Annotated in this window: 46 protein-coding genes and 14 pseudogenes (2 of these 60 running past the window's edge); 11 read left to right on the plus strand and 49 right to left on the minus strand. The window is 59.9% G+C overall.

Annotation, left to right across the window (positions count from 1 at the left end; translation table 11 throughout):
• The 7 genes and pseudogenes from WGT02_RS32290 to WGT02_RS32320 all read right to left on the minus strand — a co-directional run.
• Positions 1 to 847, minus strand: a pseudogene (locus WGT02_RS32290) (IS3 family transposase) (its annotated part extends 180 nt beyond the left edge of the window); the annotation flags it as partial.
• Between the two features lie 36 nt (positions 848 to 883).
• On the minus strand, positions 884 to 1,258 hold the full coding sequence (locus WGT02_RS32295; RefSeq protein WP_225040445.1) for a hypothetical protein: 375 nt from the start codon (positions 1,256 to 1,258) through the stop codon (positions 884 to 886).
• A gap of 119 nt (positions 1,259 to 1,377) precedes the next feature.
• Positions 1,378 to 1,587: pseudogene (locus WGT02_RS32300) on the minus strand (hypothetical protein); the annotation flags it as partial.
• A 75-nt stretch (positions 1,588 to 1,662) separates the two neighbouring features.
• Positions 1,663 to 3,009 (minus strand): DUF6880 family protein, encoded by a 1,347-nt coding sequence (locus WGT02_RS32305; RefSeq protein WP_208245761.1) that lies wholly within the window; start codon positions 3,007 to 3,009, stop codon positions 1,663 to 1,665.
• Between the two features lie 2 nt (positions 3,010 to 3,011).
• Complete coding sequence (locus tag WGT02_RS32310; RefSeq protein ID WP_208245759.1) at positions 3,012 to 3,623, minus strand: tyrosine-type recombinase/integrase; 612 nt, start codon at positions 3,621 to 3,623, stop codon at positions 3,012 to 3,014.
• A gap of 67 nt (positions 3,624 to 3,690) precedes the next feature.
• A complete protein-coding gene (locus tag WGT02_RS32315; protein WP_208246110.1) occupies positions 3,691 to 6,606 on the minus strand; it encodes a Tn3 family transposase in 2,916 nt (971 codons plus the stop codon).
• A 95-nt stretch (positions 6,607 to 6,701) separates the two neighbouring features.
• Positions 6,702 to 7,004: a transposase gene (locus WGT02_RS32320; RefSeq protein ID WP_208246112.1), complete on the minus strand. Its 303-nt coding sequence runs from the start codon at positions 7,002 to 7,004 to the stop codon at positions 6,702 to 6,704.
• Between the two features lie 172 nt (positions 7,005 to 7,176).
• On the opposite strand from WGT02_RS32320, the gene WGT02_RS32325 reads away from it, so the two are divergent.
• Complete coding sequence (locus tag WGT02_RS32325) at positions 7,177 to 7,398, plus strand: hypothetical protein (protein ID WP_375679673.1); 222 nt, start codon at positions 7,177 to 7,179, stop codon at positions 7,396 to 7,398.
• 19 nt (positions 7,399 to 7,417) lie between these two features.
• Here the strand turns inward: WGT02_RS32325 and WGT02_RS32330 are convergent, their stop codons facing one another.
• Genes WGT02_RS32330 through WGT02_RS32340 form a run of 3 tightly spaced genes read right to left on the minus strand, consistent with a single transcriptional unit; the run spans position 7,418 to position 9,894 of the window.
• A complete protein-coding gene (locus WGT02_RS32330; RefSeq protein WP_208246114.1) occupies positions 7,418 to 9,127 on the minus strand; it encodes an IS66 family transposase in 1,710 nt (569 codons plus the stop codon).
• Between the two features lie 48 nt (positions 9,128 to 9,175).
• On the minus strand, positions 9,176 to 9,511 hold the full coding sequence (gene tnpB, locus WGT02_RS32335; RefSeq protein WP_208246417.1) for an IS66 family insertion sequence element accessory protein TnpB: 336 nt from the start codon (positions 9,509 to 9,511) through the stop codon (positions 9,176 to 9,178).
• Positions 9,512 to 9,522: 11 nt separating this feature from the next.
• A complete protein-coding gene (locus WGT02_RS32340; protein WP_208246116.1) occupies positions 9,523 to 9,894 on the minus strand; it encodes a transposase in 372 nt (123 codons plus the stop codon).
• A gap of 80 nt (positions 9,895 to 9,974) precedes the next feature.
• Here WGT02_RS32340 and WGT02_RS32345 point away from each other — a divergent pair.
• Together WGT02_RS32345 and istB (WGT02_RS32350) are read left to right on the plus strand one after the other, a co-directional pair.
• Positions 9,975 to 10,847, plus strand: a pseudogene (locus tag WGT02_RS32345) (IS21 family transposase); the annotation flags it as partial.
• A 156-nt stretch (positions 10,848 to 11,003) separates the two neighbouring features.
• A pseudogene (istB, locus tag WGT02_RS32350) lies at positions 11,004 to 11,779 on the plus strand (IS21-like element helper ATPase IstB).
• Between the two features lie 66 nt (positions 11,780 to 11,845).
• On the opposite strand, the gene WGT02_RS32355 reads toward istB (WGT02_RS32350), so the two are convergent.
• The 11 genes and pseudogenes from WGT02_RS32355 to msuE form a co-directional block, all read right to left on the minus strand.
• Positions 11,846 to 12,133 (minus strand): 4'-phosphopantetheinyl transferase superfamily protein, encoded by a 288-nt coding sequence (locus tag WGT02_RS32355; protein WP_263623154.1) that lies wholly within the window; start codon positions 12,131 to 12,133, stop codon positions 11,846 to 11,848.
• A gap of 15 nt (positions 12,134 to 12,148) precedes the next feature.
• Positions 12,149 to 12,202, minus strand: a pseudogene (locus WGT02_RS32360) (hypothetical protein); the annotation flags it as partial.
• Positions 12,203 to 12,855: 653 nt separating this feature from the next.
• Positions 12,856 to 13,752, minus strand: a complete 897-nt coding sequence (gene istB, locus WGT02_RS32365) for an IS21-like element helper ATPase IstB (RefSeq protein ID WP_208245168.1) — start codon at positions 13,750 to 13,752, stop codon at positions 12,856 to 12,858.
• Positions 13,749 to 15,221, minus strand: a complete 1,473-nt coding sequence (gene istA, locus WGT02_RS32370) for an IS21 family transposase (protein WP_208245170.1) — start codon at positions 15,219 to 15,221, stop codon at positions 13,749 to 13,751. Before istA ends, istB (WGT02_RS32365) begins: the two co-directional genes overlap by 4 nt.
• A gap of 146 nt (positions 15,222 to 15,367) precedes the next feature.
• Positions 15,368 to 21,220 (minus strand): annotated as a pseudogene (locus tag WGT02_RS32375) (non-ribosomal peptide synthetase); the annotation flags it as partial.
• 882 nt (positions 21,221 to 22,102) lie between these two features.
• Positions 22,103 to 23,317, minus strand: a complete 1,215-nt coding sequence (locus WGT02_RS32380) for an IS701 family transposase (protein ID WP_208244986.1) — start codon at positions 23,315 to 23,317, stop codon at positions 22,103 to 22,105.
• A gap of 14 nt (positions 23,318 to 23,331) precedes the next feature.
• Positions 23,332 to 24,168 (minus strand): formyltransferase family protein, encoded by an 837-nt coding sequence (locus WGT02_RS32385; protein WP_225040392.1) that lies wholly within the window; start codon positions 24,166 to 24,168, stop codon positions 23,332 to 23,334.
• A gap of 193 nt (positions 24,169 to 24,361) precedes the next feature.
• A pseudogene (locus WGT02_RS32390) lies at positions 24,362 to 24,580 on the minus strand (ABC transporter substrate-binding protein); the annotation flags it as partial.
• Between the two features lie 133 nt (positions 24,581 to 24,713).
• Positions 24,714 to 25,560, minus strand: a pseudogene (locus tag WGT02_RS32395) (ABC transporter permease).
• Positions 25,561 to 25,583: 23 nt separating this feature from the next.
• Complete coding sequence (locus WGT02_RS32400; RefSeq protein ID WP_208246120.1) at positions 25,584 to 26,948, minus strand: LLM class flavin-dependent oxidoreductase; 1,365 nt, start codon at positions 26,946 to 26,948, stop codon at positions 25,584 to 25,586.
• A 33-nt stretch (positions 26,949 to 26,981) separates the two neighbouring features.
• Positions 26,982 to 27,539, minus strand: coding sequence for an FMN reductase (msuE, locus tag WGT02_RS32405; RefSeq protein ID WP_208246122.1), 558 nt, complete (start codon positions 27,537 to 27,539; stop codon positions 26,982 to 26,984).
• A gap of 223 nt (positions 27,540 to 27,762) precedes the next feature.
• Between msuE and WGT02_RS32410 the strand changes: the two are divergent.
• Positions 27,763 to 27,867: pseudogene (locus WGT02_RS32410) on the plus strand (integrase); the annotation flags it as partial.
• Positions 27,868 to 28,002: 135 nt separating this feature from the next.
• Here the strand turns inward: WGT02_RS32410 and WGT02_RS32415 are convergent.
• Positions 28,003 to 28,986 (minus strand): IS5 family transposase, encoded by a 984-nt coding sequence (locus WGT02_RS32415; RefSeq protein WP_208246421.1) that lies wholly within the window; start codon positions 28,984 to 28,986, stop codon positions 28,003 to 28,005.
• 1,048 nt (positions 28,987 to 30,034) lie between these two features.
• On the opposite strand from WGT02_RS32415, the gene WGT02_RS32420 reads away from it, so the two are divergent.
• A complete protein-coding gene (locus WGT02_RS32420; protein WP_164591416.1) occupies positions 30,035 to 30,235 on the plus strand; it encodes a hypothetical protein in 201 nt (66 codons plus the stop codon).
• 6 nt (positions 30,236 to 30,241) lie between these two features.
• On the opposite strand, the pseudogene WGT02_RS32425 reads toward WGT02_RS32420, so the two are convergent.
• Positions 30,242 to 30,877: pseudogene (locus tag WGT02_RS32425) on the minus strand (IS110 family transposase); the annotation flags it as partial.
• Between the two features lie 24 nt (positions 30,878 to 30,901).
• Positions 30,902 to 31,605 (minus strand): annotated as a pseudogene (locus tag WGT02_RS32430) (IS6 family transposase).
• A gap of 276 nt (positions 31,606 to 31,881) precedes the next feature.
• Here WGT02_RS32430 and WGT02_RS32435 point away from each other — a divergent pair.
• From WGT02_RS32435 to WGT02_RS32450, 4 genes and pseudogenes are all read left to right on the plus strand, one after another.
• The gene (locus WGT02_RS32435; RefSeq protein ID WP_208246423.1) at positions 31,882 to 32,931 is read left to right on the plus strand and encodes an aromatic ring-hydroxylating dioxygenase subunit alpha; all 1,050 of its coding nucleotides are present in this window, start codon (positions 31,882 to 31,884) and stop codon (positions 32,929 to 32,931) included.
• A gap of 3 nt (positions 32,932 to 32,934) precedes the next feature.
• On the plus strand, positions 32,935 to 33,678 hold the full coding sequence (locus tag WGT02_RS32440) for a GntR family transcriptional regulator (RefSeq protein WP_208246125.1): 744 nt from the start codon (positions 32,935 to 32,937) through the stop codon (positions 33,676 to 33,678).
• Between the two features lie 38 nt (positions 33,679 to 33,716).
• Positions 33,717 to 34,178, plus strand: a pseudogene (locus WGT02_RS32445) (FAD-binding oxidoreductase); the annotation flags it as partial.
• Positions 34,179 to 34,228: 50 nt separating this feature from the next.
• Positions 34,229 to 34,372, plus strand: a complete 144-nt coding sequence (locus tag WGT02_RS32450; RefSeq protein ID WP_375679849.1) for a 2Fe-2S iron-sulfur cluster-binding protein — start codon at positions 34,229 to 34,231, stop codon at positions 34,370 to 34,372.
• A 27-nt stretch (positions 34,373 to 34,399) separates the two neighbouring features.
• Here WGT02_RS32450 and WGT02_RS32455 read toward each other — a convergent pair.
• Positions 34,400 to 35,390: pseudogene (locus WGT02_RS32455) on the minus strand (IS5-like element ISRm33 family transposase).
• Between WGT02_RS32455 and WGT02_RS32460 the strand changes: the two are divergent.
• On the plus strand, positions 35,380 to 35,592 hold the full coding sequence (locus WGT02_RS32460; protein ID WP_208246131.1) for a hypothetical protein: 213 nt from the start codon (positions 35,380 to 35,382) through the stop codon (positions 35,590 to 35,592). The pseudogene WGT02_RS32455 and the gene WGT02_RS32460 sit on opposite strands and share 11 nt — an antisense overlap.
• Here WGT02_RS32460 and hypF read toward each other — a convergent pair whose 3' ends face one another.
• The 6 genes from hypF to WGT02_RS32490 are packed head-to-tail and all read right to left on the minus strand — an operon-like array spanning position 35,593 to position 41,927.
• Positions 35,593 to 37,875 (minus strand): carbamoyltransferase HypF, encoded by a 2,283-nt coding sequence (gene hypF / locus WGT02_RS32465; protein WP_318246591.1) that lies wholly within the window; start codon positions 37,873 to 37,875, stop codon positions 35,593 to 35,595.
• A gap of 38 nt (positions 37,876 to 37,913) precedes the next feature.
• A complete protein-coding gene (locus WGT02_RS32470) occupies positions 37,914 to 39,356 on the minus strand; it encodes a nickel-dependent hydrogenase large subunit (protein ID WP_208246135.1) in 1,443 nt (480 codons plus the stop codon).
• Positions 39,356 to 40,372, minus strand: coding sequence for a HupU protein (locus WGT02_RS32475; protein ID WP_208246137.1), 1,017 nt, complete (start codon positions 40,370 to 40,372; stop codon positions 39,356 to 39,358). The genes WGT02_RS32470 and WGT02_RS32475 overlap by 1 nt, the downstream gene beginning before the upstream one ends.
• Entirely contained in the window at positions 40,365 to 41,408 is a 1,044-nt protein-coding gene (locus tag WGT02_RS32480) for a sensor histidine kinase (RefSeq protein WP_208246139.1), read from the minus strand. Before WGT02_RS32480 ends, WGT02_RS32475 begins: the two co-directional genes overlap by 8 nt.
• The gene (locus tag WGT02_RS32485; RefSeq protein ID WP_208246141.1) at positions 41,401 to 41,610 is read right to left on the minus strand and encodes a hypothetical protein; all 210 of its coding nucleotides are present in this window, start codon (positions 41,608 to 41,610) and stop codon (positions 41,401 to 41,403) included. Before WGT02_RS32485 ends, WGT02_RS32480 begins: the two co-directional genes overlap by 8 nt.
• Positions 41,611 to 41,618: 8 nt before the next feature.
• Positions 41,619 to 41,927, minus strand: coding sequence for a helix-turn-helix domain-containing protein (locus WGT02_RS32490; protein ID WP_208246143.1), 309 nt, complete (start codon positions 41,925 to 41,927; stop codon positions 41,619 to 41,621).
• Between the two features lie 192 nt (positions 41,928 to 42,119).
• On the opposite strand from WGT02_RS32490, the gene WGT02_RS32495 reads away from it, so the two are divergent.
• A protein-coding gene (locus tag WGT02_RS32495; RefSeq protein WP_112334090.1) for an IS630 family transposase occupies positions 42,120 to 43,180 on the plus strand; the annotation gives its coding sequence in 2 pieces (ribosomal slippage) (positions 42,120 to 42,612 and positions 42,612 to 43,180; 1,062 coding nt in all).
• A gap of 21 nt (positions 43,181 to 43,201) precedes the next feature.
• Here WGT02_RS32495 and WGT02_RS32500 read toward each other — a convergent pair.
• The 18 genes and pseudogenes from WGT02_RS32500 to WGT02_RS32585 all read right to left on the minus strand — a co-directional run.
• Positions 43,202 to 44,264 (minus strand): annotated as a pseudogene (locus WGT02_RS32500) (sigma-54-dependent transcriptional regulator); the annotation flags it as partial.
• Complete coding sequence (locus tag WGT02_RS32505; RefSeq protein ID WP_208246145.1) at positions 44,261 to 45,970, minus strand: enoyl-CoA hydratase-related protein; 1,710 nt, start codon at positions 45,968 to 45,970, stop codon at positions 44,261 to 44,263. The gene WGT02_RS32505 and the pseudogene WGT02_RS32500, both read right to left, overlap by 4 nt.
• Before the next feature lie 3 nt (positions 45,971 to 45,973).
• Positions 45,974 to 47,008 carry a hydrogenase expression/formation protein HypE gene (hypE, locus tag WGT02_RS32510; RefSeq protein WP_208246147.1) on the minus strand — a complete coding sequence of 345 codons (1,035 nt, stop codon included), beginning with the start codon at positions 47,006 to 47,008 and terminating at the stop codon, positions 45,974 to 45,976.
• Positions 47,005 to 48,141 (minus strand): hydrogenase formation protein HypD, encoded by a 1,137-nt coding sequence (gene hypD, locus WGT02_RS32515; protein ID WP_208246149.1) that lies wholly within the window; start codon positions 48,139 to 48,141, stop codon positions 47,005 to 47,007. The genes hypE and hypD overlap by 4 nt, the downstream gene beginning before the upstream one ends.
• Complete coding sequence (locus WGT02_RS32520; RefSeq protein ID WP_208246151.1) at positions 48,141 to 48,383, minus strand: HypC/HybG/HupF family hydrogenase formation chaperone; 243 nt, start codon at positions 48,381 to 48,383, stop codon at positions 48,141 to 48,143. The genes hypD and WGT02_RS32520 overlap by 1 nt, the downstream gene beginning before the upstream one ends.
• A gap of 1 nt (position 48,384) precedes the next feature.
• A complete protein-coding gene (gene hypB, locus WGT02_RS32525; protein ID WP_208246153.1) occupies positions 48,385 to 49,275 on the minus strand; it encodes a hydrogenase nickel incorporation protein HypB in 891 nt (296 codons plus the stop codon).
• A complete protein-coding gene (gene hypA, locus WGT02_RS32530; RefSeq protein WP_208246155.1) occupies positions 49,275 to 49,616 on the minus strand; it encodes a hydrogenase maturation nickel metallochaperone HypA in 342 nt (113 codons plus the stop codon). Before hypA ends, hypB begins: the two co-directional genes overlap by 1 nt.
• On the minus strand, positions 49,616 to 50,521 hold the full coding sequence (locus tag WGT02_RS32535; protein ID WP_208246157.1) for a hypothetical protein: 906 nt from the start codon (positions 50,519 to 50,521) through the stop codon (positions 49,616 to 49,618). The genes hypA and WGT02_RS32535 overlap by 1 nt, the downstream gene beginning before the upstream one ends.
• Before the next feature lie 122 nt (positions 50,522 to 50,643).
• Positions 50,644 to 51,222: a [NiFe]-hydrogenase assembly chaperone HybE gene (gene hybE, locus WGT02_RS32540; protein WP_208246159.1), complete on the minus strand. Its 579-nt coding sequence runs from the start codon at positions 51,220 to 51,222 to the stop codon at positions 50,644 to 50,646.
• On the minus strand, positions 51,215 to 51,430 hold the full coding sequence (locus tag WGT02_RS32545) for a rubredoxin (protein WP_208246160.1): 216 nt from the start codon (positions 51,428 to 51,430) through the stop codon (positions 51,215 to 51,217). The genes hybE and WGT02_RS32545 overlap by 8 nt, the downstream gene beginning before the upstream one ends.
• Positions 51,427 to 52,269 (minus strand): hydrogenase expression/formation C-terminal domain-containing protein, encoded by an 843-nt coding sequence (locus WGT02_RS32550; RefSeq protein WP_208246426.1) that lies wholly within the window; start codon positions 52,267 to 52,269, stop codon positions 51,427 to 51,429. The genes WGT02_RS32545 and WGT02_RS32550 overlap by 4 nt, the downstream gene beginning before the upstream one ends.
• Positions 52,270 to 52,301: 32 nt before the next feature.
• Positions 52,302 to 52,760 carry a hydrogenase-1 expression HyaE gene (locus WGT02_RS32555; protein WP_208246163.1) on the minus strand — a complete coding sequence of 153 codons (459 nt, stop codon included), beginning with the start codon at positions 52,758 to 52,760 and terminating at the stop codon, positions 52,302 to 52,304.
• The gene (locus WGT02_RS32560) at positions 52,761 to 53,093 is read right to left on the minus strand and encodes a HypC/HybG/HupF family hydrogenase formation chaperone (RefSeq protein ID WP_208246165.1); all 333 of its coding nucleotides are present in this window, start codon (positions 53,091 to 53,093) and stop codon (positions 52,761 to 52,763) included.
• Entirely contained in the window at positions 53,093 to 53,785 is a 693-nt protein-coding gene (locus WGT02_RS32565) for a HyaD/HybD family hydrogenase maturation endopeptidase (protein ID WP_208246167.1), read from the minus strand. Before WGT02_RS32565 ends, WGT02_RS32560 begins: the two co-directional genes overlap by 1 nt.
• Positions 53,786 to 54,497: 712 nt before the next feature.
• The gene (cybH, locus tag WGT02_RS32570; RefSeq protein ID WP_208246168.1) at positions 54,498 to 55,193 is read right to left on the minus strand and encodes a Ni/Fe-hydrogenase, b-type cytochrome subunit; all 696 of its coding nucleotides are present in this window, start codon (positions 55,191 to 55,193) and stop codon (positions 54,498 to 54,500) included.
• Between the two features lie 9 nt (positions 55,194 to 55,202).
• Positions 55,203 to 55,775, minus strand: a complete 573-nt coding sequence (locus WGT02_RS32575; protein ID WP_208246170.1) for a HupE/UreJ family protein — start codon at positions 55,773 to 55,775, stop codon at positions 55,203 to 55,205.
• 13 nt (positions 55,776 to 55,788) lie between these two features.
• Complete coding sequence (locus tag WGT02_RS32580; RefSeq protein WP_208246172.1) at positions 55,789 to 57,585, minus strand: nickel-dependent hydrogenase large subunit; 1,797 nt, start codon at positions 57,583 to 57,585, stop codon at positions 55,789 to 55,791.
• Positions 57,585 to 57,671 carry the 3' end of a hydrogenase small subunit gene (locus WGT02_RS32585; protein ID WP_208246428.1) on the minus strand. Its footprint extends 990 nt past the window's final position, so only the last 87 of its 1,077 coding nucleotides appear in the window; the start codon falls outside the window, past its right edge; it ends in the stop codon at positions 57,585 to 57,587. The genes WGT02_RS32580 and WGT02_RS32585 overlap by 1 nt, the downstream gene beginning before the upstream one ends.

Raw genomic sequence — 57,671 nt, forward strand, 5'->3', positions numbered from 1 at the left:
GCCGGAGATTCCCGCATTGGCACCCGCCGTCCAGGCAATGATCTCGCGGTCGAAGGCGTCGATGATGAAGGCGAGACGAATAACTTCACCATTCCAGCAGGTGAACTCCAGACCGTCGGAGCACCAGCGCAGGTTCGAGCGCATGACCATCACCTTGCCGTCGTGGATGCGGCCCTTGCGAGCGGCCGTATGCTTCTTCAGCAACATTGCGTGGTTGCCCATGATGCGATGAACCCGCTTGGCGTTGACGACAGGCTTGTCGGCGGCTCGCCTTTCGCGATTGAGGAGCGCGGCGATCCGCCGATAGCCATAGGTTGGCCTCTGATCCAACAGCCTGCGGATGGCGGCAGAAGCTCTGCATCCTCGGCCTTGTGATAGGAGCCGCGCGGCTTCGATCTGCCTTTCAGCCGCTCGATTAGATTGGAACGGGAGACGCCCAGTGTGTCGGCCACGGTCTTCATCGGGAACCGTCCTTCGGCAACAAGATCGGCCGCGATATCCGTTTTTTTGAGTCTGCTTTGGAAAGGGCTTCGCGGAGGATTTCGACCTCCATTGTCTTGCGGCCGAGCATGCGCTCCAACTCGCGGACGCGCTCCTCCAGCTTCTTCACTTCCGAATTGCCGACAACCGGCTCGTCAGAATCCACGGCTGCAGCACCTCCCTCACTCAAGAGCCTACGCCACCGGTAAAGCAGATTGGGCGCAACGCCATGGCGGCGAGCGGTGGACGATACCGTCTCGCCAGGTTCGAAACTCTGCTCGATGATCGTCAGCTTCTGTTCGGTTGTCCACCGTCTACGACGGACATCACCAGTCAGCAATTCAACGTGTCGATACTCGTTAGACATAAGCCTGTCCTCAAGTCTGTGCTTGAGCCTTTCTGCTTATGCCGACTGTCCGGTCGAAATGGGGGGCAGTTCAGGGTCCTCGATACCGGCCGAAGACAACTGCGCGAGCATCTCGATAACAGCATCACCTTCGGCGGGGCACCATTTCGTCTCCGCGGCGCCGAGAACGTTGAGCCATCTCGACTTGCCCAGCACAGCGCCGATTGGCCCGGGGCGGGCAGGGGCAACCGCGTGTACCATCTGACCGACATAGGCGATCGCGTTCGAAACGTAGAACATCGGGTCCTGGCATCGACTGTGGACGAGCAGCGGAAGCCCCACCTCGCGATCCCCCTGTCGGTTGCAAACGTTGATCTGAATCGCGATACCCGATCCGCAAGGGTCTGGGTCGATGCCGCCGGTGCCGACCATTCAATCGGATCAATGTTAAAAAATTTGCAGATATCAAAGTTTAACTTTTCTGGCAGCGAGACGACTGGTGGAACCTGAAGGGGATCACCCACCACAATCGTCCGTCTGGCACGCATGATGGCACCGACAGCGGCTTGTGGTACTGCTTGACCCGCTTCATCGACCAATAGCCATCCGATACTCTCAGGCGATAGATCACCGAACATGGTCCGTACGGACGCAAAGGTCGTCGACATCGCCGGCACTACCATAAACAGACTAGACCAAAGGTCAGGAAGCAAAGCACGGTGAGCCGGCGATTTGAAGGCTCCGGCGGACATAGCCGTCATTAGCAAACCGAGATTGGCCCAATGACCTCATAGCTGTTCAAAAACGACAGCCAATCGAACAAAAGAAGAACGCAATTATCTCTTTGTCGAGAACTCCCGAACACGCCCCCAGAAGCCTTCCTTGCGTCGATGCTTGTCCTGTAGCGATGCCAGGAAGGCGGCATGATCCCCAAGATTGGCGTAGTCCGGAATTGCACTGTGCAGCGATTGGCACTCCGCGAGATGGCGGGCGGCATGACGGTATCGGGTCGACTTTGCGCGGTCCAACGTGTCACTGATCATAGCGCGTCGCAGCAGCACGGCGGCGAGCGGATAGGCTCCTTCGAGGGTTCGTGCGGCTGGATCCAACAGATAATAGGCATTGCCATCGATCTCAGTATGGCGTTGGAGGATGAGTTTGGCGGCTTGCTCATGCGCCGGCCATTCGATGAGAAAATCCAATGCCGACACCATATTGGGGAAGGTCAACGCATGGGTTAGAGCTTTTTCTTCGGCGATGACATCGTCGAAGTCAGCAAGCCGCTTCAGATAGTCTCGCAGACGGTCACGGAGAAGGTGCTTTTCAAAGCTGTCCCAACGAATCTGCTGTGCCTTTTCAGGCTCGCCTGTCGCGTCGAGCACATCGATATACACGTCCTCCCATTCGGAGTGACCAAAATAACTATGGTATCCATCAATCCAGAGATCATGAGTGGCGGCGACCCTCGGTGTCTGCCGCGCTTTCAGCGGGGTAAGAGCAATGAAAGCGTCAACGTCGTTCTCGCCATCGGCTATTTCCTGCAGGGTCCGCGCAATGGCGGGCGCCCGATGATCGTATTCGCCATTTCTTCGCGGGAGTCGATCAAGGGCGTCATGAAGCCTGGCTTTCAAATGATCGATGCCCTCTTTGCTCAGCGCCGGCATGATGGCGGGGATCAATCGGTCATATTCGCCGTAATGATTGTTGGTAACGGCGTCGAACGTCTGCTTGGCAAGCAGCAGCGGCTTTGGCTTGGCCTTGATGGCGACCCCTCCCAATTCATGACCGGCCTGCCGAAAGATCTCGCCAACGATGCCATTGCTGTCATCGACCCGATTGATGACCGGTCCCGCGAGGGCCATGAAGCGCCACATTAATTCAAGGGCCAAATCGGGTCTGGTTTTCGCAACGCGTTCGGTGATCATCTCGCGTTGCAGATCCAGGTCCTTCTCGAAAGCTTTCCGTTTCTGCCAATCGATAAAGGACGAGGCGTTTTTGATCGATGTCAGTCGCTTGCCGATCTCGGCAGCAAGTTCGTCTTCACCATCCTGTTCGGCAATCTCCAGCCGCAGACGCCGTTTAATATCACGATCTTCCTCCGCGAGCGCGAGAAGAATTTCCGCCAAGCGCTCGGCTCCGAGCGCAATGAGGTTCTTGGTGGTAACGGTTTTGCGCGTCGCCATGGTTATGCTCCCCACAGCCCGTCAAATCGCCTAGCGGCGACACGGGTGTAATGGGCGGTGTGCTTGGGGTCGCGATGGCAGAGATAATCCTGGATGAGACGCAGATCGTAGCCGCGATTGGCGAGCGAGAACCCGCAGGAATGCCGAAGCATATGGGGATGAACATTCGCCAGGTCGGCCCGCGTGGCGGCTGCGGCGATGATGTAGTTGACGGCCTGACGGGTGAACGGCTGGCTGCGCTCGGAGACGAAGAGCCACGGCAGATGATCGCGGCGCGCGACCAGCCAGCGTTTGATGCCACGCAGTTCATCGCCGGCGATCGGATGTTCGACGGACAATCCGTTCTTGAGGCGCGGGATCCAGATGCGTGCCTGTTTCAGGTTCACATCTTCGAGGCGCAGCGCGATTGCCTCGCTGACGCGCAGACCGTGGCGGTACATCATCTGGATGAGCAGGTGGTCGCGGCCGCCGTGACGGGATTTGCGGGCCGCTTCGAGCAGTGAAGCGATATCGGCCTCGCCGAGGAAATCCTTGCGACGTGCATGGCCGCCGGCGGCCAGCACCACATCACTCTTTACAATTCGCCGGTTGGCGATGTGCCTAGGGCGTAGCACGGCGCGATGTTTTCCTTGACCCGGATCCCGCCACTCTTCACAGAATGCGCTTTCTGTAAAGAGTTGGCTACGCGGCCGCCTTCATGCCGAAATCAATCCTCCGCTCCAGGTCGACCTCGAAGCGTCCATAGGGGTTGACGTGCGCATAGCTGAGCGGAGTCAAGCCGCGGTGGTCTTCCGCCGTCATGCGCGCCGCCCAGACCGGATTGCCCAGAACCGATTGCAGCGTCCGTGTGTTGACGTAAACAAGGCAGTTCTGGAGAAGGTGCAGCGCCAGCACCGAGATTTCCTGATCCTCCAGCCGGTTGGTCGCCACCTCGCCGCCCTTGCCGAAAAAGACAAAGCTGTTGGCGCTGTTCCAGTTCTCGACCACGTTCAGGTTTTCGTGGATTTCCTGCCGCAATGCCTCCATGCGCAAATAGCGGCACAGGAAGATCGTCTTGATCGCCCGTCCCAGTTCGGCGAGAGCCTTGTACGTGGGGTGCATGATCTCCGATCGCGCGAAGCGGCGCAGGATCGCTTCGGCATCGGCGATGCCGCGATGCATGGCGACGGCGTGCTTCACCATTTCGTCGTATTGCCGCTCGACACTGGCCCAGTCGATGACGTCTGAGAGGATCCCCATCAAATTCGGCAGCTCACCCTTCATGCCGGGACGCGGCAGGCACAGTTTCTGGCGCGCGATCGCCTTCAGACGCGGCGCCAGTTCAAAGCCGAGCAGCTTGCAGAAAGCGAACGCCACCTCGCTTTGACCGTGGCTGTCAACATACTGACGGCGAATCTCCAGGTCGGTGCAGTGGCGCAGCACGCCCTCGATCATGGCGGCGACCTCCGATGACGAGCAACGCTTGAGCTGCGAGTAGATGCAGGTCGAACGCTTCTCGACATGCCAGTAGATCATCACACCGCGACCGCCATAGCGGATATGCCATTCCGTCATCAGGTTGCGGTCCCAGGCGCCGAATTTCTTCGAGTCCGACGCGCACGCCGTGCCGACGTCACCCCAGATCATCGGATTACGGATCGCCAGGGTCGCGTTGGCCACGCGCCGCGCGGCGTCGCGCAGGGCTTCCACATGGATAAAACGCCGGTGGACATGAAGCAACTCTTTATAGCTTACGTCCTCTACGCCGGCGCTGACGCGCTTGAGCCCGGCATTGGTTCCAAGCCCGTACAGGCAAAGCAGAAGCCTGCGTTGCAGCGTAGCGGGATCAAGCGCCACGCGCTCGCCCGATGTCTTGAAGGCGTCGAGGAACCCGGTGTCGAGCGCGGCTTCCTTGAGAAGATCGAGCAAGGCCACCATTGGCCAGCGCCGTGCGACCTCCGCCTTCACCGCCGTCAGGCCGGGCGGTTCGGGTTGCGGCGGCGTTGGCGAAACGGAAACCCGGTTCGCCCCGCGCCAGAGAATGCGGACGCTTCGGTTGCCCGGCAACTCGGCGTTAAGGCGGCGCAATTCTTCCTCCATTTCCGTCTTGAGCGCGGCGGTGAAGGCGCGAGCATCCATCGACAGACCCAGATCGGCGTAATATTCGACCCGGCGACGGTCGAAATCCTTCGGCAAATCATCGTCCGGATTGCGGTGCCGATCGGCGCCAACCACCCAGATCTCCTTGGCCCGGATGCGCTCGCGCAACGCCTGCAGTACGCAAAGCTCGTAGTCGATCAGGTTGATCCGCCCGTCGCCCGCCATCACGAAATCGCGCCATTTGACCGGAATCACACCGTCAATCGGAACGCCGTTGCCGACGCTGAGCAACCGGCGGCCCTCGCGCCGCGCGCGGCGAATCCATGCCAACGCATTCAGAACGGGCCGGTGCGCAGCATTGTTCGAACGAAACTCCAAAACCTCCAGGAGCGGGGGAAGCATGCGCCGGTAGTGGCTGGCATAGGAGCCGCGCATCGTGTGATGAATCCGCTGGTCCCAGGCGCCCCGGGACTTGTATTCCGCCATAATCGCCTTGAGCTTCGTCTCCCCGGCCACGGGGAAGATCACATTGCGCACGGTACCGTCCGGATTTCCAGTTGCCGCCTCGGCAATGTCGGCCAGAAGCCGGTCCTTGCCAACAACGCGTTCAATATCGCGTGCGAGCGCCGCCGTTGTCCTGCGCTCGGCGGTCACCCCGATCTTGTGAACCGTCTCAAGCAGAAGATCGACCAGCCCATCGGTGATCTCCGCCTCGCGCGCCATCAGAAAAACCGCGTACATGCCCAACCGACGCGCTTGCGCATGCCGCCGTATCTCCCAGGCCGTCTCCTGCGCGACCCGGCGGCGAAAGCGCTCAATGACTGGTGCGCCGACCTCGGTGAGAATGCCGCGTGGCAGCCCCAGCCGGCGCACGAACGACAGGCGGGCCGCGGCCTTAAGGAGGCTATCCAGGGCAATCCGACCGGGATCGGCCTTGAGCGCAGAAAACCCGGCCAGCGCGTCTGGATCGCTCAGCGATGCCTCCATCCGCTCGATCGATTCCGGAGCAAGGGACGCCGTAATCTGTTTCAGAAGCCCTTCTTCGAAACGCCGTCTGGCCGAGCGGACCAGGCGTTGCGATGCAGATTTGCTTGGCGGCTGAATTTTGCGGGCCCAGCACCAGCGGTCGATCGGCTCAATCGTCGCCTCCAGCGCCGCACCGGATGGACAGACCTCCGTTTCGAGCCAGCGACGCAGCGCCTCAAGGTCGGGCGCTTCAAGCGTGCGGAAACCGAGAAAGTCCTGGATTTCCGCGCGGTGTCGCTGGCCATTGCGGCCTGACCAATCATAATCGATCAGTTCCGCCACAGGGCGCCCAAGCTGATCGCCAAGGTAGCATCCTGCCGCGTCGGGAATCTCTGCCGCCGATGCCGGAAACCGTCCCGCTAGCTGGTAGAATTTCAACTGCGCCGCGAAGCCGAGCCGCAATGCCTCCGATTTGGCCTCGATCCGCGCCAGCTCTTCAAACCCAAGGCTCCAGTGTTCCGCGAGTTCTTGTCTGCTCCAAGTCCGGCCCATCGGCGCGCCCTCGTTCGAGTATTCATCAGCGCCATCCTACCCAGACCTTTGGCCGGAGTTGCTGGGATGTTCCTTTCGTTGTCGTTTTTCAACAGCTATGAGGTCATTGGGCCAATGAAGGCGATCGGTGGGGTCTCGGACAGCGGGTTGGATCGGCCCAATCGCCCTTGCTGGGCTTGTTTCACCCAGATGAACAAGTGGTTCGCGTTCATGTCGTGACGCCGCGCCACAACCGACACCGGATCACCGGACTCCTGCACCTCACGCACGATCGCCAGCTTCTGCTCGACCGTCCAGGAGCGGCGCGTCCGCTGTCGGCCCGCACCCGGCGGCAGCGGCAGAGCCGCGGACGTGCTCGCTTCCACCGTCGACGGCCGCTCCATAGCCAGATACTTCATTCGCTAAGTGTCCACTTAATCTAAGCGGACACTAACGCCTCAAGGTACGCGTCAGTAGGCGGCCTTCGTCGTATGCGTACACAGAAGGAGCATCATCGGTCGTTCCAGTTCCTCCGCCAGCGCCGGACTTTCCCTGATCTGTTCCAAGACGGCGAACTCATTCACTCACTACGTGTCCCCGAAGTTGGCGAGATTTCGGACCTCCTCATGCTTGCCGCGAGCGATTGTCCGACCGCTGTGGGTAAATCCGGATTGTGGCCTCAAATCACGCAAATGGGAGGTGGTCCGACCTGCCCTCATGAACATGGTGGCTTGCAGCACGCGCGCTCCGGGAGAAAGTGTATCCATACGCGGAAGGCCGCGGAATTGGCTCGCGCGCAGGCGCACTTGCTGATGTATGGTGAGGCTGTCGCTCAGGCGATGTACTGATCCTGGGCCTTTTCGGCCTCACGGAGCCTTTTCCACGTCCACGGGAGCAGTTCGTGCAGGCGGGAGACGGGAAGATCGGCGATGCGTGCGAACACATCGGCGAGCCATGCCTTTGGGTCGACGTCGTTGAGACGGCAGGTCGTGATGAAGGTGAGCATGATGGCGGCACGATCGGCCCCACGCTGGGAACCGGCGAAGGTCCAGTTGCGGCGCCCGAGGGCAATACCTCTCAGCGCGCGCTCGGCGGCATTGTTCGTGAGACAAATCCGGCCATCTTCCAGGAAACCGGCAAAACCATCCCATCGCTTCAGCATGTAGTCGATCGGCTCGATGACCTCGGAGGATCTGCTGAGCGTGGCGCGCTCCCGTTTCAGCCACTCGTGCATGTCATCGAACAGCGGCTTGCTCTTTTCCTGCCGCGCGGCCAGTCGTTCTTCGGCGCTCAATCCATTGATCTGGCGCTCGATCTCGAACAGCGCATCGTACCGTTGGACGGCCTCCAATGCGATCGGCGAGATCGGCTTGCCTCTGCGTTTGCGATCACGGGCACTTTTCTGGATGTCGGCCAGTTCAAAGAATTTACGCCGCGCATGCGCATGGCAAAAGGCAAAGGTGATCGGCACCGCTTTCTTCTCGGCGACACTGAGCGGCTCGAAGCCATTGTAGCAATCGCTCTGCAGAATGCCGCCATACCCGGCCAGGTGTTTCTGCGGGTGCTCACCACGCCGGTTACTCGACGCATAGTATATTGCCGCCGGCGGCGCCGCACCGCCGAAGGGCAGGTCATCGCATACGTAAGTCCATATGCGCCCGGTCGTGCATTTGTCTTTGGCCTGAATGGGAATGGTGGTGTCGTCGCCGTGAAGGCGCTCGGCCGCGAAGACATGCGCCTCGATCAGATCAAAGACCGGCATGAGCGCGGCTGTCCCAAACCCGACCTGGTCAGCCAGCGTCGAGGTCGAAAGCTCGATGCCCTCGCTTTTGAACCGGGTGCTCTGGCGGTTGAGAGGGCTATGCATTCCGAACTTGTCGAACAGGATCGTGGCCAGCAGATGAGGGCCGATGAAGCCGCGCGGCGTGGCATGGAACGGCGCCGGCGGCTGGCTGATCGACTCGCAGTCACGGCAGGTAAATTTCTCCCGCACCGTCTCGATCACTTTGAACCGGCGCGGAATCTCCTCCAGCGTCTCAGTGACGTCCTCGCCCAGTTTCGACAAACGCGATCCACCGCAACAGACACAAGCGGTGGGAGGATCGATGATCACACGTTGTCGCTCGATATCCTCCGGCCAGGGCTTTCGTACCGGCCGTTTGCGTGTAAACGAACGCACGCTCGATGTCCTGGCAGCCGCAGCCTGCGCCGCAATTTCATCCTCCGTCGCCGCCATCACCAGCTCTTCGAGCTGCAATTCCATCTGGTCGATCAGTCGCGCCGTGCGCTCAGATCTCTGGCCGCGCAGTTCGCGCTTCAGCTTTTCGATCGCCAGTTCCAGACGGGCAATCAGTGCCTCGCTGTCCGATAACATGGCCTGCGCATTGGCGGCTTGCGCCACCGCAATGTCCCGCTCGGCGACGACGGTGTCGCGCTCGGCAACAACGACATCGCGTTCAGCCTGTAACATCTCACGCTCGGAAAGCAGCGCCAGATAGGCGCTCGCAAGGTCCGCGGGAAGATCGGCAGGCTTCGAATTCATGAAGCCATTCGATCAGATTCTCCCTGTATTTTCAATGTAATAATGCTATCAGACCCGTGTCGGACGCCATGTTTCCTGCGGATTGCGCCAGTCGATCCCGGACAACAAATAAGACAGTTGTGCTGGAGAGATCGCAACCGCACCGCCCTCCAAATTCGGCCAGATGAACCGGCCTCGCTCCAGCCGCCGGGTAAAAAGGCAGGCACCCAAACCGTCATGCCAGATGATCTTCAAAATATCCGATCTGCGGCCCCTGAAGACGAAGAGATGCCCTGACAACGGATCATGCTTCAGAACCTCCTGCACCCGAAGCGCCAGAGAGGGGAAGCCACAGCGCATGTCCGTATACCCCGTCGAAAGCCAGACCTTGACGCCTGTTCCCATCGGAAACGGATTCACCGCAGCGTCTCCAGTCCGCGCATGATCTGAAGCAGCGCCTCAACGTCGACATCGCGGTCCACGATCACACGGCGACCATTCGAGCTGACAACCTCCATCCGGCCGGCGTTCGGCAATGACCCTGCTGCCGGCTCTATCTCTGGAACAAGCAGTGCTGGGATAAAGCCGCCGGCAGGCGACCCAACATCCAGTTGCCACGCTCGTGCGAGCCGCCGCCATTCATATAACTGCGAACGGGAAATCCCATGTCGCCGCGCCGTCGTCGCACACAAGCCAGGTTCCGAATAGCTCTCGGCGACAATCTGCAGCTTCATCTCTTTGCTGAAGCGTCGCCGCCGGCCGCTATCGACAATCTCAAGCCGTTCCATTCCGCACTGTCCTTTTTGACGTCAATAAGGACAGTCAGTGCCAAATCCGACAATTCCTACAAGGCGGCCCTGCTCGGATGCGTACGTTCGAGCCGACGATAAACACGACATTCGCGGCTTTTGGCGAGCATTATGGTACGGCAATTTTGCCGACGCGGTCGAAAAAACCTCGTGACAAAGCGAAAATTGAGGGAGCGGTTTTAATCGCAGAACGTTGGATTTTGGCGCGGCTTCGCAACCAGACTTTCTTCTCGCTTGAAGATCTGAACATTGCCATTGCCGGGCTCCTGACCGATCTCAACAGCCGCACCATGCGCCATATCGGCAAGTCCCGGCGCGAACTCTTCGAAGATATCGAACGCGAAGCTCTCGGGCCGCTGCCAGCAACAGACTTCGAATATGCGGAGTGGAAATCGGCGAAGGTTCATCCCGACTATCATGTGGAAGTGGAGAAGACCGTCTATTCCGTGCCGCACAGCCTGATCGGCCAGATGGTCACCGTGCGGCTGACGCATCGCCTGGTCGAGATATTCTGCAATCACAAGCGGGTCGCTTCCCATCATCGCCGTTCCGGGCGCAACGGGCACGTCACGGTCAAGGAGCATATGCCCAAATCCCATCAGCGTCATGCCGGAATGAGCGCGGCAAGCCTTATCCGGCAGGCCGGCAAGATCAGCACCAACACGGGCATCCTCGTTGAAAGGGTCATCCGCGACAAGCCTCATCCCGAACAGGGATATCGTGCTGCGCTCGGCATTCTTTCCCTCGCCAGACGCTATGAACATGATCGCCTTGATGCTGCATGCGAACGCGCACTCACCATCAATGCGCTGACCTACTCGTCAGTTCGATCCATTCTTCAGGCGGGGCTCGACCGGGCGGGTTCGGCCGTGGAGCCCGGAAAGCCGCTGCCCATGCACACGAACATTCGCGGTCGCGGATATTACCACTGAGGAAAACGGCAATACCGCCGGCGCACGGCCTGAGCCCCTTGCCGCGCTACGCAATGTGGGAAGCTTCACGCATCAGGGGGCTCAGGCTCCATTGATCGGGCTGATTGCACCGAATGAGGTTCATCAGCGCCGAGATCGTAGAAAGAAGGAATGACAATGCTGACCAATCCAACACTTGAACACATGTATGCGCTCGGCCTGTCCGGGATGGCGGTCGCATGGCGGGAACTGGCGGACCTGCCCGAAGCCAGAGCGATGGAGAAAGACGAATGGCTGGGCCTCATGCTGGACCGTGAGATTGCCGTGCGCGCCGATAAGCGGCTGACAACGCGCCTGGCGGCCGCAAGGCTTCGCTTCCCTGAAGCCTGCGTCGAAGATATCGACTTCCACGCTGCCCGTAATCTCGATCGTCGGGCGACAATGGCGCTGGCGCAGGGGCAATGGCTCAAGAACCGTGAGAATTTGATCATCACGGGTAAAACCGGCACGGGGAAGTCGTGGCTGGCCTGCGCATTTGCACGTCAGGCCGCGCGCCACGATCATAGCGTTCTTTACGTTCGCGCCCCCCGGCTCTTCGAAGATCTCGCCATGGCCAAGCTGGACGGACGTTATCCGAAGATCATAAACAGGCTGATGAAGGTACAGTTGCTCGTCCTCGACGACTTCGCGACACACAGCCTCAACGATCAGCAGCGCTTCCATCTCTTCGAAATCATCGAGGAACGGTACCAACTAAATCGACACTCATCACGGCGCAGGTGCCCGTGAGCGCCTGGCACGATCTCATCGGAGATGCCACCGTCGCCGACGCCATCCTGGACCGCCTCGTTCATAATGCCCATCGCATCAATTTGGAAGGGGATAGCATGCGCAAGGCCAAATCCGGCATTGACTCCGCGCCGAACGTGAACGACGAAATTACGAAAGGCTGATCAACAACAGGCCTGAAAAACGCTGCGCCTAAACTGTCCGCACATTAGCGGAGGAGGTGTCCGCGATTAGTGGAATACGCATCCTAATCGCGCAGGGAGATCAATTTCCACGTCCTGGAATTCAAGATAATCATTGTACAGTGGAAAATACGCCTTATATACCGCCTCCTTCAAAACGAAGAGGTCCCGCCGCTTGAGCAGATGTAGATCGTACATGCGTTGCTCGTTAGGGGTGGCAATGAGTTCGATCAGGTTCTCCGGCAGAGGTTCATTAGGCTCAATGTCGATGCCGAGAGCCGCAATCCTTTTCGTCCCTGCAATGGCGGCGGCTGCTACGGTATCGTGGTGCGCCAAAGATCCGACGATGCCGGGTGGCCAGATCGGAACACCAGAGCGCGTCTTGAGGATCGGCAGTTGTGGAATCCCAGTTGCCCAAGGAGTGTTCTGGCGACTACTCTTGCAGCACCGCTTTGGCGGCGAACTTTGGTGACAGCGCGTCCCAACGAGGTAACTTCGGAAGCGTACAAGGTGGAGTCGTCAGCCGGTTCTATTGGACGGATGCCGACGAGGATGTTCTGTTGATCAATGGTGATAGTCTCCATTCTGTCTGGTCCCTTTGGGCTTTTCGAATGAGAAGCTCAGCCAATGCAGCTTGACTTGACGTTGGAATTGCTCGACTCGGATCGTCGATCAGCAGCGGCGGCAGACCACATTTGCTTCCCATCTTTGGATCACCGAGCCAGAACTCTCCGACATTTGGGGATTGTCGCGATCCGAGACTGAACCTCGTCTGGGTGCCAGAACCGTCGGTACAGTTCGCTAGGGATCTTTTTCAAGAACCCTTGTTAAAGGCGTAGAAATGGCTCGGGCCAGAGCCTTGCGGTTTTCCAGAACACTCATCATCGTCAGGTGGTCGCCTACAATCGGGACGGCAGTAATGGCCTCCGGACTCAAGACCCGGTCCCAGCCGCGCATAGGCGAACTTGCCTCTGGGCATAATGAGCTCTTAGCTTGTCGTGCCCGAGATATAGCGCGACGATCAGGATGCGACGCGAGCGACAATCTGGATGAGATTCTTATGTCGCGGTTGGAGCGAAGTTATCATGTTGATTGTCGCTGGCAAGAGTTTCATCGTGTTCTGATTGCCGCTCCGCGACAAGCTGGGAAGAGCTTTTGATTGTCGCGAATGAGGCGGGTCTGCCGCGCTGGCGTTTGGCTTCCATGGCCGAACGCCGCCGGTAGCTTTCGACATTCATCTCGAAGATTGTTGCGTGATGGACAAGTCGGTCCACCGCGGCAAGCGTCATGGCCGGGTCTGGAAAGACGCGGTTCCATTCTCCGAAGGGCTGATTGGCGGTGATCATGATGGAACGCCGCTCATATCTTGCGGAGATGAGTTCGAAGAGCACGCTCGTTTCGGCCTGGTCCTTGGTGACGTAGGCCAGGTCGTCGAGGATGAGAAGATCGAACTTGTCGAGCTTTGCGATGGCGGCTTCGAGCTGAAGCTCCCTCCGCGCGACCTGAAGCTTCTGGACGAGATCGGTCGTGCGGGTGAAGAGCACGCGCCAGCCGTTCTCGATTAGCGCGAGGCCGACGGCTGCGGCGAGATGGCTCTTTCCGCCGCCGGGCGGACCGAACATCAGGATATTGGCGCCTTTGGCGAGCCAGCTATCGCCGGCTGCAATCGCCATGACCTGGGCCTTGGAGACCATGGGAACAGCGTCGAAGGCGAAGCTGTCGAGCGTCTTTCCGGGTGGCAGGTGGGCCTCGGCGAGGTGTCTTTCGATCCTGCGATGGGCGCGTTCGGCCAATTCATGCTCGGCGATGGCCGAGAGGAAACGGGCAGCAGGCCATCCTTCCCGATCGGCCTGCTCGGCAAATTGGTGCCAGAACGTCTTGATCGTCGGCAGCCTCAGTTCGTTGAGCATGATGCCGAGGCGGGCTTCATCGACTGTGTGGATGTTGCTCTTCATGCGACCTCTCCCGCATAGGCCGTGCCGATCAGGGCTTCATAACCATTGAGCGACGCGAGTTGCACATGAACGATCGGCAACTGATCCGGGTCCGGGCTGAAGACCGCTCTCAAAGCCGCCAGATCAGGCAGTTTGTGGGCGTCGAGCGTTTTGGCAAGCTCCTCGGCCAGTTCACGCTCGCAACTGCGATCGTGAGCCAAGGCAAGCAGTTCCACGGTGATCTTGCAAGCCTGCCGCTCGGGCAGTTGCTCGATGAGCGCGTCGAAAGTCCTGCGATATTCCGGCCTGGGGAAGAGCTTGTCGCGATAGACGAGCCCCAAAAGCGCCATCGGCTTTTTGCGCAGGGAATGAATGACGTGATGATAGTTGACGACTTGATCGTGCTTGCCACTCGCATGGGCGCGGCCTCGGGGTAATGTCAGCAGATGCGTGCCGCCGATGAAGACGTCGAGGCGATCGTCGAACAGACGCACCCGCAGCCGGTGGCCAATCAGACGGGAAGGCACGGTGTAGAAGACCTTGCGCAAGGCGAAGCCGCCGGTGCTCGATACGGTGACGATGACCTCTTCGAAGTCGGTGGTGCGACGATCGGGAAGAGCTTGCAGATGCGTGCGCTCGGCATCGATGCGCTTGCCATGTGCGGCATTGCGGCGGCTGACGATCTCATCGATGAAGGCGCGATAGGATCCGAGGTCGCCAAAGTCCCTGGTTCCGCGCATCAGCAGAGCATCGCGGATCGCATTCTTGAGATGGCCGTGGGAACTTTCGATCGAGCCGTTCTCGTGCGCGACGCCCTTGTTGTTGCGCGTCGGCGTCATGCGATAATGGGCGCACAGTTCGTCGTAGCGATGCGTCAGATCGACCTTGGCGTCGGCATCGAGGTTGCGGAAGGCGGCCGATAAGCTGTCGCTGCGATGATAGAGCGGCGAACCGCCAACCGACCACAGGGCGTTCTGCAGCCCCTCGGCCAGAGCGACGAAGCTCTCTCCACCCAGGATGACATGGGCATGCTCGAAGCCCGACCAGACCAGCCGGAAGTGATAAAGCAGATGATCGAGCGATTGGCCGGCGATCGTCACGCCGAGGCTGCCCATGTCGGTAAAATCCGACAGTCCTAACCGACCGGGTTCGTGCATCTGACGGAAGATCACTTCCTGCTCCTGACCGTGAACAGCCCGCCATGATCGGATACGACGCTCAATCGTACGGCGAACACCTTCTGACAGCTCTGGATGACGCCGCAGCATCTCGTTGTAAACGGCGACCGCTCGGATGCCGGGCGCGGCCTTGAGGAGCGGAACAACCTCGGCGTCGAAGATGTGCTCAAGGGGATCGGGGCGACGCCGGTCGCGCGGCGGCTTGGTCTGCGATGGAAGACGCGCATCCTTCTCGATGCGGTAAGCCGTCGCCCGGCTGATCGACGCCTTGGCGGCAGCGACCTCAATGGGGTTGTTTTGTCGGTACTTCATAAAAAGCCTCGTCTGATGATCGGTTACATGGCGACCCGGCACAAAGGTGATTCTCCATTCTCAGAAAATCACCGACGCTACCGGGCCAACCGCGATCATGAGACGCCGAAAAATTGCGCCGCGGCGGGGGTGTAACTCCAGTCGGGCTACGCCCTCCCTTCGTCACACCCCCGCCGCCGAGTCTCATCCTGATTGACGCTGAGTCTCACCTTGTTTGTCGCCGCGCACCGAGAACTGAAGAGAGCCTCGGTGGCATAAAATTGATGTATCTCAATTGGCAGGGTTGGGACTTGGTACGCCTGCAGCGCCCTATGAAATTGGGCGATTCTTTCAGACATCTGAACGTCATTGTGGAGATCACGATCCGGAGGTATCGCCCCAATTTGCTGTGCCTTTTCAAGCAGCTGAGCAATTGAACATTGTCCAGCAAAGCGTTCCAACACTTCGAAGCTCTCATCATCCAAGGGTTCAAAAGAATCCAGTACTACGTTTCGTATCATTTGGGTGGGCGATATGCTTGATGGATTTGCAGGTAGCGTAACATCGATGAGAGCGATGAACGACACAGCGTCATCGAGACTCAGCAAGCGCTGGGCGATTGCGTAAGCCAAGATCCCGCCTGATGAGTATCCAGCGAAGCGATATGGACCCTGCGGTTGAATTTCTTTGATCGCGAGGATGACCTGATCAGCTATCGCTTCAAGGGTCAGTGGACGAACTTCATCGAAAGACGGCCATGACAAAGCATAGACGGGACAGTCTACGTCCATTTCCTTTACCAAACTGGGGACATAGGAACAATCGCCCAAACCTGTGGGAACAAAGAACAGCGGCGGCTGCGAGCCGGTTGCTTGAACGGATATCACTCCCGGATTGCTGGGCTGTGGTTCCAAGTGGATCTTCGATGCAAAGTCCGTCAGAACAGGGGCTTGGAAGAGGTCGGCGGTGCTGAACTTCAGCCCAAGATCTGATGCTCGGCTGAGCAACTGCACCGCCAAGAGCGAGTGGCCGCCGAGTTCGAAGAAGTTGTCGTGGCGTCCGACCCGCTCGAGCCCGAGAAGCTCGGCCCAGATCTGCGCCAGCGCCGTCTCGACCGCGCCCTGCGGCGCCTCATAGGCCGCCCGCGCATAGGCGCCGTCGTCGGGGGCCGGCAGCGCCTGGCGGTCGAGCTTGCCGTTCGGTGTCAGCGGCAGCGCCGCGAGCCGCACGAACGCAGCCGGCACCATGTAGTCCGGCAGCCGCCCGCTCACATGCGCGCGCATGGCGCCGGCAAGCCCGCCGCCATCGGCCTCGTCCGAGCCTGCCTCGGGTCCACACACGACATAGGCGACAAGGTGCTTCTCGCCGGCACGGTCCTGGCGCGCCACCACCACCGCCTCGCGCACCCAGGCGTGCTCGCAAAGCCGCGCGGCGATCTCGCCCGGCTCGATGCGGAAGCCGCGGATCTTCACCTGGTCGTCGTTGCGGCCCAAAAACTCCAGATTGCCGTCCGGCAGATAACGCCCCAGGTCGCCGCTCCGGTACAGCCGGTCGCCCTCCACAAAGGGACTGGCGATGAACCGCTCCGCTGTCAGCTCGGGACGGTTGAGGTAGCCACGCGCCACCCCCGCCCCGCCGATGTAAAGCTCACCCACCGCCCCGAACGGAACCGGCGCACCATGACCGTCCAGCAGATACACCCGCGTGTTCGCAATCGGGCGCCCGATCGGGACAACTGACCCATCAAAATCAGCCGGGCAATTCCAAACCGTCGCGCAGACCGTTGCTTCGGTCGGGCCATAAGCGTTGACGATAGATGCCGAGGCCAGACTTCGGACGAGTTCAGCCTTCGGCAGTTCGCCAGCAAGAATGAGAACGTGCGATGCCAAACATCCCGGATCCCGGCTTGCCTGAAGCAAGGCTGGAGGCAATGTCGCATGGGTTATGGCTTCGCTTCGCAGGTAATCCGATAGCTTGTTACTCGCTTGGCGGAGCTCGTCCGCAGGCAAGTGCAATGCGGCGCCTGAGCCAAAAGCCATGACAAGCTCCCAAGCACTTGCATCAAAACCGAAGGAGGCGAACTGCACGACACGGCTATTTGAACAGACGCCAAAAAGCCCGATCTGAGCCAACCCCAGATTGACCAGGTTGTGGTGCTCGACCATGACGCCCTTTGGGGTTCCGGTGGAGCCGGAGGTGTAGATGACATAGGCGAGATGGCGCGGGCTCAGGCCCAGCGCACGCGGGTCGGGATCCGAGGCGGGCAGTTCGGCCCAGGCCGGGGTCGCCGTCTCCAGATCGACCACGCTGACATCGGCCAGCGCCTCCGCGCCGAGGGCGGCGCGGCCGGCCGCATCGCAAAGCAGCAGCCGCGGCGCGGCATCCTCGAGAACCTGCCGCAGCCGCGCGCAGGGATAGGCCGGATCCAGCGGCAGATAGGCGCCGCCCGCCTTGAGGATCGCCAAAAGACCCACCACCATCGCCGGGCTGCGTTCCAGGCAGATCGCCACCGGCTGATCCGGCCTGACCCCAAGGGCGATCAGATGATGGGCCAGCCGGTTGGCCCGCGCGTTGAGCTCGCCATAGCTTAGGTGCTCCTCCTCATGGACCACCGCCACCGCCTCCGGCGCCTTTTGCACCTGTTGCTCGAACAGCTCGTGGATGCAAAGATCCGACGGATAGGCCGCCGCCGTCCGGTTCAGATCCTCCAGCAGATAGGTGCGCTCCTCGGACGACAGCAGCTCGATGCGGCCGACCGGCTGCCCGGCATCGGCAGCCATCGCCCGCAGCAATGCCAGCAGATAACCACGCTGCCGCTCGATCGTCGCTTCGTCGAACAGCGCCGTGGCATAGCCGATTGTTCCGGCGATCTCCTCGCCATGCTCGCCAAGGCTTAGCTCCAGATCGAACTTGACCTGATCGAGCCCCTCCCCGGCAGCCTCCACGCACAGCCCCGGCAGATCCAATGACCCGACGGTGTTGTTCTGCCAGGCCAGCATCACCTGGAACAACGGCGTGTGATCAAGATGCCGCGGCGGCTGCACGATCTCGACCACCTGCTCGAACGGCAGGTCCTGATGCTCCTGGGCGGCCAGTGCCGTGCGCCGCGTCCGTTCCAGAAGCTCCGACACGCTCGGCGCGCCCGACAGGTCCAGCCGCAGCGCCAGGGTGTTGACGAAGAAGCCGATCAACTCTTCGATCTCGCGCCGGCCTCGATTGGCGCTCGGCACGCCGATCACAAGGTCGTCCTGCCCCGACAGGCGCGACAGCACCGCCGCCCAGGCCGTCAGCACCGTCATGAACAACGTCGTGCCATGCTGCCGGCTCAGCCGCTTCAGACCCCGCGTCAGATCCGCATCGATGACGATCGGAACCGTCGCCCCGGCAAACGACTGCTGGGCCGGCCGCGGCCGGTCCGTCGGCAAGACAAGACGGGCCGGAGCGCCAGACAGGGCGTCGCGCCAATACTGCGCCTGGGTCTGCAGCCGTTCCCCCGACAGCCACTGCCGTTGCCAGGCGGCATAATCCGGATATTGGATCGCAAGCGGCGGCAAAGGATCGTCCTGTCCAGCCTCGAACGCCCGGTAAAGCTGACTGAGTTCACGCACCAGCACGCCCATCGACCAGCCGTCGGAGACGATGTGATGCTGCGTCAGCAGGAAGACGTGCTCCGCATCCGACATCCGGATCAGACGCCCGCGGATCAGCGGGCCACCCGCAAGATCGAACGGTATGCGCGCCTCTTCATGGCACAGATCCAAAAGCGCCGCTTCCGCGTCCCGCCTGTCCCGCAGATCGTGCTCCAGCACCGGCAGCCCTGCCTCCGGCGGCAGGACCTCAACCCGGGGCTTGCCATCCGACGCGACAAAGACACTGCGCAGCGCCTCGTGTCGGGCAAACAGACGGTCGAGGCTGCGCTGCCACGCGGTGCGGTCGAGCACACCACGCAGCCGCAGGGCCAGCGGAATGTGATAGTTGGTGCTGCCCTCGTCCAGCTGCGCCAGGAACCACAGCCGCTGCTGCGCGAACGACAGTGCAAGCGGCTCGTCGCGCGACACGGCAACAATCGCCGGCAGGTCTTGCGGACCGCAGCGGCTCAACACATCGACGATGCTTGCCGCCAGATCGGCCAGCACCGGGTTGGCGAACAGCGTCGACAGCGGCAGCTCGACACCCAGGGCCTGCGACAACCGGCTCAACAGCTGCACGGCCAAGAGCGAGTGGCCGCCGAGTTCGAAGAAGTTGTCGTGGCGTCCGACCCGCTCGAGCCCGAGAAGCTCGGCCCAGATCTGCGCCAGCGCCGTCTCGACCGCGCCCTGCGGCGCCTCATAGGCCGCCCGCGCATAGGCATCGTCGTCGGGGGCCGGCAGTGCCTTGCGGTCGAGCTTGCCGTTCGGCGTCAGCGGCAGCGCCGCGAGCCGCACGAACGCAGCCGGCACCATGTAGTCCGGCAGCCGCGCGCCCAGATGCGCGCGCAAGGCGCCGGCAAGCGCGCCGCCATCGTCCTCGTCCGATCCTGCCTCGGGTCCACACACGACATAGGCGACAAGGTGCTTGTCGCCGGCGCGGTCCTGGCGCGCCACCACCACCGCCTCGCGCACCCAGGCGTGCTCGCAAAGCCGCGCCGCGACCTCCCCCGGCTCGATGCGGAAGCCGCGGATCTTCACCTGGTCGTCGTTGCGGCCCAGAAACTCCAGATTGCCGTCCGGCAGATAACGCGCCAGATCGCCGGTCTTATACAGCCGATCGCCTTCCACAAAGGGACTGGCGATGAACCGCTCCGCCGTCAGATCGGCACGGTTCAGGTAGCCACGCGCAACCCCCGCCCCGCCAATGTAAAGCTCACCCACCGCCCCGAACGGCACGGGAGCACCATGACCGTCCAGCAGATAGGCCACCGAATTCCGAATTGGTCGACCCAGCGGCACCCGTTGCCGGCTATCGAACTCAGCAGGCACCGGATAGCAGAGACTGAAGGTGGTATTCTCTGTCGGGCCATAGCCATTTGAGACCCGCAGCGTCGGATGTCGCTTCTGGCATGCCCTTATGGAAGCCGCGGAGACCTCTTCGCCCCCGACCAGCAGTTGCTGTAGCCGATCAGTACTCCGCTCCTCCTCCACATAGACGTCGAACAATCGGGCAGTCATCCAGGCGATGGTGACGCCTTGGTCTCGGATGACCTGGGCCAGCGTTGCGGTCGAAAGGTGACGTTCAGGATAGAGCACAATGCTGGCGCCGTTCGCCAAGGCTCCCCAGAGCTCGAACGTGGTCGCGTCGAATGTGGGCGAGGATGCGTTGAGAAAGACGTCCCGCGGGGAGATCTCTACGAAATCGTTCCCCGCCACAAGGCGCACCACTCCGCGATGCTTGACCATGACGCCCTTTGGGGTTCCGGTTGAGCCGGAGGTGTAGATGACATAGGCGAGATGGCGCGAGGTGAGGCCAAGGGCGCGCGGGTCGGGATCGCAAGCGGGCAGTTCGGCCCAGGCCGGGGTGCCCTCCAGATCGACCACCCTCACATCGGCCAGCGCCTCCGCGCCGAGCGCGGCGCGGCCGGCCGCATCGGCCAGCAGCAGCCGCGGGGCGGCATCGCCGAGAATCTGCCGCAGCCGTGCGCAGGGATAGGCCGGGTCCAGCGGCAGATAGGCGCCGCCCGCCTTGAGGATCGCCAAAAGTCCGACCACCATCGCCGGGCTGCGCTCCAGGCAGATCGCCACCGGCTGGTCCGGCTTCACACCCAGTGCGATCAGATGATGCGCCAGCCGGTTGGCCCGCGCGTTGAGCTCGCCATAGCTCAGGCGCTCGTCCTCATGGACCACCGCCACCGCCTCCGGCGCCTTTTGCACCTGCGCCTCGAACAGCTCGTGGATGCACCGCTCCGACGGATAGACCGCCGCCGTCCGGTTCAACTGCTCCAGCAGATAGGTGCGTTCGGCGGCCGGCAGGATATCGATGCGGCCGACCGGCTGCCGCGCATCGGCCATCACGCCACATAACAGTGTTTGCAAATGCTGCGTCATACGGTCGATCTGCTCCGGTGCCAATCGACTTGCATCAAAGTGCCATCGAAAGCTCCCATCCTGAGTGCAAACCTCAAACGTCAGCAAATCGCCGGACAGGGTTGTCTCGGAACTCGCGTTCGAAGCTAGATCGCCAGCGGCAGAACAGCTATCTGTTGTAATCGTGATGCCAATCGACCAGGGCCGGCGCGAACGTAGCACCTCCACATCCCGCAATGTCGGGCAGCGTGCGATAAGATCCCGCGCGAAGCTGCCGTGCTCCGTCAGCCGAGCGAATTCGGCGGCCACCGCCCTGCGCACTTTTTCAAAATGATGTGCAAGATCAATGGTAACTTCCATCGGCACGACAGAGGCGATAAGCATCTCCACCGCTTCGGAGCCGGCTTGCAATCTATCCGATGCAGGCTTCCATCCCAGTTGAAGCTCTGTTTCTCCCGTGATGCGGGCGAGATAGATCAGCCAAGCCGTTACCAAGTATCCCGTGCGATCGAGTGGCGACAGTTTAGCCAAAGCACTTGGAATGGCCCCCGAACTCGACTGCCATCTTGGCGGCGCTTCAGCCACGGGCGACGACAGGAAAGGAAACTGCAATGTTTTAAACCGATCAAGCCGCCGTCGCCAAAAATCCTCTGAAGGCGCCAGCAATTCATGGGCGGCAGTTATGCTCCGCGCCTGTTCGTCGCTCAAAATTAGAAGGCGACCACCTTCATCCAGATTGGAGTGCCTAGCATTACAGTTGTATTTTAGTTTTGAGGTGAGCTCGTCGAGCGGCCGCCTGATGGGCGCGCCTCCAGCATGACCATGCGATGATGTAGGCGGGGCTTATGCGACGCTGAGCGAGTCTTATGGCGATGCGCCGGACTTCCTGGATAGACCAGCGGATCAAGTCCTGATGGTCGGCATCCGCGGTCTTTTTTGGGGCGTCGCGTCATTGGCGCGGTACCGGATCACCGCCATCATGGCGAAGGCAAGCATGACGAGGGAGACGTGGCGATGCCAGCCATGCCATGACCGGGTTTCATTGTGATCGAGTCCGAGCTCGTTCTTGGCGGTCTCGAAGCTGTCTTCGATCGCCCAGCGATGGCCTTCAACGGAAACGAGCGTCTGGATGTCCGTCCCGGCCAGGCACCATGTGGTGAAGAATGCGAGATCACCGTCGCTGATATTGCGCCGGATCAGGAGGCCACGGGTCCAAAGCCCAGATGTCGTCTCGTTGTATTCGTCGGCATCGAGGTCGGCGAGTTCGCAATAGGCCCAGTCATGAAGCCGCGCGCCTTTGGTGCCCTCACCGGCGGAAAGACGTTGCCATGCACTTGGATCGAGATCACGGGCGATCTCCTGCGCTGTGCCGGCGACCGGAGGCTTACCCGACCAGGAGCCGAAATGGTGGTCCGATTTAACCCCAAGAACGTAGCCTTTGCAGGCTCGACGCAGGGTCCCTTCAACGTCCCCGACGCCATAGACCGCATCTGCGGCCACCCATGAAAACGGCACATCGGCTGCCAGCGCACGCCGTATCATCTCGACAGCCAGGCCTGGCTTGGTAGCGAAGGCTGTAGCCTGAGGAACATGAGCTGCTGCCAGCCTTGCCGGATCGCCGGTCCAGCTTTTGGGCAAGTACAGGGCCCGATCGATAAAGGCATGACCGCGAACGGACACATAGGCGGCGAACACACCGATCTGGCAGTTCGTTATCTTGCCAGCCGAACCTGTATATTGACGTGCAACACCGCACGATGTCTTGCCCTGCTTGAGGAAGCCCGTCTCGTCGATGACCAGGACCGCATCATCCGTGGCGAGGTTTTCTACGACATACTCTCGCACGATGTCGCGAAGTGCGTCCGCGTCCCAGCGCCCGCGCCCCAGAATGGCTTGTTGCCGCCACGGGCCTGGATCACCGGCCGCCTCAGCACGCATCCAACCTGTCTTACGCCGCTCGTCACCCAGCAAGCCGTCCAGGAAAAGGTTCGCAGAGGCTGCAACTCGCTCCTGCGTAAACAGTCTGCGCATGCGAGCCTTCACGTCGCGCAACGATGATGCCCAAAGCTCAAGCGTAGTCTCGATTGATGCACCTGTCATCCATGACCTCCGAATCATGGAGACCCATAGATTCAGACCACAGATAGATATGCAACTGTAATGCTAGCGAGGGCTCGCGCGTCCAGCAGCTGACCATCGGAGCTGCCAAAGCAAACCTCGACATCCTGCGTACCCGTCGCCACACGCCAGTGGCTGGAGTGGATTTCAAGCAGGGAACCCGCGGGAAAGCCCGAGCGTCGAGACAACACCTCCAGGCGTCTGACAGTGACAACCTCGTCGCCTACGAGCGCCTTGGGCAGACACAATGGATTGGGATGATACGGGCCAAAGCCTAGGGCGCGCGTCATCGCTGACAACTCTTGCGCGGATCGATCCCATCGCAGACAGCCTGCCGCATCTGGGCGTCGATGTCTCGGAAAATAGCTTCTGTCGACTAGCGCCTGCGGACGAGCAGTAAGCTTTCCCTTCGCCAAGCCAGTCAAAAGCTCGCGGAAGCCCTCGACCGCGGCTTCATGACATCTGAGGTTCAAGCTCAACGCCGTGTCGGTGGGCGCAATTAACACTTGGCGCCTAACCACCAGCTCACCCGCATTAACACCATCATCGATACGATGCCACGTGATGGCATACTCGCTCTCCTGGGCCAGCAGCGCCCAGGACGTCGCGTGCGTTCCCGCATATCGTGGCAATGGACCGTCGTGGTAATTGAATGCACCTCGACGCACTCGCCCAAACACGTCCGGTGGCAATAGGAACGGATTGGCAACGGAGAAAATCCAATCCACCGGCTCGGTATTCAGGAACGTCGAGATCTCTTCAACAGTCGCAACGCACAAGATGTTGGCGCGAGCCGCCCAATCCGCGAATATGGCATCGCCACACAGGGCCGCACCAATGAAGTGGCCCATCTCTATTGCCAGCTGAGCGCAGCGGATAGCGAGCGTACCACTGCCAACAAAGACGCTGGAGGAGATTGATCGCGCTGCAGGTTGCCTATCCTGATCGCCTGGTTCGCAAGCGCTTGCGCGCGCCGGTGAAGACTGACGTGCCATCTTCATCCCTCAGCCAGCCCATCCACTAAGCTGGGCAGTTCCCGCCTTAAAGCGCAAACAACGATTCCGGTCCGCCGGAGGCATAGCCGACATTCTCCAGCTCGACGCTGAGGTCCTTGTAGTAGCCGAGCTCGGCGGCCAGCTCATGCGGGGAGATGCCGCCACGGCTGGCGAGGTAGCGGAATTTGACGGGTGCTGCTTGCGCAAGCGCGAAGCGGGGCAGGCCGGCAACGAGAAGGCCGGCTGCAAGCGGTGCGCCGGCAAGCAGGGAACGGCGAGTGATGTCATGATCCGGTCTTTCCTGGTTTGATGGTTTGAGATGATGTATAGCGCGACAATCTGGGAGAGAAGCCGCTCTCACGTTGATTGCCGCGCCGCAATGATGCTTAAAGGGCCGCTGGTCAGTCGGCGGGATTGCTCCAGCGGCACAGCCGCCGCTGCACGCTGACCAGCGCCTGGTTGGCGATTAGGCCGAGGCCGGCGAGGACAACGATGGCCGCGAACATCAGCGGGATCTGGAAATTGTATTGCGCATTCATCACCTGGAAGCCGATGCCCTTGTTGGCGCCGATCATCTCGGAGGCGATCAGCAACAACAGCGCCGTGGTGGCGCTGAGCCTCAAGCCCACGAAGATCGAGGGGACGGCGCCTGGCAGCACCACGCGGCGGAACACGGTGAGCCGCGTCGCGCCATAGACGCGCGCCATCTCGAGCATTCGGATCGACTTCCTTGACGCCGCCGGTGGTGTTGAGCAGCAGCGGAAACAAAGTCGCCCAGAAGATGACGAAGATCTTGGAGGTTTCGCCCAGCCCCAGCAGCAGAATGAACACCGGGTAGAGCGCCAGCGCCGAGGTCTGCCGGAACAGCTGCAGGATCGGGTCGAGCGCGGTTTCGACTGCGCGCACCTGGCCCATGAACAGGCCGAGCGGAATGGCGACCGCAACCGCGGCGGCGAAGGCAATGCCGGCTCGCTGCAGGCTGATGGCGATGTCGCCGAGCAAGGCGCCGCCGGCCAGCCCTTTCCACAGAGCGGCGGCGATCATGTCGATCGGCGGCAGCACGGCGGCATTGACCCACCCGACGCTGCTCGCCACCTGCCAGAGCGCCAGGAACCCGAGGAGGACGCCGTAGCGTGACAGGAAGCGGGCGGCGGTCAGACTGCCGAGGCGCAGGAAATCGGCGCCGAGGCTGCTTCCGCCGGGATGCGTGCCTATGATGGGCGGCTGTTCGATGTGCTGCAAAGTCATCGTCTTGCCCTTTGTTCGGAGGATTATTCGGCGGCCAGCACGGTCGAGCGTGCCGCGGTCCATGGGTTTTCCGGGCGCCTGAGGCCGAGGTTCTCGCGCAGCGTCCGGCCTTCGTAAGCCGTGCGGAACAGGCCACGGCGCTGCAGCTTGGGGATGACCAGGTCGACGAAATCATCGAGTGCGCCGGGCAGCCAGGGCGGCAGGATGTTGAAGCCGTCGGCCGCCTCGCTGGTGAACCATTCCTCCAGCAGGTCGGCCACCTCAGTGGCGCTGCCGACGATGGTGTAGTGGCCGCGCGCCGTCGCCACCCACTGGTAGAGCTGGCGGATCGTGAAGTTGTTCTCGTCGGCGATCTGGCGGATCAGCGCCTGGCGGCTCTTCATGCCCTCGGTTTCCTTGCTCGGCGGCAGCGGGCCGTCGAGCGGATAGCCCCTGATGTCGAGCGTCTGGCCGGCCAAGCCGTTGAGCAAAGCGACGCCATCCTCGGGCAGGATCAAGTCGTTGAGCTGTTGGTATTTCTCACGCGCTTCTTCCGTGGTGCGGCCGACGAAGGGTGCGACGCCGGGCATGATCAGCACCTGGTCGGGATCGCGGCCGACAGCCGCCACGCGTGCCTTGATGTCGCGGTAGAATTCCTGCGCCGTCTCTAACTTCTGGTGGGCGGTGAAGATCACCTCGGCCGAGTGCGCGGCAAGCCCGCGTCCATCCTCGGACTGTCCGGCCTGCACCACCACCGGGTGGCCCTGCACGGGGCGCGGCACGTTGAGCGGACCCTTGACGCTGAAATGCTCGCCCTTGTGGTCGACGTCGTGCGATTTGTCCTTGTCGTAGAAGCGGCCAGACTGCTTGTCGCGGATGAAGGCGTCGTCCTCCCAGCTGTCCCACAGCGCCTTGACCGTGTCGACATGCTCATGCGCCCGAGCATAGCGCTCGGCATGGTTGGGCTGGACATCGCGGTTGAAGTTCTGGGCAGTCTCGTCGCCGGCTGAAGTCACGACATTCCAGCCGGCCCGGCCGTTGGACAACAGATCGAGAGAAGCGAATTTGCGCGCCAGCGTATAGGGCTCTTCATAGGTGGTGGACGCCGTGGCGATGAAGCCGAGATGCGTGGTCAGCGGCGCCAACGCTGCAAACAGCGTCACCGGCTCGAAGCGGGCGATCTTGGCGTTGCCGCCTTCGCGGGCGCCGAGGCCGACCGTCAGATTGTCGGCCAGGAAATAGGCGTCGAACAGGCCGCGCTCGGCGGTCAGCGCCAGTTGCTTGTGGAACTCGAAATTGGTGGCGCCGTCGGCCGGCGCGTCTGGATGGCGCCAGGCGGCGATATGCTGGCCGCCGCCGGGCAGGAAGGCGCCCAGTTTGATCTGCCTGGACTTGCTGGAGCTGGTCATGGCTGGTCCTCGGTTCGAACGGCTACTTGGGCATCAGGCCGCAAGGCCGACGCTGCGGGTCACACCGACGACGCGATAAACTTCGACGACCGCTTGGCGGGCACGCGCCTGGATGGCTTCAGACATCAGCACGCCGTTGGCGAAGTCCTTGTCGGAGGCGTAGATCGCGGTCGGCATGATCAGCGCTTCGAAGAAGCCGAAGAGCGGCCGCAGTTGATGCTCGACGATCAGCGAGTGGCGCTCGCCGCCACCAGTGGCAGCCAGAATGACCGGCTTCCCGCGCAGCGATGACGGGTCGAAGAGATCGAAGAAATGTTTGAACAACCCGGTATAGCTGCCTTTGAAGGTCGGCGAGCCGACCACCAGCACATCCGCGCCCAAGAGTTGGCCGATGATGCCGCGCGCCGTGAGGTCGAGATCTCCAATGCGCCGTGCGGCGGGGAAGGAGGGACCGAGGTCTTCAATGTCGAATACAGCCGAAGTCGCCCCGATGTGGTCCGCCACCTCGCCGGCGATATGACTGATGAACGCGTTGGTCTTCGACGGTCGGCTCAGATTGCCCGACATCCCCACGACCAGCTTCTTTGTCATTTCAGGCTCTCCTTGCAAATGCAATTCCACTAAGACTACCGATCTTGTAGAATGAAATGAGCGAGAAAATTTCAAAAGCACCCGGAAGGCGGGATTGAGTTTGCGCCGTGGAGCCGTTCATTGGTTCAGCCAACCCGGACCGGTGATCTCAGCCGTATGGCGTGCTCTGAGAGCTACGTGTCCTCGACGTACCGCGGGGGAACATCCACCTCAAATAACGCTTTCGATTGACCGGCTTGGGCTGGAGGACGTTCGCGCCTTCCAGGTGCATCTGGTTTCGACCGGTATCTCGTGGCCGGCGCTGAACCAGACGGTGTGCGGGCACCGTAAAGTTAACCGACGGCTGATGAAGATGTGCGTACATGGGCCATGTCAGAAGTTGCTCGTGATCCGCTTTATCGTCGCCACCGGCGTTGGTGCGCGGATATGAAATCGAGGGCATTTCGATCTTTGATGTAGTTGGTTATGCCTGCGTGACTTGACGCCGGATAGACTCCGGGCGTCCACATGCCAGCATGCGGTTGAGAACGATGCAACCGATGGCAACCTCGGTCTGTTGAGCCGGAAAGGAGCGGGCCCGCAGGCGCAATCCGATCAGCCCCTTGTATCGTCCGATGGCGGTTTCGATCAGCGCACGCTTGCCGTAGCCGGCGGCTGCCTGCCATTTCAGCCGACCGTCGCTTGCGATTGCGGCAATGTGCTTGTCCCTTTGACCAGGCGGTCCGGTATCACCGCTTTCCACCGCCGTGGAACGCGGTGGAATAACGATGTTCGCGGTTGCGCTGTGCTGCAGGATAGACCGATAGGTTGGTTTGCCGTCATAGGCTCCGTCGGCCGTGAACTGGTCAATCTCGCCGTCGATCTGATCGAGCAGCGGTGCCACCTGGGAAGGATCATCCGTTTTCTGGTCTGTCAGCCCATGGGCAATGATCGCGCCACTTTTGGCATCCACTGCCAGATGCAGCTTGCGCCAGTTGCGACGTGATCTGGCGCCATGTTTTTGCTCCAGCCACTGCCCGGCGCCGTAGACTTTCAATCCCGTGCTATCGACAAGCACATGCAGCGGGCCGTCCGGCAGCGGCGGGTTTCGTCGGGCTGATGGCTCCCACTTCTGTGCCCGACGGCTCAGCGTCGTATGATCTGGAACTGGGACTTTCAGCCCCATGAGATCCAGCAGCGAGTGGAGCAATCCCTCGGTCTGGCGCAGCCGCATTGCGAAGACGCAACCCAGCGTCAGCGCAGTCTCAATGACGAGATCGGAATACTGGGCTTGGCCGCCGCGGGTCTTGCGTCGCGGAGCGCGCCATCCTGCCAGTGCCTCCGGCGTTACCCATAAGGTCAGGCTACCACGCCGGCGCAGACCTGCTTCGTAGTCACGCCAATTCGTCACCCTGAATTTCATCTTTCCGACGTGATGACGACGATCGGCGTTGTGTTTGTACGGCATGGCACTCGGATCAAACTGATTTCGATCCTGCCTGCCTATCGCCAAACCGTTGACAAAGGATCCATGCACCAACGCTGATGTCTGGCACACCTTCATCGAGATGCCTTGGTCGCCGAGCTTGCCGGCCGATCGCTTCCAGATATCATTGGCGAAATGCCTGCCGAACTTCTCCGCCCAGAGCCGCACGGTCTGGTGAGAGACGATGACGCCACGAGCTGCCAGCATATCCTCGACCATCCGCAGGCTGAACGGAAACCGGAAATAGAGCCAAACGGCATGGGCAATCACCTGCGCCGGAAATCGGTGGCGACGATAAAGAGAATCGCGGGAAAATCTGGGCATGCGGCCAGATCCCACATTTTGATCGATGCCCGGTTAACGTTACGGTGCCCTCTAGACTCCGTAACCATCCAATTCCTCCAGCGCATAAGCCGATCCGGGCTGCTGAAACTGAAGCAAACAATCGTTTTCGCGGCTGAACCGCGCAGCCATCCGACAAAAGCCGAATTGGCTAAAGCTTTACGTGCATAAGCTACTTATCATATTCCCTGGCGAGCAGAAATGGACGGACCGATAATTTTCAGGATGCGGCGATAACGACAATTGCGTCCCATTCATATATCTAAATGAGCAGTGGTTAATTCCGAAGGAAATTCCAAAATACGCACCTGCCGGTGCAATGTAGTTTCGAGGCGCCGGCAACGTAAAACGACACTTATTCAAAACAAAACATGCAAACATAGGAGGATAGGTCGTGATCTATCGGAGGAACATTCGTGCGTGCTTTGCGCAAGCGTTGGCTTGCAATAGGAATCATTCTGCGTGCACGCGCTCAGGCGCCGGGAAGAATTCCACCGCCTATTGTGCAGATTCATGCGAGACGCTCCTGATGCCGGACATCGGCAAATAATGGCGCGCGAGGGGTTGCGCGCAGCCGAGGCCCTCTGTGTCGATGCGTAATGGCTCGAGGCTTGCATGCAACCCCTACCATATCCACCCATTGTCGAATTGTTGACGCTGCCTTTCATATGGCAGAGCGGAGGCTAAGATGACCACGGCATGTGATGAGAAACATATCGAATTGAAGCCGATTTCGAGCTGCAGACAAGAAGTCGAAGTCGCGATGGTGGAAATGCTCGTCAGTTTGCAGAAACGTGGATGGTCGGCTGCGGAATTGGCACTGGCGCTCGCAGATGCCTCCGAAGATCTCGTCATGCTGATTGCGACCAAAACGCTTCGACCGAATTAGGTCGTGGTGAGCCAGTGCGACAGCCGCCACTTTGCCTGGTTTTCGCTCCAGCAATTCCGTCGCCCATTGTGTCGAGGCAGCTTTCGACTTGCGACTGAAGCGCAACACCGCAGTTGCCCCAATCACCAGCAGGCGGCGAATGTAGGGATCGCCTTGCCTCGTGATCCTGCCGAGACGCTCCTTGCCGCCGGAAGAACTCTGCCGGGGAACAAGACCGATCCATGCCGCCAATTGGCGCCCGGAATGAAAGCTTGAGACATCCGTGATCGTCGCTGCAATCGCACTGGCCGTAACCGGCCCGATACCCGGAATTGTCGCCAGGCGTTGGCTGATCGCACTCGAGCGGTGCCATTCGAGTATCTGCCGGTCCATCTCTTCGATCTTCCTGTGAACATGGCGCAGTTGATCGCACAGGGGAGACAAAGCACGTCGCACAATCTCCGGGATCAAGTGGTGATCGGCGTGTTCGATCAGTGCCACTGCATCCTTTACGCCCATCGGCCCAAGCCGGGTCGCGATCCCAAGCTCTGCCAGGTGAGCGCGCAACGCATTGATCAGCATCGTTCTTTGACGAACAAGCAGCTCTCGGGCGCGGTGCAGCATCAGCACTCCTTGCGGTGATGTCAGGTTAACTCGATCAAATAAGCTTTCGGCATGCTGGTTGGATCAGGCCGCTGTCGCGGTGACCGCCTTCCAATGTGCCATCGCCGTGAGGCGATGCAGATGAACAGCGGTGGCAGAGTGGTTGGAGCGTGCGGGACGAAGAGATTTCGGATCGCGGAGAACACACTGACGAAACGTTGCAGCGAACCCGGCGAGCGAAATCGCTGCATGATCCGCTCCCGTTTCCGCAGAGGAAGATGCGAGTTTTCGGCGCGGTTGTTCAGGCCCTTGTGTGATCGATGCTCGACGGTGGGCATCACATGCCGCCGTGCTGCGCCATAAGAGCGAAGCTTGTCGGTGACGATCCGCTTCGGCAGACATCCCTGCTTCTTCATCAACCGCGTTAGCAGACGCTTGGCAGCCTTGGTGTTGCGGCGGGTCTGGACGATCTCGTCGAGAACGTAGCCGTCCTGATCGACGGCGCGCCAGAGCCAGTGTTTGCGTCCGCCGATCGTCACGGCCACCTCGTCGAGAGGCCACACATCATCTGGGCTTGGCGCCTTCCGCCGCAAGCGGCGCGCATAATCCGGGCCGAACTTCCTCGCCCAACACCGGATCGTCTCATAGGAAACCACGATGCCGCGCTCCAGCAGCATTTCTTCGACCAGTCGCAGGCTCAGCGGAAATCGGGTGTAGAGCCAGACCGCATGGGCGATCAAAGAGGGCGGAAAGCGATGCCGTTTGTAGCTGACAGGATTCAGCTTCATGGCGCCGAGCTAATAGCGAACGCCTTCAAGGAAAGTTAATCTGACATCACCACCCACGGCGCTGACGTTATCGAATTCAACGGACGGATGCTCGACTCGCCGCACTTGAAATCAGTCACATACATTCGCGCCATCTCTGATGTTGCCCGATCAGCGGCGATGTATACGGATACAGCCGCTTCTAAGCGCGTTTTAAGACAATTGGTTCATTTTTCTGCTACTCGCTTGACGCAATGTATACAGTATGGTCTCTTTCTCAAAAGAGGAGGATGGTTCATGGAGAGGTCGACTTTTCCGCTCAACGCCTGGTACGCCGCTGCCTATGACGTCGAAGTCAGGCGCGTCCTGGTCGCGCGGCGCATCTGCAACAAGCCGATCGTCCTGTATCGCAAGGAGGATGGCACTGCGGCGGCATTAGCGGATGCATGTTGGCACCGTCTGGTGCCGCTGTCGCTCGGCCGGCTCGAGGGCGACAAGGTGATCTGCGGCTATCACGGCCTGGAATTCGACGATACGGGCCGCTGTGTATACATGCCGTCGCAGCACACCATCAATCCGTCGGCCTGCGTGAAATCCTACCCGATCGCGGAGAAGCACCGCTTCATCTGGATCTGGCCGGGCGATCCGGCGCTTGCCGACCCTGCGCTCATTCCCGACCTTCACTGGAACGACGATCCCGATTGGGTAGCCGACGGAAAGCTGATCGAAGTGAATTGCGACTACAGGCTGGTCTTGGACAATCTCATGGATCTGACCCACGAGACCTTCGTGCATGGCACCTCGATCGGTGACAGGGCGGTCGCGGAAGCGCCGTTTGTTGCTACCCACAACGAAAAATTTGCCGTGGTGACGCGATGGATGGAAAGGATCGATCCGCCGCCCTTCTGGAAGAAGCAATATGGAAAACCGGGCAAGGTCGATCGCTGGCAGATCATTCGCTTCGAAGCGCCCTGCACCATAGCCATCGATGTCGGGGTCGCGGCGGCGGGCACAGGGGCGCCGCAAGGTGATCGCTCCCGGGGCGTCAACGGCTATGTGCTCAATACGATAACGCCCGCGACGGACCGGACCTGTCTTTATTTCTGGGCGTTCGCCCGTAACTACGACATTCGTAATCAGGCGCGCACCCATGAATTGCGAGAAGGAGTCGCCGGCGTGTTCAGCGAGGACGAAGCCGTGCTCGAAGCCCAGCAAAGGGCTATCGAGACCAATTCCGACCACGTCTTCCACAATCTCAACATCGATGCGGGCTCGATGTGGGCGCGCAAGCTGATCGACCGGATGATTGACGCGGAGTCTCAGCCCACGCGCGCGGCCGCAGAGTAGATCATGGCCGATGCTATCGATACTGGCCCTCGGCAGCAAACGCTCAAGGCGTTGCAAGGGTTGCGGGACATAGTGCTGAAGGGCGAGGTCGAGGCGGGCGAGCGCCTCTCGGAGGTGGCGCTTTCGACGCGGCTCGACGTTTCGCGCACCCCGCTTCGAACGGCGCTGCAGCGGCTCGAACAGGAAGGGCTTGTCGAGGCGATCGCATCCGGCGGCTTTGCGGTTCGCCGCTTCAGCCGGAACGACGTGATCGACGCAATCGAGTTGCGTGGCGTTCTCGAAGGCACCGCAGCCCGTCTTGCGGCGGAACGTGGCGCGCCATCCGAGGGACTTCGCCAACTCGCGGGTGTCGTGGCGGCACTCGATGCAGTGGTCGCGCCGGGCCCGGAAAACCTGGATTTTGGCCGCTATGAGGAATTGAACGGCGATTTTCATGCGACGCTCGCCGCGCTGAGCGGCAGCGATATCATCAGGCGGGAGATCGCACGTGTCACCGGTCTGCCTTTCGCGAGCCCCAATGCCTTCGTCAACGATCAGGTCGACATTCCCGCCTTTCGCCAGTCATTGCTGCTCGGCCAGGTTCAGCACAAGGCCATCCTGTCGGCGATCGAGGGACGCGAAGGCGCGCGCGCCGAGGCGCTTGCGCGGGAACACGCGCGGCTGGCCCGCCAGAATCTCGATATTGTGCTGTTCGACACATCCCAATTGCGCCACCGGGTCGCGGCACTCGCTCTGATGGCCGGTTGACTGCATCTTCGGGTTCGGCCCGATCAATGGAGGAATACATGCGTTCGAGGCAGGAATGGCGGCAGGCCCGCGTCATCGACATCGCCCATCCGACCGAGGACGTGCGCGCCGTGACCTTCGCGGTGAATGGGCCGCTGTCGGCTTTCGATCCGGGCTCGCACACCAATATCCGCGTCATGATCCACGATGCGCCGGCAATACGGACCTACACGGTCCTGCCCAGCGCGCCGGGCACGCTGAAGATTGCCGTGAAACTGCACCCCAACAGCCGGGGAGGCTCGGCATGGGTGTGGTCGTTGAACCCCGGCGACGTGACGGAGATGACCACGCCGGAGAACCGTTTTGAGTTGTCCTGGCGAGCCTCCCACTATCTGCTGATCGCCGGCGGGATCGGCGTCACGCCGATCTTCGGCATGGCACCCGCGCTCATCAGCGGCGGCCAGAGCGTGCGGATGATCTATGGCGGCAGGAGCCAGGCGCAGCTGGCGTTCCGTGATGAGTGGAAATCCCGGCCCTGCGAAAGGCCGTCGAGGTGCGTCCAGACCAGAGTATGCTCGAGGCGCTTCTGCAATCCGGCGTCGACATGGTCTATGACTGCCAGCGCGGCGAATGTGGCCTCTGCGCCGTCGGCGTCCTTGATCATGAGGCGACGATTGACCATCGCGACGGCGTTGGTGCATGGATCGGGACTTGAGCGGATCTGGATCTGTGATGGGGCTATCTATGTGGTCGGTCCATTGCGGCGGATGGATTTAGGGCGTGCGCATGCAAGCATACGATTGAGGGCGGCGCAGCCGATGGCCACTTCCGTCTGCTGAGTGTGAAACGACCGAGCCCGCAGACGCCGCCCGATGATGGACTTGTATCGGCCGATGGCAGTCTCGACCAGCGAGCGCTTGCCGTAGCCGGTGGAGAGCTGCCATTTCATTCGTCCGTCTCTGCTGATTGCAGCGATATGCTGATCCCTTTGTCCGGGAGATTGATCGCCGGCTGGTTCGATCGCGTTGGCGCGCGGGGGAATGACGATGACGGCAGCCGCACTGTGGTCGGTGACCGCGTCGTATGTGGGCTTCCCGTCATAGGCGCCGTCGGCTGTGAACTGCCCGATCCGACCATCGATCTGGTTGAGCAACGGCTCCACCTGCGATGCGTCGCCCGCGTCCTGGTCGGTCATCGTATGTGCAATGATCTCGCTGCTATCGGCATCCAGTGCCACATGCAGCTTTCGCCAACCACGGCGGGATCTGGCGCCATGCTTCTCCTCCAACCATTGGCCCGCGCCGTAGACCTGCAGTCCAGTGCTGTCGACAAGAATATGCACTGGCCCGTCCGGTCGACCCTGGAGGTCATGCGCCTTGTTGGGCGATTGCCATGTTCGCGCCCGACGGCTCAGGGTGGTATGATCGGGGACAGCGAGCGCCAAGCCCATCAAGGGCAGCACCGATCCTAATAATCCTTCGAGCTGACGCAGCCGCAAGCCGAACACCAGGCCCAGCGTCAAGGCGGTCTCGATGGCTAAATCGGAATAACGAGGCTGGCCACCACGCGTCGTTCGGCGTGGAGCAAGCCACATGGCAAGCGCCTCCGGTGTCAGCCACAGGGTCAAGCTGCCACGTCGCCGTAACCCCGCCTCATATTCCGGCCAGTTCGTCACCTTGAATTTCATCCTGCCGATGCGATGGCGGCGGGGCGGCGTTATGTTTGAAAGGCATCAAGGTCACAGATCGGTTATTGAGGTTGCCGATCGCCTACACCACGACCGCTAAACGATCCGTGCACCAACGCGGCTCTGACCGGCAGGAGACGCCGGCCATCAAAGCCTTCAACGATTTTCTCATTCGCAAAGGGCCGGCGTTGCTTCCCCTTATTGGCAAGCCTTATCCGGCAGCTGCATTTGGCGGCAAACAAACTTAGCTACGTTTGGCTAGCCATCGCAACGGCAGCCTGACCGAGAGCTATACCCCCATCATTGGCCGGGACGGCATGGTGGACGAAGACTTCGAGGCCGTGCTTTTCCAGTGCGGCATGGACGCCTTGTAACAGCAAACGGTTTTGGAAAACACCGCCGGACAGGGCGACACGATCAATGCCTGTGAGTCGGTGCTGCTGGATCGCCATGTCTGAGACGATCTTGATGAGGGATTGGTGAAAGCGCGCCGACAAGTGACCTGCTTCAGCGCCGCGCTTCAGGTCAAGCAGCACAGAATGCCACAGGCCGCGCCAAGAGATTATCGATCCGTCGAGCGGCAAGCGCATCTCGAACGGGGTAGCTGTTTCCATGTGCGGGCCAGCCAGCGTTTCCAGTCTCATTCCGGTCTGGCCTTCATATGACACATGCACCTGCGCCGCGCCAATAATTGAGGCGAACCCGTCGAACAACCGACCGGCGGATGATGAAAGCGGCGCAAGGCGCGGATTGCGCATCAGGTTTTCCAACACCGCCATCGGTTTGGTGGCGAGTTCGCGCATCACGGGTAAATCCTTGAATTCGCCTTCGATGAAGCCGGTGCCCAGGGCGACCCGCAGGTGTGCGTAGGCGTTGCGCCACGGCTCTGTCGCCGCCTTGTCACCGCCTAACAACGGCACCGGCTGGAAATATGCGACACGCTGAAATCCGTTGTAGTTGCCGACCAGAAACTCGCCGCCCCAAATCGTGCCGTCGGTGCCGTAGCCGGCGCCGTCAAGGATGATCCCGAGCGTTGCGTCATTTTCCGCGCGGTTCTCAGCCATGCAAGCCGCAAGATGGGCGTGATGATGTTGCACGGGAACAAGCACCGCGTTGAACTCGCTCGCCAGGGCGTGGGCAAGTCCGGCGCTGCGATAGGCCGGATGCATGTCATGAGCAATCACTTGTGGTCGATGCTCAAACAGTTCGAGATAGAGCCTGGCCGTCCGTGCATATTCGCCGAGGGTAGCGGGCTCGTCGAGGTCGCCAAGATGCTGCGAGATGATTGCCTCGCCGTTTGCCGCTATGCAGAAGGCAGACTTGATGTCGGCCCCGGCGGCAAATACCGGCGCTTTGGCGTGCGACAACTGGGGTAAAATCAAAGGCGCGGGCGCATGACCTCTGGCGCGTCGAAGGATCGTGAGGCCCGTCACATCGTCACGCACGACGCTATCATCGACACGGTTCTCAATGTCGCGGTCATGAAACAGGATTGCGTCAGCAATGTTGAAAAGTTGCGAACGGGCAGTGTCATTGTCGATGAATTGCGGCTCGCCCGACATGTTGGCGGACGTCATCAAGAGAATGGTACCGACCGCCTCCATCAGCAAAAGATGCAGCGGTGTGGTTGGCAGCATGAACCCGATGCGATCCTGATCGGGCGCAATGATGGACGGCAGCGATGAGGGCAATCGGACTTTGAGAAGCACAATTGGGGCGGACGGGGAACTCAGCCAATCGGCCTCGGCCGCATTGATCTGGGCGTAGAGCGCAATGTGCTCCAGACTGCGCGCCATCACGGCGAAGGGCTTGGCGTCGCGGCGCTTTTGACGGCGCAGGCGTTCTATGACTGCATCATTATCGGCGCGGCAGGCAATATGGAAGCCACCCAGACCTTTGAGCGCGACGATCCCGCCCGAATTGAGCAGACGGGCGGCGGTGGCAATTTCATCGCCTGGCAACACTGAAATCGCGCCATCAGGGCTCTCCAGCCAAAGCTGCGGGCCGCATTGGGCGCAGGCAATCGGTTCGGCGTGAAATCGCCTGTCTCCCGTGTCTTCATATTCATCGCGGCACACTCGGCACATGGGGAATTTTGACATGGCCGTATTGGCGCGATCGTATGGGATTTTACGCACGATTGTGAGGCGTGGGCCGCAATGGGTGCAGTTGGCAAAGGCGTAGCCGAAGCGCCGGTTGGCGGGATCGAGTATCTCGTCGGCGCAGGCCACACAGATGGCTGCGTCCGGTGTTATGGCCGCAGAGACTTTGCCATCAAGGCTTGGTAGAATAGTGAAGCCGGACGGAAAGGCCTGGTCGGGCGCGGGCATGATGGAGACATCATCGACTCGCGCCAGTTTTGGCAGTTCAGCGTGCAAACGTGAGATGAAATGGTCGCGCGTTTGTGGACTGGCAGCGATTTCGATGATCACGCCACGCGGCGTGTTGCGGACGGTTCCGGCGAGTTCAAGCGCATGCGCAAGGCGCCATATGAAGGGACGGAAGCCGACGCCTTGGACAAGGCCGCGCACTTCGATACTCCATATGGGAAGGTCGCTTCGCGGCATGGTCAATGCACGGTGCAGACCATGCATGGATCGAACGACCGCACGATGTGCTGCACGTTGACGCTTTCAGGCCGGTCGACGGCAACGCCCGTCAGCGCCTGTTCAAGCGGTCCAGACACGCCATCATTGTCGCGCGGCGAAAAATTCCATGTGGTCGGTGCTATGATCTGGTAATTGGCGATACGACCGTCGCGCACGCTGAGCCAATGGCCGAGCGAGCCACGCGCGGCTTCGGTAAGGCCGATGCCGTCGCCATGCCGGGGGTCGCGGTCGGGCACACAAAATGGCGCTTCCGGCTCCAGTAGCGCAACCCAGCTTTCAAGCGCCAGCACGGTTGCCGCCAGCTCAACTACTCGGGCGACGACGCGCGAATGCACATTGCCGCCCGCGCTTTGAACCAGATCGGCGAGCAATGGCTGGCCATTGACAATTTGCCGGGCAAGCGCGCCGACTTCATATGGTTTGCCATCATAGCGATGGGCCTTGCACCAGCTGTATCCCGACGTCTCGTCATGGACGGGCACGGTCTTGCCGTCAAATGGCGCACGCCTGCCATGATCCTTATGGTACCAGGAGTGGTCGTTATCTTCGGTAATGTTAGCCGGATCAAATGGCGAAGGGCTGCCATCGTGCGTGCCGGGGGCAAACAAATGGCCGCGCTCGCTGGCGTAAGCCCCAACACTCAGGAAGCGGTCATGCGCGTGTCCGAGCGCTTGCAGGTTCAAGTCTGCGGAAATGGCGAGAAACTGGCCGAAATCGGAGTTTGCTGTCGCGCGGCGAAAAAGCCAATCGTTGAGCGCTGAAACAGAGCTGATGGCGACGACACTCTCCAGCCTGTCGCCGTAAAGATTGCGTTCGAGAAAGCGCCGGAAGCCGGTCAGCAAGGCTGCAAGCCGCGCCTTTTCTGCTGAAGATACCGCACGGGTGGAACCGCCCGGACGGATGGATAGCGTGTGCGGCCACTTGCCTGCCAGGATGCCCATCATCTGGAGGAATTGTGCACGGGCAGGAAGAACATCGGACGCGGCAGTGCCTTTAACCGCTGCGAAGCGCTGCACCGTGTCCTCGTGCCATACTTTGCCGGAATAGGCGGGCCGGGTGAAATCCGGCATGAAGAACAGATAGAAATGTGTCAGGTGATCGGCGATGTTTTCGATGGCGTGGACGATATTCATCGACAATGCGCCATTGCCGGAAAGGGCAAGCCCTTGCGCCGCGCCGATAGCACGCGCCGCAGCGACGGACTGTGACACCGAACAGATGCCGCAGATGCGCGGCACGAATATCAGCGCATCGGAAGGTGTCTTGCCGGTGAGCATGGTCTCAAAACCGCGAAACAATGGCGAGACGACCCTAGCAGACCGAACGAACCCGTCATGGACATCAAGCTTGACCTCAAGGTCGCCCTCGATGCGGTTAAAAGGCCCGATGACAAGTCTGGTCATCAGCGCTTCTTCCTTGTGCTTGCCGGCGGAACTGTCAGGCGGTCGGCAATAGCATTGGTTCGCAGACGCTGCGGCGTCGCTGCTTTCGACAAGGCGGAGAGCGCCACAAACCAGGCTTTGGGCATATCGGTGGGCAGGCCGATGGGGATGCCGCCGATCTTAGGGGTTTCGACAAAGGCATGGCCGGGCTCCTCGAACCGCGGTGCCGTGCAGTTGATACAAGGATAGCCTCCCTCAATGCAGGAGCCGGTACCGTTCCACGGACGGATGTTGCAATCACCGCGTGCCTGCGTGCCTTTGCAGCCGAGGTTCTCCATCATGCAGCCACTATCTGAGAGGCGTTCGGCGCTGGCCTTATATTCGTAGAACTCGTTGCGCGAACAGCCATGATGTACCAGATGCCGCGCATAGGAGAGCGGCCTTTCCCATTCATCAAGATCCGCTGCGGCAAATGTTTCATCGGCCAATTGGTGCAACGTCTCAGTAACCCAGCCGGGATGTACAGGGCAGCCAGCAACGTTGACGACTGGCAAGCCGGATGGCGAGCGGAATTGGCCACCAAGCAGGCCGCCATCTTCGCGCCCGTCGTAAGCGAGGCCACACGCTTCGCCAATGTTTGCACCGGCCGCCGTGATGCCGCCATAGGCGGCGCAACTACCAACAGCGATAACATGGCGCGCCTTGCGGGCAAGCGCCTCGATCCACTTCATCATGGGCTGATCGGAACCGGCCATTTTGTGGAATAGCCCGGTGCCGTTCGGTCCGCGCATCACCGATCCCTCTAGGCAGAAAATGTCGAGCCGAATGCGGCCTTGGGCGATATCCTCAAATAGCGAAAGGGCTTCCGGTCCCGACTGCAGGCTCAGAGATGGATGCCAAAGCAAATCAATCCCTGCCGCATCGAGTGCGGTCAATAGATCTGGACCCTCGGCTCCGATCAGCGACATCGAGCAGCCGCCACATCCACCGGACTGCAGCCACACGAGATTGAGACGCGGCTTGCCGGTTTCAGTCATCGGCTCTGCCAACTGGAATGCTGATCGTGAACGTCGCGCCGCCGCACTCACGGTTGACTGCTGTCAGCTCACCGCCGTTTTCGCGGATCATGCCGTAGCTGATATAAAGGCCAAGGCCGGTGCCTTTGCCAATCGGCTTGGTGGTGAAAAACGGCTCGAAAATTCGGTCCATATTCTCTGCCGCAATCCCAGCGCCGTTGTCCGAAACATCGATGATCAACTGGCCGTTTACAACACGGCAGTCGATATCCACGCGCGGGTTGGCGCTACCGGCGACAACGTCAAAGGCGTTCTGCACCAGGTTGACGAACACCTGATGCAAATGCCCCTTGCGCATGGTCACATCCAATTGGTCCGGAACGTCAAATACAACATCCGGCTTGACCCTTTCAGCTCGGCGCACCCAATCCACCGCCGTGCGCAAAAGCCGGGTGACATCAAAGGTCTCCGGCAGTTCGCGCTGATTGGATGAGAAGCGCCGCAGGTCTTCGACGATGGCGCGCACGCGCTCGGCACCCTCCAGAGTGCCTTCGATCAACGGCCCCATATCCTGCGCGATGGCGTCGATCTTGAGTGATTTACGCATATTCGCCAATTGTTCATTTTCCGGCCCTGCATGACGCACATCCAGATATTGCGTCATGGCGCTACAGTAGCGGCTCAGCGCGTGGACATTGCCGAAGATGAAACTGATCGGGTTGTTCAACTCATGCGCAACGCCCGCGACAACGCGACCGAGCGCTGCCATCTTTTCCGACACGACCAATTGCTGCTGAGTTTTGGTCAGTGTCTGGTGGGCAAGATCGAGCGCGCGATATGCCCGACGAAGCTCACCATCCGGCCGTCCGACGATCACCATGCCGACACGCTTGCCGCGGAAATTCATGATGGCCGACCCATTGGCGGACAATGGCGCAGCGGTCCCATCCTTCTGACGGATCTCGATTTGGCTGTCTTGAATGACAAGACCCTGCCTTACCCGCTCGAAGAAGGATTTTGCGGCGATGCTGTGCGCATCGTGCAGCACATCAGTCATCGCCCCCAGCACATTGGCGATAAAGCGTTGGGGTTTCCTCAAGCGCTGCGTTCTGATGCTCAAGTAGCGTCTGCGATTCGACAAGGTCGCTGTAGACCGTGTCCATCTTCGAGATGTCACCGGCAACGGCACTGTCAAAGCCGGATGGCCGCAGGGCCGCGGGCAACGCGCTTTCGTACTGGCCTGACGTGGTTAGGGGCATTTTTCGCCTCAAGCCTGGATACGTTTCGGTTTCAACACGAGAATTTTCTCCAGCCCATACCGCTCCATCTTAGCCCTGAGCCCGACCCGCGACAAGCCGAGCTCATCGGCAGTGCGAGACTTGTTCCAGTGCAGCCGCACGAGTGTATCGCGGATGATGTTGGCCTCCAGCGCGTCAATCCGGTCGCGCAGGGTGCCCGTGGTCAAATCGGCGGAATTGTCTGTGGCGGCGACCTGGTCGATCTGGCTTGTCGCGGTGATTGTCCGGGACATCAAGTCGATGCCCAATAGCCCAGTGCCACTTGCCTTGACCAGCATGTGTTGCACCTCGTTTTGCAATTCACGCACATTGCCGGGCCAGGGATAAGAGCCGAGCCGCTCCAATGCCTGTTGCGTAAAACCGGTGGCAACCTTGCCGAGCTTCTTATACCAGCGAGCGCAGAGTGCGACTCACTTGGGATTCCCGAATCGGTGAAAATCTGAATCCATGGGGCAAACGGGAGGTTTGCAATGGGTTCGGCGATTGCATTGCGCGATGATTTTGATGGTCCTGCTCTGCGGCAGTTCGCGAAAGGGACCAAGGATGCCGCTCAAGCGCGGCGGCTTCTGGCGTTGGCGGAAATTTATGACGGCGGCTCGCGTACAGATGCGGCCCGGATCGGGGGCGTGACCTTGCAGATTGTTCGCGACTGGGTCGTTCGTTTCAATGAGCACGGGTCGGCCGGGCTCCTCAACGGCAAGGCTCCCGGCAATCGGCCCAAGCTGAATGATGATCAGCGCCAGGCCTTGGCCAAGATTGTAGAGCGTGGTCCGATCCCGGCTATCCACGGTGTCGTTCGGTGGCGGCGCAAGGATCTGGTCCAATGGATCTTCCAGGAATTCCGGATCTCGATGGACGAGACCACGGTTGGTCGCGAATTGAAGGCTCTCGGCTTTGCCAAGCTGTCTGCCCGGCCGCGCCACTACGCCCAGAATGAACCCGAAGTGGACGCTTTTAAAAAGAGTTCCCTGCCGCATTGGCAGCCATCAGAAGCAGCCTCCCGAAGAATACCGAGATCGAACTCTGGTGGGCCGACGAGGCGCGCATAGGTCAGAAAAACAAGATCACCCGCCGATGGGCTCGCCGTGGCACCCGACCTTCAGCGCCGCTGGATCAACGGACGATGTGGGCGTACATCTTCGGTGCCATCTGCCCCAAGAAAGGTAAGGGCGCGGGCCTCGTATTGCCCTATTGCGATACCGACGCCATGAATCAACATCTGCTGGAAATCAGCCAGGCAGTCGATGACGGCGCTCACGCGGTCCTCATCCTCGATCAAGCCGGATGGCACGTCACGCCGAAGCTCAGCGTCCCTGACAACATCACATTGCTGTTCTTGCCGCCGCGTTCGCCTGAATTGAACCCTGTCGAAAACGTCTGGCAGTTTATGAGGGACAACTGGCTGTCGAACCGCATCTTCACAGACTACGAGGACATCGTCGCTCACTGCTGTGCCGCCTGGAACAAACTCGTCGCGCAACCCTGGAAGATAATGTCCATTGGACTGCGCGAGTGGGCGCATCGGTTTTGATCAATGCATGTTGGTATTACCGGCTTGGACAAGTATGGCTTCGGCCAGCAGCGAAACGTCACCTCGTCGTTCGCGGAGCGGCGGCAGGTGGACGAGCGCGCCGGCAAGACGGTAATATAGATCAGCCCTGAAGCGCCCCGCCCTAACCTCATCTTCGAGCTTGCGGTTGGTGGCGGCGATGACCCGCACGCCTACCTTACGGGTCCTCGATCCACCGAGCGGGCGGATTTCCTGCCCTTGCAGGACACGCAACAATTTTACCTGAAATGCAGGCGAAATCTCGCCGATCTCATCAAGGAAGACCGTTCCGCCGCTCGCCCGCTCGAACAGGCCCTGATGATCTTCAAACGCACCGGTGAAGGCACCGCGCTTGTGACCGAATAACTCGCTCTCCAGCAACTGGTCCGGCAGTGCGCCGCAGTTTTCGACGACGAACGGTTTGTTCCAGCGGAGGCTGCCGTAGTGCAGGGCACGGGCCGCCAACTCCTTTCCCGTGCCGGACTCTCCGGTGAGAACCACAGGAATGTCGTAGGGTGCCACTTGCCGCAGCGATGCGCAAACCACGTTCATCGGACTGTCAGGGCGGCGGATGATTCCGTCGTCAAAATCATAGTCCTTTCGCAGCGGCCTGTTTGCGCTCGCTTACAACCCGTGCGGCGGTGGATGGCGCGAGGCGCATTTCGACCGCCAGAAGATCACTTTCGCGTTGTAGCCGAAAGAGTTTGACCGCGTTGTGCAGGATTAATGTCAACGACTGCGGGTGCCAGGGCTTGGTGATATATTGGTAGATGCCCGCCTCATTAATGCCGTCGATGATATCATGCGCATCGGTGTAGCCGGAGATGATCATGCGGACAATTTCAGGCCAACGCTGCTTCACGGATTTGAGAAATTCAATCCCGGACACATCGGGCATGCGCTGATCGCATAAAATGACCTCGATCTGCTCAGTCTCGAGTATCTCTTTAGCCTTGATTGTGTCGGAGGCGATGTGGACGTCAAATTCCTCGGACAATATCCGGCGGATGGCTTCAAGCGAGCGGACTTCATCATCGACAACCAGAATTGCAGCCAATTCGCTCATGCCGGCTTTCCTCCCGATCCGATAGCGGCAGCTGGTCTCCGGTGCGCAGCCAGGACCGAAGGGGTGCGCGCCTTGCTCGTTTTGCGCACGAAATTGCTGCGGGCAATGTGATAGCTGGTATCAAAACCGTAAAAATTACGCCGCATGCACGATAGTTCTTCCTGGCGATAAGCATCCAAGGGCTTTGCGGCTTCATCAAGCGCCCGGCGCTGCTGCTTTGATGCGATGCGCTGCGGCAGATCCGGATCGACGGTCATCGCAATTGCAGCCTCAACAGCGATGGAATTGAAAGTGTCGGCAGACGCATCGAACAGTCGGTTGGCAAGACCAAGGCGCAAAGCCTCTGCGGCTCCGACGGGCAGCCGGGTGGCACGTATGCGCTCCGCATTTTCCGCGCCTGCATGCAGTGGCAGAAGGTAGGTCCAATATTCCGAGCCGTAGAGATTGCCCATGTCCTTATAGTGCGGATTGAGAATGACACTGGAGCGCAGCCACATCTCATCTGCAGCGCGAGCGAGAAACACGCCGCCCGCGCCGGCATTGCCGCCGACGGCTGCAATCGTCAACCTGTCGGTGGTGCGAATGATTGCCTCTGAAAGATCATCCATTGCAGTGATATTAGCCAGAGATTCGTCGGCAGGACTTGTTGCCGCCTCGATGGTATTGAGATCAAGCCCGTTGCAGAAATGGTCGGTCGAACCGCAAAGGAGCAGGATGGTGGTGTCGCGTTGCAGCGCCGATCTGTAGGCTTTGAGCAGGCGCTGACAAGCCGAAGTGCCCATGGCGCCGTTGTAGAATGAGAATGTCAGAACGCCCGTCCGGCCATGCTCGGCGTAAACAATTTCCTTGAAACCATGCTGTGAACCGACAGCAACCACGGGCAGACCAGCGGCTTGCTCGCCCAATACAGCGATAGCCGGACGTTTGAATGGATGCCGACTCTGAGCGTCGGCCACATGGCCAATCCACACCGCGCCGTCACAGGTCGCGACAGCTATCGCCTCGCCGCTGCGGGCGATCAAGGTTCCGGCGCGTGCGCCGACGGCGGGTTCCGCTTCGCGCGCGTTAAACAGGCGCAGTGACCTGCCGCAAAGCTCCGCCGGGCATCCGGGCATGCCATCGGCGCTGGCGATCTTGCGCAAGACCGTGCCTGTGTCATCGCGGCTCCAATCGATGGCGCGAATGTCCGCAGGGACGGGACCGCGCCAGCCAAGAGCAAGTGCAGCTGCGTCAAGGAGACGCGGGCTTTCGCCGCGTTTGATGCGATCAATTGCTTCTAACACCGCCTGTGCTGCGGCACTGGCGACCTCATTGAGATAAAGGCTGGATTTACGCGCCTTGCGCATTGAAAACGCGGCGCTGGCCCAAACAGGTCCCGCGTCATACTCAGCCGTTGCCTGCAGAACGGTTACGCCCCAGCTCCGGCTCTGGTCGAGAATGGAATGATCCAGCGCCGCCGGCCCGCGATCACCTTCGGGGCCGGGATGCACGATCAGGCAGATGCAGCGGCTGGTGAGAGATGCGGGTAGGCGACGCTTGAGAAAGGGAGCGAGAACAATATCCGGTTGGAATAGGTATGCGGCCTGCATTGTCACGTCGTCGTTGATGTCGAGTTCCACTGTTAGCTCATGGCCATGCGCACGCAGTTCCACATGCAGGCGCTGGGCCAACGAGTTGAAACTGTGCGTGATCATGAGGATGCGCATTGCTCAGCAAATCCTTGGCAATTGTTCGCCGGCGATCCAATCAACCACGCGGCTGCCGCCAAAGCCGGTCTTCATGCGGATTAGGCAATTGGCATCTTCGATGACTGTGCCGATCAATGCAGCAGCTCTGCCCCTCGGGTGATCGCGCATAACGGCGAGCAGATTTTGACTGTCTTCCGGGGCACAGATGGCGATCAACTTGCCTTCATTGGCGACGTTGAGCGGATCAATGCCAAGAAGTTCGCAAGCCGCATGTACTTCGGGCCTGACAGGAATGTCGCGCTCGATCAGCGACATGCCAACGCCGGATTGGTGTGCGATTTCATTCAGTGTCGCGCTGAGGCCACCCCGGGTCGGGTCGCGCATGGCCCGGATACCGGGCACGGCTTCGAGCATAGCAGCGGCTAGGTCATGCAAGGGTTGGCTGTCGGACAGAATTTCGGTCTCGAACTCAAGGTTCTCGCGTTTCGACATGATAGCTATGCCGTGGTCGCCGATTGTGCCTGAAACGAGAATGCAATCGCCGGGCTTAGCCTGATTTCCGGACAGGCGGACGCCTTCGGCGACGCAGCCAAGGCCCGTCAGCGTAATAAAGACGCCATCCCCCTGCCCGCGTCCGACGACCTTGGTGTCGCCGGTAACAATCGGCACCCCGATATCGCGAGCGGCCCGGCCCATGGATGAGGCGATAGCTTCCAGTGCTTCGATCGGGAAGCCCTCTTCGATGATAAAGGCCGCTGTCAGACACACCGGCCTAGCGCCCATGACAGCGAGGTCGTTAACCGTGCCATGAACGCTGAGCGAACCGATATCGCCGCCCGGAAAAAATAGTGGCGAAACGACATGGCCATCTGTTGTCACCACGAGACGCCCGGCCACTTCGCCGATGTCGGCACCATCATTTCCCTGATCGAGAAACGGGTTGGCGAAGTATTTCAGAAACACCGATTGAATGAGTTGGACGCTGGCGCGCCCGCCTGCGCCATGGGTCATGTCAACCGCGCGTGAAACCAGAGGACCTAAGGCGGGTGCGTTCATGCTGCTGCCTCCGCACCGCGAAATCGACCGTAGGAATAGTATGCGGCGCAGGCGCCTTCTGATGAGACCATGCAAGAGCCGATTGGGTTTTCTGGTGTGCAGACGGTGCCGAACAGCTTGCAATCGGTGGGCTTTTTGACGCCGCGTAAGATTGATGGGCACTCGCAAGATTTGACCTCGCGGGCCACCTTTGCTGTCAGCGTGAAACGCTTCTCGGCATCGAAATCGCCAAACTCGTCACGAATACGCAGGGCTGAATAGGGCACGGTGCCAAGTCCACGCCACTCGAACGATTGGCGCAGTTCGAGCACTTCGCTGACAATGTTCTGGGCTTTTAGATTGCCCTCAGCGGTAACCACCCGGGCGTATTCATTCTCAACTTCATGGCGGCCGTCATTGACCTGACGGATCAGCATGAGCGTCGATTGCATGACATCAAGCGGCTCAAAGCCTGCAATCACCACCGGACGGGCGAACTCTTCGGCGAAATAATCGTAAGGCGCAGAACCGATCACCGAGGAGACGTGCGAGGGTCCGAGAAAACCGTCAATTTTGACGATGCCCAGATCGCGCACCTCCGGCGAATCCAGAATGTGAGTGATGGCCGCAGGGGTGAGGACGTGATTACAGAATACAGTGAAATTGGTAAGGCACTCGCTCCTCGCCTGAAGGATGGCGACGGCGGTCGGCGGGGTTGTCGTCTCAAAGCCGATGGCGAAAAACACCACTTGGCGCTCCGGATTGTCGCGGGCGATTTTTAGCGCATCGAGCGTGGAATAGACCATGCGAATATCGGCGCCATCCGCCTTTGCGCGGATGAGGGAGCGCTGCTTGGTGCCCGGCACGCGCATCATATCCCCATAGGAGCACAGGATCACGCCATGCTTTTCCGCAAGCTCTACCGCGTCATCGAGCCGGTTGACCGGCAGCACGCAAACCGGGCAGCCGGGACCATGGACAAAATGTACATTCTCCGGCATCAAATCCTGAACGCCGTAGCGGAAAATTGCATGTGTATGCCCGCCACAGAATTCCATGAAGTGATAGTCGCGACCGGGCTCGGCCTCGCGCGAGATGGCCGCGGCAAGCGTTTTGGCAAGTGCCCCGTCACGAAATTCGTCGACATATTTCATTACGCCATCTCCGCAATTTCTTCGGCTAAAATGCCGCTCTCCGCCATCAATTGAAGAGTGCGTGCTGCCTCTTCTTCGCTGACCTTGTGCAGTGCGTAGCCGACATGGATGAGCACATAATCGCCAATCGCGGCGTCATCGATCAGGGCGAGTGAGATGGTTTTGCGAATACCTTCAAGTGAGACGATGGCCATCCCCGCTTCGGGCAGAGCAATTATTTTGGCTGGCAGGGCAAGGCACATGTCAAGCACCCTTTCCGGCGGCTATGCCAAGCGCTGGCGAGCCAGTAAGCGCGACGGTTCGTGCGGCGTTTAGCCATGATAGCCAAGCTGCCATGCCTTCGCCGGAACGCGATGAGAGCGCCAGAATGCGAATTCGCGGGTTGATCTTGCGGGCGTTGGCAAGGCAGGTTTCGATATCAAAGTCGAGGTGCGGCAGCAGATCTGTTTTGGTCAACAGCATCAAGTCCGCCGCATGGAACATGTCAGGATATTTAAGCGGCTTATCCTCGCCTTCCGTCACCGAAAGGATCACGACCTTGTGCGCTTCACCAAGATCAAAGCCGGCCGGGCAAACGAGGTTCCCCACATTCTCGATGAACAGATAACCGCCGGAACGTAGTTCAAGCCGTTCCAGTGCGCGGGCGACCATCGAGGCGTCGAGATGGCAGCCCTTTCCGGTGTTGACCTGGATGGCGGGTGCGCCAGTGGCGCGTATGCGCTCGGCGTCATTAGTTGTCTGCTGGTCACCTTCTATAACGGCGACCGGCTCTGAATCGGCCAGTGCCTTGATTGTCTCGACCAGAAGCGTGGTCTTGCCGGAGCCGGGGCTTGAGACGAAGTTGAGCGCAAACTGACCGAGGTCGAAAAGACGTGCTCTATTGGCCTGCGCAATTGCATTGTTCTTTGACAGAATGTCAGTTTCCAATTTGAGGAGTCTTGACTGGCTCAAGCCTTCAACGTGAACACCGGCGGCGCCTTCGCCGAAGTGCAGATCGTGATGATGGTCGTGGGAATGGTGATGCCCGTCATGGCTGTGATCATGATAGTGATGGTGATGAGGGCCGTGACCGTCATGGTCGTGTTTGCCGTCCATTTTCAGGTTGCCTTCGCTGCAGCCGCATACCGTACACATCACTGAACCTCCAGTTCACGAATTCTCATTTCCTCACCGCCGGTCACCTGCAATTGATGGCTGCCACAGGCCGGGCAAGGATCATAGCGGGCCTTGATCGAGACCGTTTCGGCGCAAGGTAGGCACCATGCCTGCCCCGGCACCTCGATGATTTCCAGTCTCGCATTGGCCGCGACCGAACCTGCCATGGTCACATCGAAGCCGAATCTCAATGCATCTGGCTCCGCACCGGAGAGTGTGCCGATCTCCAGGAGCACCACATCAACGCTTTTGAATGTCTGTGCGGCCGCCTCTTTTTCCAATATGCTCCGGATGCTCTCGCACAACGACATTTCGTGCATCAGTGGAACCTCAGTTCATAGGCGACACACGGGTCGATCTCCATCACAAGGAGCCTCGCCTGTCGCTCAAAGGATGTACGGCTCGCTGTTCTGATGCGGCGGATCGCCTGCTCGGCAGCGCCCCCTTGTTCAAAATTGCGGCCGGTAGGCGACGAGATCGAACAGTACGTGACCTTTCCGTCGTCGATCTCGATGTGATGGTGCAGTCGCCCGCGCGCCACGTCAATAGCGGCGCTGGCGATCCGGCCGTCATCATCGTTCACATTGACGATCAGGTTGCACACACCCTCGCAATCACTTTCGTTAGCAAGTCCGCGGCCAAGTGCGTCGATCTCCAACAATCGGGCGAGCACGCGCTGCGCCGCCTCGCTTCCATTGAGACGGGGATCGTCGCGCCAGCGGCCGAAGACTGTCTGTTCCGGAAACTCGTCGATCGACTGCGCTCCATCCTGGTGCGCTTGGCCAAGCATGCGTGCGGCTGGTGTTGCGGCTTTGTGGGTCCACGCGTCGATAGAGGTCTGGCTAGCCATCGGCTCATCATCGTCGCCGAACACTTCAGACAGGACGCGGCGCGCGAGAAGTGCTGCCAGGTCACCGTGCGGCATGGCTTGCGCCTCAATGCCCGTCCAATAGAGCCTGGCACCCATGCGCGCCTTGATCTGTGTGACCATTTCCGCCACCCGATGCAAGGCGCGTGTTCGTGGCGGCTCGGACAGAAATGCCGACCAGTCCACCGCGAAGCGGAAGAAATGTTCGCGCAGCGCTTCCGCCGCGACCAGTTGCAAACGGGCGCGTCTGGCCTGCGGCGACGGCACCGACTGCATCGCCGCTTCTGCGGCACTGATGGCCGCCGTGGCGTGAGCGTTGCCGCACAAGGCAAACAGCAGGCGCGCGCGGTTTGCCATTTCTGCCGGTGTGCAGCCACGGAGCAATTCCGTGGTCGGAGCTGACCGGGGCGCGGTGATGCGCACATCGGCTGCAGCGCTAGCCCTAAAAGCGACGTCTAAGCCCAAGGTGCCGAATAGACTCAACTTACAGCCTCCTCAGTCGAGCGAATTCCAAACATGGCGCGCCGCGTCAGAACTTTGGGTTCATCATCCAGTTTTTCGACGGTCGTATCTTCGGGTTCGACCGCTTCCGGCTCCGGCAAGCGGCCCTCCCAAATGGCTAGCATCTCTGCGTCTTCAGCCTTCGCTTCCACCTGGGGGGCCAGTACCTCGGTGAGAATTGCCTGTGCTACCGTCACGGCATCCTCCTGAGTATCAAATTCAAATACCGGCGATAAAAGCGAACACATGCGATAGGCGCCCAGTTCATCATGATGGGACTGGATGAACTCGAATATTCCGCCCGGCAGCGCAATCCGGGTTTTGGCGCCGGTTCGCATCGGCACTGATAGGGCCATGGGAATCAGCACGAGATTGATGAACCATGGCGTGATGAGCACGCAAACACATTCCTGCCCGAACGCGGACATCCCGACGCATTGAACCGAAAGCTTGCGGTTCAGGATAGGCACATCCGCCATCGCCGTGGTTTCGATCCGGCGGAAGGCGTCAGCTAGCCGGGTGGATGTGACTGCAAAGATTTCATCCTGTTCAGACAACCATGAAATCCTTCTTCTTGCCCTCGCAAGTCGGACAGCTCCAGTGATCCGGCAATTGGGTGAAAGGTGTGCCCGGAGGAATTTGCCAATAGTCGTCGCCAATCGCCGGGTCGTAGATTTCCCAGCAGATTTTGCACTCCATCTTCGATTCCGGCTGGATCTTTTCGCCGTCGCCGCCATATGAGCCGGCAAAGAAGTGGTCTGTCATGTGTAAATCGCCATGATTTCCGACAGACGCTCGGCGCTGTCGACGATGTCTTCCGGTGATGCGCAGACAACCTCCGGCAGATTTGTCACCTCGATGCTGTTGAGGATGAGTGTGTCTTGCGAATTGTAGAACCTGACCCACCAAGTATCGCGCAGAGCCGTCGTGGTGATGCGGCAGTTGCCGTAGCCACGTGACAGGATGGTGACGGGGCCATGGCCGAGCAATCCATCCAAAAGGCTGAGATCCTCTTCAGTATGCGGCAAAAGCGAAAGGTTGATGGCGTGCGGTGCCGCGTCTCCAAGGCCGGATTTGGCAATTGCCTCGTTGATTTCGGCAAGCAGCGGCGGTGCGTTGAAAACGCCAGGCCCGTAAGAGCGTGGAATATCGATTGCGTGGCTGGAGCCCGCAAACGCCTTGGCGATGACGGACTGCGGGAAAATGCCGATCTCAATCGCGTCGGACACCAGTATGCCGCCAGCGCCGGTTTCGCGAACGCGCCAAACACCGGCCATCACGGATTCCTGGCACTGAATGGTCTCGCCGCAGATAATCGAAACTTCACCGTTGCCCAAGGCCTCGCTGACAAAATCAATGTTCTTCTTGTCCAGGCCGGAGAGATCAATTCGCGGGCACGTACCCGGTTTCCAATCTTCCAGCGCCGCCGTCAGGCGGCGCAGCGCATCTTTCGCGGCGTCAATGCCTGAAAGCTGGTCCGGCTCGGGCAGGGTCGGCGAGCGAAATGTAGTCATGCCCTTGGGCATCTCCATATATTCCAAAACACCGCCATCTTCTTCACCCGGTTGCGAGCCGGGGCCGACTGAGCCCATGAAATCTGACATTCTACTTCTCCGCTGGTTCGTCTGGTTCTCAATCAATGAAAATGGTGGCCGCTGTGTTCGTGCTCGTCACTTTCGGGCTTTGCGGACTGCTCGCCCGGGCGGGGATACGGCGGGGGATCGCTTGGCTCCAGCGACAGAATTCGCGCGGTTTCGTGCAGGTAATCGTCCCAGTCCAGCACGCGGGTGATGACGCTGAGATACTTTCCGCGCCGGAGAAACACCAGCGCCGGAAGCGCGCGAAAGCGATAGATCGCCTGCAGTTTGCGATCGCTCAGCTTGGCAACAATGGCGGGCTGGAATACTTTCTGGAAGGCCAACGTCAGTTCCGGCAGCACGACCGCGACGTCATTACTTTCGCCCAGTCGCTCCCAGTCGCCCGGGAAGAAAAGCACAGAGAATTCGTGTGCCTCGGCAAAGTCGAGATAACTTTCAAAGTCGACAACGGGATAATTCGAACGTGCAATAGTCCCATCGAGCAGCGGTGAAAACATTCACTCAGTTCCTTTTTCCGGAGGTGCGGCGGTTGCGACTTGGCGAAGATGTTCGGGAAGCTGCGGCTCGCGGTTGATGAGATCGGCAAACAGGTGATCAATGTTGCTGTCGCCCGCCATTATCCGGTCCATCGCTTCGAGCGCGTCGGCGATTTGCCCGGCAAGCTGCGCATCTAGCACTTCGCGCGCCGCGCCGAGGAAGACCAGCACATGAGTGCCGACAGGTTGATCTCCGACCAACGCCATGTCGATGATCGCCTCGCCATCGCGGCTACGCGCTCGCGCCTGCGACTGGCCAGTCTCGATGATAATGTGGGGAACGCCAATACACATCAACGCACCGCCCCTGGCCCTATGGCCAGTACTGCATCATACTCAGATTGAATGTCTGCGGGCGGGGCAAAGCGCCCGCCTGCCAACACGCGGTCATCGCCGTGGCGGAAGGCCTCAGCCTCGTGCGGGCGACCTTCTTCATAGGCACGCAACGCCAATTCAATGGATGCGTTTGTCTCGCTGTCGGCCAAACGCTCGGGACGGCGCTGCAGGTTGATGCCGAGGTCCGCTAGCCATTTTTCTGCAAAATCAAGCGCCGGCTCGATCTGGGCTTTCACCTCATCACGCAAGCTTCCTCCGAAATCTTCGAGTTCCACCGGCTGAACGCCGACGAGCAGCAGGTGCGACGGATAATCGCCCAGCATTTCCGCCATCGCCAGAACTTCCTGAAAGCCGGTCTGATGCAGCGACATTTTCTTGACGCCAAGAAAATGCGGCACCTCATCTCCTTGAATGAATTTCATCGTTCCGGGCGGCAGTTGATAGTCAATGGCATCAAACACCACGAGGACGTCGGTCTCGCGGATATGCTGCACCAGGTAGACACCCTGCGTGCCGCCATCGATGACGCGAACGGCCGAATGATCCGCATAGCGGCTGTGAAATGCCTCGGCTGCGCGGATGCCAAACCCTTCATCCGCCCACAGCAAATTGCCAATGCCGAGAACAAGCACACGTGGTGTGTCGTCCATGGTAGCTCCTCCTACTCAAGGTAAGCAAGCAAGAAGCGTGCCAGATGAGCGGGATGGCTAGCTGCTGGAATCAATAGACGTTTTTTGACCGCGGAATTTGATGGAAAGCAACTATACAAACGTTCGGAAGGTCTACTTCCATTTGCGATGACACTGGCTTGGATACGTGGCGAGGTGGAAAGTCATTTTGCAGCCTGGCAACGCGCCATGGCATCGCTTCGGGTGGCCGGACTCATTTGCGTCGCAACTTTATGCTTCTGAAAAGATCGGTTATTTTTCTTTCCAAGAACCTCCGTGCTTGATTTGGTCGTGCAGATAATCGGCGATGCGCTCTTCCATATCGTCAGCTCCTGTCGCATGCGCTTCCAGCGGTAGAAACACGGCAAGGTTCGCGAAGGGCGATCATGCAGGCACCGTGATGGACAGCGAGCTCGATTGTCGTGCTGGAAATGATTGCATAGATCAATCGGACATCGAGCGCTTCTGCGGCGCCGCAAAGTCTACCAATTGGTTCGCGCTATTGGCCTCCGATGTTTCCGGAGCATCGACACTGGGCCGGTTAACACCCAGACGGGATGCCAACTGGACGATGCGATCGCAAGATATCGACACACAATGCCGATATGCCAATGCAATCACCATACCCGATGAAACCAACGAGAAGCCGCCGGAGCCTTTCAGCGCCGACGGCTCCGGGAGGCCGAGTAGGTACTCAATTCGACTTGTTGTCGCGAAAGGTACGCCACCCGGAGAACATGGATGAAATTATCGACTGGCGCGACATGATGTCTTCACGAACCGCAGCATAGATGTGGACGACGATGAAGATCAAAATGCCCCACACGCCAAGGTGGTGCCAGGTGTGTACATCCTGGCTTTGGCCAAACAACGGAATGAGCCAGGACGAGAACCAATCGTACTGCCAGGAGCCCATGCCTTCGCCTTCGCCGTACAACGCAAGCCCCGTGAAGATCATGAACACCGAGAACCACACAAAGCCAAAGTGCATCATCAGCGTCGCGAGCGGGTTGTGCCCCTCATACTTCTTTGGCTCCTTCACCAGCATTGCATACCACAGAAGTTCGTGGACCAACTCTTTCCAGAAGGTTTTGGAAAAGAGTGGCGGGAAGAAAATTTGACGGGCATGTTCATTGCCGACGATCGACCAATAGAGGCGAAACATGAAGCCGATGATCATCGTGTAAGCTGCAACAAAGTGGATGAACCTGATGTAGCCGAACAGGTATGAACTGCTTGCCTCGCCGCTGACCGATGGCGGCGGGGAACCGATAAGGTAGCCTGTACCGCACAGGGCGAGTATTGCGAATGCATTGATCCAGTGCCAGATGCGCACTGGCGCTTGATAGACGTAAACGGCGTCTTCCTTGTGTGACTCGTTGGGTTCCATTTTCTTCTCCTAAACGCCGGAGAAGATGGTGAGGCCGGAACCAGCAATCGCAAGCCCAAGGGCATAACGGGCCATCGACTTTGAGGAAATGAATTGCCCGATTCCAACACCGGCCATTTGGATTGCCACGGTCGAGAGTGAGAAGCCGGCGACATACGCTATCACTGCCCCTGAAGCTTCAACCGCATGGGCATGGCCATTGAATACAGCGAACAATCCCGCAAAGCCGAGACCGGCAAGCACCGGCATTTTGGCACCAATGGCGACCATCAACCCCAGCGCCAGCACTGAGGCGGCGACCATACCTTCGACGCCGGGCAAACCAACGCCGGCGAAGGCAAGCCCTGCCCCGGCCAACATGGCACAGGTGAAAGCAGCGGGTGCTGCCCATACCTTGTTCGGAATGGCCGCGGCGGACCAGACGCCGACCGACAGCATGGCCAAGAGATGGTCTATGCCCATTAGCGGGTGGCACAAGCCTGCAACGAGCCCGTCCGCGTGGCTAGCGCCGGTATGGGCAAGTGCCGGGCTTGCTATGGCGGAGTACGACAAGGCGATCCATAGTTTTGATGAAAGTTTCATTTCCATTCCTCCCTCACCGCACCTTCACACTGGTCAGTTCTTGTCCGTCCGAGCCCATAACATGGGTTGAACAGGCAAGGCACGGATCAAAGGAATGCAGGGTGCGCAATATTTCCACAGGCTCTTCCGGCCGCTCGACCTTGGTATCCATCAGCGATGCTTCAAAGGCGCCGATGTTTCCCGCATGGTCGCGCGGCGAGCCGTTCCATGTTGTTGGAACCACACACTGATAGTTTTCAATGCGCGTGTCCTTGATGCGGATCCAGTGACCGAGTGCGCCACGGGGTGCTTCGGTGAAGCCGACACCTTTGACTTCGCTTGGCCAGGTCTTGGGATCAAACTTTTCGGTGTTTGCCGTGGCGCTGTCACCCGCCTTGATGTTTGCAATCAGCTTGTCGAGGAAATAGACCTGCTTGCGGGCGGCCCATTGCGATTCCAGTGCGCGGGCGGCGGTGCGGCCGAGCGTCGAGAAAAGGGCGCTGAGCGGCACATTCAATGCGCGCAACGTTTGATCGATCTGTTCCTTGAACTCGGCGTGGCCTTGCGCGTATCCGACGACGTAGCGGGCAAGCGGCCCGACTTCCATCGCATGGCCCTTCCAGCGGGGCGCCTTGATCCACGAGTATTTCGCACCCTCATCAATTTCGATAATGTTGGTGCGCGTTCCCTTGGCATTAGGGCCGAGCTGGTAGTGGGCTTCTGTAATGCCGTCCCAAGGGTGCAATCCCTTGGCTTCGTCCGGATATTTGTACCAGGAATGTGGTACAAATTCCTGAATCTCGTCGGGATTGCGAACATCGACGGGCAGTACCTCCGAAAGGTTGCCGTTGATGATTGCGCCGACCGGCATCATCAGGTTGGATGGCGAATAGTCATTGGCCTTGTCGGGAATGTCGCCGTAAGCCAGCACACTCTTACCTGAAAGGCCGCCGCCGTAAAGCCACCCCTTGTACATGTTGCCGATCGCAATGATGTCGGGAATATAAACGTTCTCGACAAAGGTCAGCGTGTCATCGACGATTTGCTTGACCTTGTTGAGGCGCTCCATGTTAAGCGGCGCGCCCGCTGCCATATCACCGTCCATATTGATGGCGCAGGGAACGCCGCCGACCAGCCAGTTCGGATGAATGTCCTTCCCGCCAAAGATGGTGCGGGTCTTCATGATCTCCTTCTGGAAGTCGAGCGCTTCGAGATAGTGCGTCACCGCCATCAAATCGGCTTCCGCCGGCAACAGATAGGCTGGGTTGGTCCAGTAGCCGTTCTTGAATGGTCCAAGTTGGCCGCTCTCGACAAATTTGCGCAGCCGCGTTTGAGTGTCCCGGAAGTAGCCAGGCGACGACATCGGGTGGTGCGGCGAAACAGACTGCTGCAGCACCGATGTTGCGACAGGATCTGCCTTTAGCGCGTTCATGGGGTTGACCCAATCCAGCGCGTGCAGGTGATAGAAATGCACCATGTGATCGTGAATCTGCAAGGACAACTGCATGATGTTGCGAATTGAATTGGCATTTTCAGGGATCATAATGCCGAGCGCGTCTTCGACCGCTCGCACGGAGGTCAGTGCATGGGTGCCGGTGCAGACGCCGCAAATGCGTTGCACGAATGCCCAGGCATCGCGTGGATCGCGGCCCTTGAGAATAACTTCAAGCCCACGCCACATCGTTCCGGTGGAAACAGCGTTACGGATGAAATTGTCGGCGTCGATATTCACCTCGCAGCGCATATGGCCTTCGATGCGGGTGACCGGATCAACGACCACGCGTTGGCCCGATGTATCGAGATTAAACCCGTTTGGCGTCAGAATGCCCATCAGCTGGCCCCTCCCTTTTCGCGGATGCGTTTGACGATGCTGGCTGCGGCGTGGATGGCTGCGGCGGAGCCGATGATCTTGGCACC

Source organism: Rhizobium sp. T1470 (assembly GCF_042140505.1).
Classification (GTDB): Bacteria; Pseudomonadota; Alphaproteobacteria; order Rhizobiales; family Rhizobiaceae; genus Rhizobium; species Rhizobium favelukesii.

Excerpts from the sequence above, each read along its gene's own strand:
- WGT02_RS32295 (WP_225040445.1), bottom strand. The coding sequence starts at position 1,258 with ATGGTCGGCACCGGCGGCATCGACCCAGACCCTTGCGGATCGGGTATC.
- WGT02_RS32305 (WP_208245761.1), bottom strand. The coding sequence starts at position 3,009 with ATGGCGACGCGCAAAACCGTTACCACCAAGAACCTCATTGCGCTCGGA.
- WGT02_RS32315 (WP_208246110.1), bottom strand. The coding sequence starts at position 6,606 with ATGGGCCGGACTTGGAGCAGACAAGAACTCGCGGAACACTGGAGCCTT.
- WGT02_RS32320 (WP_208246112.1), bottom strand. The coding sequence starts at position 7,004 with ATGAAGTATCTGGCTATGGAGCGGCCGTCGACGGTGGAAGCGAGCACG.
- WGT02_RS32330 (WP_208246114.1), bottom strand. The coding sequence starts at position 9,127 with ATGAATTCGAAGCCTGCCGATCTTCCCGCGGACCTTGCGAGCGCCTAT.
- tnpB (WP_208246417.1), bottom strand. The coding sequence starts at position 9,511 with ATGGGAACAGGCGTCAAGGTCTGGCTTTCGACGGGGTATACGGACATG.
- WGT02_RS32340 (WP_208246116.1), bottom strand. The coding sequence starts at position 9,894 with ATGGAACGGCTTGAGATTGTCGATAGCGGCCGGCGGCGACGCTTCAGC.
- istB (WP_208245168.1), bottom strand. The coding sequence starts at position 13,752 with ATGAAGAGCAACATCCACACAGTCGATGAAGCCCGCCTCGGCATCATG.
- istA (WP_208245170.1), bottom strand. The coding sequence starts at position 15,221 with ATGAAGTACCGACAAAACAACCCCATTGAGGTCGCTGCCGCCAAGGCG.
- WGT02_RS32380 (WP_208244986.1), bottom strand. The coding sequence starts at position 23,317 with ATGATTCGGAGGTCATGGATGACAGGTGCATCAATCGAGACTACGCTT.
- WGT02_RS32385 (WP_225040392.1), bottom strand. The coding sequence starts at position 24,168 with ATGGGCCACTTCATTGGTGCGGCCCTGTGTGGCGATGCCATATTCGCG.
- WGT02_RS32400 (WP_208246120.1), bottom strand. The coding sequence starts at position 26,948 with ATGACCAGCTCCAGCAAGTCCAGGCAGATCAAACTGGGCGCCTTCCTG.
- msuE (WP_208246122.1), bottom strand. The coding sequence starts at position 27,539 with ATGACAAAGAAGCTGGTCGTGGGGATGTCGGGCAATCTGAGCCGACCG.
- WGT02_RS32415 (WP_208246421.1), bottom strand. The coding sequence starts at position 28,986 with ATGCCGTACAAACACAACGCCGATCGTCGTCATCACGTCGGAAAGATG.
- WGT02_RS32420 (WP_164591416.1), top strand. The coding sequence starts at position 30,035 with ATGACCACGGCATGTGATGAGAAACATATCGAATTGAAGCCGATTTCG.
- WGT02_RS32435 (WP_208246423.1), top strand. The coding sequence starts at position 31,882 with ATGGAGAGGTCGACTTTTCCGCTCAACGCCTGGTACGCCGCTGCCTAT.
- WGT02_RS32440 (WP_208246125.1), top strand. The coding sequence starts at position 32,935 with ATGGCCGATGCTATCGATACTGGCCCTCGGCAGCAAACGCTCAAGGCG.
- WGT02_RS32450 (WP_375679849.1), top strand. The coding sequence starts at position 34,229 with ATGCTCGAGGCGCTTCTGCAATCCGGCGTCGACATGGTCTATGACTGC.
- WGT02_RS32470 (WP_208246135.1), bottom strand. The coding sequence starts at position 39,356 with ATGACCAGACTTGTCATCGGGCCTTTTAACCGCATCGAGGGCGACCTT.
- WGT02_RS32475 (WP_208246137.1), bottom strand. The coding sequence starts at position 40,372 with ATGACTGAAACCGGCAAGCCGCGTCTCAATCTCGTGTGGCTGCAGTCC.
- WGT02_RS32480 (WP_208246139.1), bottom strand. The coding sequence starts at position 41,408 with ATGACTGATGTGCTGCACGATGCGCACAGCATCGCCGCAAAATCCTTC.
- WGT02_RS32485 (WP_208246141.1), bottom strand. The coding sequence starts at position 41,610 with ATGCCCCTAACCACGTCAGGCCAGTACGAAAGCGCGTTGCCCGCGGCC.
- WGT02_RS32490 (WP_208246143.1), bottom strand. The coding sequence starts at position 41,927 with ATGCTGGTCAAGGCAAGTGGCACTGGGCTATTGGGCATCGACTTGATG.
- WGT02_RS32505 (WP_208246145.1), bottom strand. The coding sequence starts at position 45,970 with ATGCGCATCCTCATGATCACGCACAGTTTCAACTCGTTGGCCCAGCGC.
- hypE (WP_208246147.1), bottom strand. The coding sequence starts at position 47,008 with ATGAACGCACCCGCCTTAGGTCCTCTGGTTTCACGCGCGGTTGACATG.
- hypD (WP_208246149.1), bottom strand. The coding sequence starts at position 48,141 with ATGAAATATGTCGACGAATTTCGTGACGGGGCACTTGCCAAAACGCTT.
- WGT02_RS32520 (WP_208246151.1), bottom strand. The coding sequence starts at position 48,383 with ATGTGCCTTGCCCTGCCAGCCAAAATAATTGCTCTGCCCGAAGCGGGG.
- hypB (WP_208246153.1), bottom strand. The coding sequence starts at position 49,275 with ATGTGTACGGTATGCGGCTGCAGCGAAGGCAACCTGAAAATGGACGGC.
- hypA (WP_208246155.1), bottom strand. The coding sequence starts at position 49,616 with ATGCACGAAATGTCGTTGTGCGAGAGCATCCGGAGCATATTGGAAAAA.
- WGT02_RS32535 (WP_208246157.1), bottom strand. The coding sequence starts at position 50,521 with ATGGCAAACCGCGCGCGCCTGCTGTTTGCCTTGTGCGGCAACGCTCAC.
- WGT02_RS32545 (WP_208246160.1), bottom strand. The coding sequence starts at position 51,430 with ATGACAGACCACTTCTTTGCCGGCTCATATGGCGGCGACGGCGAAAAG.
- WGT02_RS32550 (WP_208246426.1), bottom strand. The coding sequence starts at position 52,269 with ATGTCAGATTTCATGGGCTCAGTCGGCCCCGGCTCGCAACCGGGTGAA.
- WGT02_RS32555 (WP_208246163.1), bottom strand. The coding sequence starts at position 52,760 with ATGTTTTCACCGCTGCTCGATGGGACTATTGCACGTTCGAATTATCCC.
- WGT02_RS32560 (WP_208246165.1), bottom strand. The coding sequence starts at position 53,093 with ATGTGTATTGGCGTTCCCCACATTATCATCGAGACTGGCCAGTCGCAG.
- WGT02_RS32565 (WP_208246167.1), bottom strand. The coding sequence starts at position 53,785 with ATGGACGACACACCACGTGTGCTTGTTCTCGGCATTGGCAATTTGCTG.
- cybH (WP_208246168.1), bottom strand. The coding sequence starts at position 55,193 with ATGGAACCCAACGAGTCACACAAGGAAGACGCCGTTTACGTCTATCAA.
- WGT02_RS32575 (WP_208246170.1), bottom strand. The coding sequence starts at position 55,775 with ATGAAACTTTCATCAAAACTATGGATCGCCTTGTCGTACTCCGCCATA.
- WGT02_RS32580 (WP_208246172.1), bottom strand. The coding sequence starts at position 57,585 with ATGGGCATTCTGACGCCAAACGGGTTTAATCTCGATACATCGGGCCAA.